This is a genomic window from Variovorax sp. DXTD-1, assembly GCF_003984625.1.
In the GTDB taxonomy this organism is placed as follows: Bacteria; Pseudomonadota; Gammaproteobacteria; order Burkholderiales; family Burkholderiaceae_C; genus Variovorax.
Genome location: NZ_RWKH01000031.1, coordinates 1 through 56,290 on the forward strand (window position 1 = coordinate 1; position 56,290 = coordinate 56,290).

54 protein-coding genes, 1 tRNA gene and 1 pseudogene are annotated in these 56,290 nt (G+C 65.2%); 34 read left to right on the forward strand and 22 right to left on the reverse strand.

The features are described 5' to 3' along the window. The first annotated feature begins 71 nt into the window (after window positions 1-71). Window positions 72-632 (forward strand): polyhydroxyalkanoate synthesis repressor PhaR, encoded by a 561-nt coding sequence (gene phaR, locus EJI00_RS23020; RefSeq protein WP_041946121.1) that lies wholly within the window; start codon window positions 72-74, stop codon window positions 630-632. Between the two features lie 41 nt (window positions 633-673). Next, window positions 674-2,080 (forward strand): 30S ribosomal protein S12 methylthiotransferase RimO, encoded by a 1,407-nt coding sequence (rimO, locus tag EJI00_RS23025; protein WP_126749801.1) that lies wholly within the window; start codon window positions 674-676, stop codon window positions 2,078-2,080. A gap of 319 nt (window positions 2,081-2,399) precedes the next feature. Here rimO and EJI00_RS23030 read toward each other — a convergent pair whose 3' ends face one another. Both EJI00_RS23030 and EJI00_RS23035 read right to left on the reverse strand, forming a co-directional pair. Then, window positions 2,400-2,795, reverse strand: a complete 396-nt coding sequence (locus EJI00_RS23030) for a YkvA family protein (RefSeq protein ID WP_126749802.1) — start codon at window positions 2,793-2,795, stop codon at window positions 2,400-2,402. A gap of 560 nt (window positions 2,796-3,355) precedes the next feature. Next, window positions 3,356-3,440, reverse strand: a tRNA-Leu gene (locus EJI00_RS23035). 80 nt (window positions 3,441-3,520) lie between these two features. Here EJI00_RS23035 and rnr point away from each other — a divergent pair. Beyond that, entirely contained in the window at window positions 3,521-5,788 is a 2,268-nt protein-coding gene (gene rnr / locus EJI00_RS23040) for a ribonuclease R (protein ID WP_260590823.1), read from the forward strand. Window positions 5,789-5,849: 61 nt separating this feature from the next. After that, window positions 5,850-6,614, forward strand: coding sequence for an SDR family oxidoreductase (locus EJI00_RS23045; protein WP_126749804.1), 765 nt, complete (start codon window positions 5,850-5,852; stop codon window positions 6,612-6,614). Between the two features lie 7 nt (window positions 6,615-6,621). Here the strand turns inward: EJI00_RS23045 and EJI00_RS23050 are convergent, their stop codons facing one another. From EJI00_RS23050 to EJI00_RS23060, 3 genes are read right to left on the reverse strand one after another with little or no spacing between them, the layout of a single operon-like run. Then, window positions 6,622-8,085, reverse strand: coding sequence for an NAD(P)H-hydrate dehydratase (locus EJI00_RS23050; RefSeq protein ID WP_126749805.1), 1,464 nt, complete (start codon window positions 8,083-8,085; stop codon window positions 6,622-6,624). A gap of 50 nt (window positions 8,086-8,135) precedes the next feature. Then, entirely contained in the window at window positions 8,136-9,392 is a 1,257-nt protein-coding gene (locus EJI00_RS23055) for a D-amino acid dehydrogenase (protein WP_126749806.1), read from the reverse strand. A gap of 50 nt (window positions 9,393-9,442) precedes the next feature. Then, window positions 9,443-10,768 carry an amidase gene (locus EJI00_RS23060; protein WP_126749807.1) on the reverse strand — a complete coding sequence of 442 codons (1,326 nt, stop codon included), beginning with the start codon at window positions 10,766-10,768 and terminating at the stop codon, window positions 9,443-9,445. 221 nt (window positions 10,769-10,989) lie between these two features. On the opposite strand from EJI00_RS23060, the gene rpsB reads away from it, so the two are divergent. The 22 genes from rpsB (at window position 10,990) to EJI00_RS23170 (ending at window position 33,352) form a co-directional block, all read left to right on the forward strand. Beyond that, window positions 10,990-11,742 (forward strand): 30S ribosomal protein S2, encoded by a 753-nt coding sequence (gene rpsB / locus EJI00_RS23065; protein ID WP_126749808.1) that lies wholly within the window; start codon window positions 10,990-10,992, stop codon window positions 11,740-11,742. Window positions 11,743-11,823: 81 nt separating this feature from the next. Continuing rightward, complete coding sequence (gene tsf / locus EJI00_RS23070) at window positions 11,824-12,747, forward strand: translation elongation factor Ts (RefSeq protein ID WP_126749809.1); 924 nt, start codon at window positions 11,824-11,826, stop codon at window positions 12,745-12,747. A gap of 102 nt (window positions 12,748-12,849) precedes the next feature. Then, the gene (gene pyrH / locus EJI00_RS23075; RefSeq protein WP_012747709.1) at window positions 12,850-13,572 is read left to right on the forward strand and encodes a UMP kinase; all 723 of its coding nucleotides are present in this window, start codon (window positions 12,850-12,852) and stop codon (window positions 13,570-13,572) included. 11 nt (window positions 13,573-13,583) lie between these two features. Then, window positions 13,584-14,153, forward strand: a complete 570-nt coding sequence (frr, locus tag EJI00_RS23080) for a ribosome recycling factor (protein WP_126749810.1) — start codon at window positions 13,584-13,586, stop codon at window positions 14,151-14,153. 8 nt (window positions 14,154-14,161) lie between these two features. Then, window positions 14,162-14,905, forward strand: coding sequence for a polyprenyl diphosphate synthase (gene uppS, locus EJI00_RS23085; RefSeq protein ID WP_126749811.1), 744 nt, complete (start codon window positions 14,162-14,164; stop codon window positions 14,903-14,905). Between the two features lie 29 nt (window positions 14,906-14,934). Beyond that, entirely contained in the window at window positions 14,935-15,780 is an 846-nt protein-coding gene (locus EJI00_RS23090; RefSeq protein ID WP_126749812.1) for a phosphatidate cytidylyltransferase, read from the forward strand. After that, window positions 15,777-16,964 carry a 1-deoxy-D-xylulose-5-phosphate reductoisomerase gene (gene ispC, locus EJI00_RS23095; RefSeq protein ID WP_126749813.1) on the forward strand — a complete coding sequence of 396 codons (1,188 nt, stop codon included), beginning with the start codon at window positions 15,777-15,779 and terminating at the stop codon, window positions 16,962-16,964. The genes EJI00_RS23090 and ispC overlap by 4 nt, the downstream gene beginning before the upstream one ends. 24 nt (window positions 16,965-16,988) lie before the next feature. Then, a complete protein-coding gene (gene rseP, locus EJI00_RS23100; RefSeq protein ID WP_126749814.1) occupies window positions 16,989-18,359 on the forward strand; it encodes an RIP metalloprotease RseP in 1,371 nt (456 codons plus the stop codon). Between the two features lie 38 nt (window positions 18,360-18,397). After that, the gene (gene bamA / locus EJI00_RS23105) at window positions 18,398-20,824 is read left to right on the forward strand and encodes an outer membrane protein assembly factor BamA (protein ID WP_126749815.1); all 2,427 of its coding nucleotides are present in this window, start codon (window positions 18,398-18,400) and stop codon (window positions 20,822-20,824) included. Beyond that, entirely contained in the window at window positions 20,825-21,373 is a 549-nt protein-coding gene (locus EJI00_RS23110) for an OmpH family outer membrane protein (protein WP_126749816.1), read from the forward strand. Between the two features lie 15 nt (window positions 21,374-21,388). Beyond that, a complete protein-coding gene (gene lpxD / locus EJI00_RS23115; RefSeq protein ID WP_126749817.1) occupies window positions 21,389-22,366 on the forward strand; it encodes a UDP-3-O-(3-hydroxymyristoyl)glucosamine N-acyltransferase in 978 nt (325 codons plus the stop codon). Between the two features lie 23 nt (window positions 22,367-22,389). Further along, window positions 22,390-22,839 carry a 3-hydroxyacyl-ACP dehydratase FabZ gene (gene fabZ / locus EJI00_RS23120; protein WP_126749818.1) on the forward strand — a complete coding sequence of 150 codons (450 nt, stop codon included), beginning with the start codon at window positions 22,390-22,392 and terminating at the stop codon, window positions 22,837-22,839. A 23-nt stretch (window positions 22,840-22,862) separates the two neighbouring features. Then, window positions 22,863-23,651 (forward strand): acyl-ACP--UDP-N-acetylglucosamine O-acyltransferase, encoded by a 789-nt coding sequence (gene lpxA / locus EJI00_RS23125; RefSeq protein WP_126749819.1) that lies wholly within the window; start codon window positions 22,863-22,865, stop codon window positions 23,649-23,651. A 12-nt stretch (window positions 23,652-23,663) separates the two neighbouring features. Further along, complete coding sequence (gene lpxB / locus EJI00_RS23130) at window positions 23,664-24,812, forward strand: lipid-A-disaccharide synthase (protein ID WP_126749820.1); 1,149 nt, start codon at window positions 23,664-23,666, stop codon at window positions 24,810-24,812. Continuing rightward, a complete protein-coding gene (gene rnhB, locus EJI00_RS23135) occupies window positions 24,784-25,512 on the forward strand; it encodes a ribonuclease HII (protein WP_126749821.1) in 729 nt (242 codons plus the stop codon). The genes lpxB and rnhB overlap by 29 nt, the downstream gene beginning before the upstream one ends. 15 nt (window positions 25,513-25,527) lie before the next feature. Beyond that, complete coding sequence (locus EJI00_RS23140) at window positions 25,528-26,322, forward strand: TrmH family RNA methyltransferase (RefSeq protein ID WP_126749822.1); 795 nt, start codon at window positions 25,528-25,530, stop codon at window positions 26,320-26,322. Between the two features lie 197 nt (window positions 26,323-26,519). Then, window positions 26,520-27,689 (forward strand): glutamine-hydrolyzing carbamoyl-phosphate synthase small subunit, encoded by a 1,170-nt coding sequence (gene carA / locus EJI00_RS23145; protein ID WP_126749823.1) that lies wholly within the window; start codon window positions 26,520-26,522, stop codon window positions 27,687-27,689. Window positions 27,690-27,699: 10 nt separating this feature from the next. Continuing rightward, entirely contained in the window at window positions 27,700-28,239 is a 540-nt protein-coding gene (locus EJI00_RS23150; RefSeq protein ID WP_260590821.1) for an ORF6N domain-containing protein, read from the forward strand. A gap of 1 nt (window position 28,240) precedes the next feature. After that, complete coding sequence (gene carB, locus EJI00_RS23155; protein ID WP_126749825.1) at window positions 28,241-31,489, forward strand: carbamoyl-phosphate synthase large subunit; 3,249 nt, start codon at window positions 28,241-28,243, stop codon at window positions 31,487-31,489. Between the two features lie 8 nt (window positions 31,490-31,497). Beyond that, window positions 31,498-32,367, forward strand: coding sequence for a Kdo hydroxylase family protein (locus EJI00_RS23160; protein ID WP_126749826.1), 870 nt, complete (start codon window positions 31,498-31,500; stop codon window positions 32,365-32,367). A gap of 64 nt (window positions 32,368-32,431) precedes the next feature. Then, the gene (gene greA / locus EJI00_RS23165) at window positions 32,432-32,908 is read left to right on the forward strand and encodes a transcription elongation factor GreA (protein ID WP_126749827.1); all 477 of its coding nucleotides are present in this window, start codon (window positions 32,432-32,434) and stop codon (window positions 32,906-32,908) included. Window positions 32,909-32,926: 18 nt separating this feature from the next. Next, window positions 32,927-33,352, forward strand: coding sequence for a DUF4149 domain-containing protein (locus EJI00_RS23170; RefSeq protein ID WP_126749828.1), 426 nt, complete (start codon window positions 32,927-32,929; stop codon window positions 33,350-33,352). Between the two features lie 45 nt (window positions 33,353-33,397). Here EJI00_RS23170 and EJI00_RS23175 read toward each other — a convergent pair whose 3' ends face one another. After that, window positions 33,398-34,117, reverse strand: coding sequence for a glycosyltransferase (locus EJI00_RS23175; protein ID WP_260590822.1), 720 nt, complete (start codon window positions 34,115-34,117; stop codon window positions 33,398-33,400). A gap of 41 nt (window positions 34,118-34,158) precedes the next feature. After that, entirely contained in the window at window positions 34,159-34,638 is a 480-nt protein-coding gene (locus EJI00_RS23180; protein ID WP_126749830.1) for a YhbY family RNA-binding protein, read from the reverse strand. A gap of 90 nt (window positions 34,639-34,728) precedes the next feature. On the opposite strand from EJI00_RS23180, the gene EJI00_RS23185 reads away from it, so the two are divergent. The 5 genes from EJI00_RS23185 (at window position 34,729) to EJI00_RS23205 (ending at window position 40,287) form a co-directional block, all read left to right on the forward strand. Continuing rightward, the gene (locus EJI00_RS23185; RefSeq protein ID WP_126749831.1) at window positions 34,729-35,397 is read left to right on the forward strand and encodes an RlmE family RNA methyltransferase; all 669 of its coding nucleotides are present in this window, start codon (window positions 34,729-34,731) and stop codon (window positions 35,395-35,397) included. Between the two features lie 191 nt (window positions 35,398-35,588). Next, window positions 35,589-37,505 carry an ATP-dependent zinc metalloprotease FtsH gene (ftsH, locus tag EJI00_RS23190; protein WP_126749832.1) on the forward strand — a complete coding sequence of 639 codons (1,917 nt, stop codon included), beginning with the start codon at window positions 35,589-35,591 and terminating at the stop codon, window positions 37,503-37,505. A 129-nt stretch (window positions 37,506-37,634) separates the two neighbouring features. Then, a complete protein-coding gene (folP, locus tag EJI00_RS23195; protein WP_126749850.1) occupies window positions 37,635-38,468 on the forward strand; it encodes a dihydropteroate synthase in 834 nt (277 codons plus the stop codon). Next, the gene (gene glmM / locus EJI00_RS23200) at window positions 38,465-39,802 is read left to right on the forward strand and encodes a phosphoglucosamine mutase (RefSeq protein WP_126749833.1); all 1,338 of its coding nucleotides are present in this window, start codon (window positions 38,465-38,467) and stop codon (window positions 39,800-39,802) included. The genes folP and glmM overlap by 4 nt, the downstream gene beginning before the upstream one ends. A 5-nt stretch (window positions 39,803-39,807) precedes the next feature. Then, window positions 39,808-40,287, forward strand: a complete 480-nt coding sequence (locus EJI00_RS23205; RefSeq protein ID WP_126749851.1) for a GNAT family N-acetyltransferase — start codon at window positions 39,808-39,810, stop codon at window positions 40,285-40,287. 80 nt (window positions 40,288-40,367) lie between these two features. Here the strand turns inward: EJI00_RS23205 and EJI00_RS23210 are convergent, their stop codons facing one another. The 9 genes from EJI00_RS23210 to lexA form a co-directional block, all read right to left on the reverse strand. Continuing rightward, entirely contained in the window at window positions 40,368-41,639 is a 1,272-nt protein-coding gene (locus EJI00_RS23210; RefSeq protein WP_126749834.1) for an acyl-CoA dehydrogenase family protein, read from the reverse strand. A 29-nt stretch (window positions 41,640-41,668) separates the two neighbouring features. Further along, window positions 41,669-42,775, reverse strand: a complete 1,107-nt coding sequence (locus EJI00_RS23215) for a phosphotransferase (RefSeq protein ID WP_126749835.1) — start codon at window positions 42,773-42,775, stop codon at window positions 41,669-41,671. Between the two features lie 23 nt (window positions 42,776-42,798). Further along, complete coding sequence (locus tag EJI00_RS23220; protein ID WP_126749836.1) at window positions 42,799-43,518, reverse strand: Crp/Fnr family transcriptional regulator; 720 nt, start codon at window positions 43,516-43,518, stop codon at window positions 42,799-42,801. Between the two features lie 59 nt (window positions 43,519-43,577). Beyond that, a complete protein-coding gene (locus EJI00_RS23225) occupies window positions 43,578-44,357 on the reverse strand; it encodes an oxepin-CoA hydrolase, alternative type (RefSeq protein WP_126749837.1) in 780 nt (259 codons plus the stop codon). A gap of 31 nt (window positions 44,358-44,388) precedes the next feature. Then, window positions 44,389-45,909 carry a 3-hydroxyacyl-CoA dehydrogenase gene (locus tag EJI00_RS23230; RefSeq protein ID WP_126749838.1) on the reverse strand — a complete coding sequence of 507 codons (1,521 nt, stop codon included), beginning with the start codon at window positions 45,907-45,909 and terminating at the stop codon, window positions 44,389-44,391. 131 nt (window positions 45,910-46,040) lie between these two features. After that, window positions 46,041-47,198, reverse strand: a complete 1,158-nt coding sequence (locus tag EJI00_RS23235; RefSeq protein ID WP_126749839.1) for an MFS transporter — start codon at window positions 47,196-47,198, stop codon at window positions 46,041-46,043. Between the two features lie 60 nt (window positions 47,199-47,258). After that, on the reverse strand, window positions 47,259-48,266 hold the full coding sequence (locus EJI00_RS23240; protein ID WP_126749840.1) for a D-2-hydroxyacid dehydrogenase family protein: 1,008 nt from the start codon (window positions 48,264-48,266) through the stop codon (window positions 47,259-47,261). Between the two features lie 92 nt (window positions 48,267-48,358). Next, window positions 48,359-48,733, reverse strand: coding sequence for a hypothetical protein (locus EJI00_RS23245; protein WP_126749841.1), 375 nt, complete (start codon window positions 48,731-48,733; stop codon window positions 48,359-48,361). Between the two features lie 138 nt (window positions 48,734-48,871). Continuing rightward, a complete protein-coding gene (lexA, locus tag EJI00_RS23250; protein WP_126749842.1) occupies window positions 48,872-49,555 on the reverse strand; it encodes a transcriptional repressor LexA in 684 nt (227 codons plus the stop codon). A 73-nt stretch (window positions 49,556-49,628) separates the two neighbouring features. Here lexA and EJI00_RS23255 point away from each other — a divergent pair, with 73 nt between their 5' ends. Continuing rightward, window positions 49,629-50,612, forward strand: a complete 984-nt coding sequence (locus EJI00_RS23255) for an asparaginase (protein WP_126749843.1) — start codon at window positions 49,629-49,631, stop codon at window positions 50,610-50,612. Window positions 50,613-50,674: 62 nt separating this feature from the next. On the opposite strand, the gene adk is transcribed toward EJI00_RS23255, so the two are convergent. The 6 genes from adk to EJI00_RS23285 all read right to left on the reverse strand — a co-directional run bounded on the left by adk (window position 50,675) and on the right by EJI00_RS23285 (window position 54,541). Then, window positions 50,675-51,331 carry an adenylate kinase gene (gene adk, locus EJI00_RS23260; protein WP_126749844.1) on the reverse strand — a complete coding sequence of 219 codons (657 nt, stop codon included), beginning with the start codon at window positions 51,329-51,331 and terminating at the stop codon, window positions 50,675-50,677. A 134-nt stretch (window positions 51,332-51,465) separates the two neighbouring features. Continuing rightward, window positions 51,466-52,236 (reverse strand): 3-deoxy-manno-octulosonate cytidylyltransferase, encoded by a 771-nt coding sequence (kdsB, locus tag EJI00_RS23265; RefSeq protein WP_126749845.1) that lies wholly within the window; start codon window positions 52,234-52,236, stop codon window positions 51,466-51,468. After that, window positions 52,233-52,415, reverse strand: coding sequence for a Trm112 family protein (locus EJI00_RS23270; protein WP_126749846.1), 183 nt, complete (start codon window positions 52,413-52,415; stop codon window positions 52,233-52,235). The genes kdsB and EJI00_RS23270 overlap by 4 nt, the downstream gene beginning before the upstream one ends. Further along, window positions 52,396-53,421: a tetraacyldisaccharide 4'-kinase gene (gene lpxK, locus EJI00_RS23275; RefSeq protein ID WP_126749847.1), complete on the reverse strand. Its 1,026-nt coding sequence runs from the start codon at window positions 53,419-53,421 to the stop codon at window positions 52,396-52,398. Before lpxK ends, EJI00_RS23270 begins: the two co-directional genes overlap by 20 nt. After that, a complete protein-coding gene (locus tag EJI00_RS23280) occupies window positions 53,422-53,847 on the reverse strand; it encodes an ExbD/TolR family protein (protein ID WP_126749852.1) in 426 nt (141 codons plus the stop codon). It lies immediately after the preceding gene. 61 nt (window positions 53,848-53,908) lie between these two features. Then, a complete protein-coding gene (locus tag EJI00_RS23285) occupies window positions 53,909-54,541 on the reverse strand; it encodes a MotA/TolQ/ExbB proton channel family protein (protein ID WP_126749848.1) in 633 nt (210 codons plus the stop codon). A gap of 313 nt (window positions 54,542-54,854) precedes the next feature. Here EJI00_RS23285 and xseA point away from each other — a divergent pair, with 313 nt between their 5' ends. Beyond that, window positions 54,855-56,165, forward strand: a complete 1,311-nt coding sequence (gene xseA / locus EJI00_RS23290; protein ID WP_126749849.1) for an exodeoxyribonuclease VII large subunit — start codon at window positions 54,855-54,857, stop codon at window positions 56,163-56,165. 50 nt (window positions 56,166-56,215) lie between these two features. Further along, window positions 56,216-56,290: pseudogene (locus EJI00_RS23295) on the forward strand (superoxide dismutase [Fe]); the annotation flags it as partial.

The following is a 56,290-nucleotide window of genomic DNA, read 5'->3' on the forward strand; positions in this document are numbered from 1 at the left end:
CAGCGGACGCGCGGTCAGGGTAAACCTTGTCGCGATGCAGCAAAACCGCTACCTAGAATTGATCGGATGACATGGGCATCCATGTGAAGGAGTCCGCAGTGCAGAGCAAGAAGTCCGGGGTCAAGCCGGTGCAACGTGTAATCAAGAAGTACCCCAACCGAAGGCTCTACGACACCGAGACATCCACCTACATCACGCTCACCGAGGTGAAGCAGCTGGTGATACAGAACGCCCAGTTCGTGGTGCGCGATGCCAAGACGGGGGACGACCTCACGCGCAGCATCCTGCTGCAGATCATTCTCGAAGAAGAGGCGGGCGGCGCCCCCATGTTCACCGAGCAGGTGCTGGCCAACATCATCCGTTTCTACGGACAGGCCATGCAGGGCTACATGGGGCCGTACCTCGAGAAGAACATCCAGGCCATGACCGAAGTGCAGGCCCAGCTCGCCGAAAAGGCCGAAGGCCTGACGCCCGAAATGTGGTCGCGCTTCATGACCATGCAGTCGCCCATGCTCCAGGGGCTGATGGGCAATTACGTCGAGCAGTCCAAGAACGTGTTCCTGCAGATGCAGGAACAGATGCAGAAGAATACCGAGCAGGTTCTGGGCGCATTCGGCATCAAACGCCCCTGAAATCCCGGTCCCGGCCGATAGCTGGGACAATAGAGGCATATATGAGCGAAGTTGCCTCCCCCGAACGTACCGCCACGCCGGCTGCCCCTAAGGTCGGTTTTGTGAGCCTGGGCTGCCCCAAGGCCCTTACCGATTCCGAATTGATCCTGACCCAGCTCAGCGCGGAGGGCTACCAGACGGCCAAGACCTTCGAAGGTGCCGACCTGGTGATCGTCAACACTTGCGGCTTCATCGACGATGCGGTGAAGGAGAGCCTGGACACCATCGGCGAGGCACTGGCGGAAAACGGCCGCGTCATCGTCACGGGTTGCCTGGGCGCCAAGACGGGCGACCAGGGCGGCAACCTGGTTCGGCAAATGCACCCGAGCGTGCTGGCCGTGACCGGCCCGCACGCCACGCAAGAAGTGATGGACGCGGTGCATGCCAACCTGCCGAAGCCGCATGACCCGTTCGTCGATCTCGTTCCCAACACCTTCGGCATTGCCGGCCTCAAGCTCACGCCGCGCCACTATGCATACCTGAAGATCAGCGAAGGCTGCAACCACCGCTGCACCTTCTGCATCATTCCCTCGATGCGGGGCGACCTGGTGTCCCGGCCGGTCGGCGACGTCCTCGGCGAGGCCAAGGCCTTGTTCGAGGGCGGCGTGAAGGAGCTGCTGGTGATCAGCCAGGACACCTCGGCTTACGGCGTGGACGTGAAGTACCGCACCGGGTTCTGGGACGGCAAGCCGGTCAAGACCCGCATGCTCGAACTGGTGCGCACGCTGGGCGAAATTGCCGAGCCGTACGGCGCGTGGGTCCGGCTGCACTACGTGTACCCGTATCCGAGCGTGGACGAGATCATTCCGTTGATGGCGAGCGGGCAGGTGCTGCCTTACCTCGACGTGCCCTTGCAGCACAGCCACCCCGATGTGCTCAAGCGCATGAAGCGGCCGGCAAGCGGCGAGAAGAACCTGGAGCGCCTTGCGCGCTGGCGTGAGGTTTGTCCCGAACTCGTGATCCGCAGCACCTTCATCGCGGGCTTTCCCGGCGAGACCGAGCAGGAGTTCGAGCACCTGCTCGATTTCATGCGCGAAGCCCAGATCGACCGGGCAGGCTGCTTTGCCTACAGTCCGGTGGAAGGCGCGACGGCCAACGACATTCCCGGCATGCTGCCGGCGGCCGAGCGCGAAGCACGCCGTGCCCGCTTCATGGAAGTGGCTGAAGCCGTGTCGATTGCCAAGCTGCAACAGCGCATCGGCGCAACGATGCAGGTGCTGGTGGATTCAGCGCCCGGCATGGGCCGCAAGGGTGGCGTTGGCCGCACCTACGCCGACGCCCCTGAGATCGACGGCACCGTGCGCCTGCTGCCACCCGAAAAAATCAGCAAGACGCTCAAGGTGGGTGAGTTCACCAAGGCCCGCATCGTCGGCGCCGAGGGGCACGACCTGATCGCCTTGCCGATCTGAGTCGCAGCGGCTGCTCCAAAAGAAAAGCCCGCGGAAGCGGGCTTTTCTTTTGGCTTGGGTGAGGCTGCCACTGCCCGGCAGTGCTCAGTCATCCGAACGCGAAATGACCAGGAGGCTCATGAACAGCGCGCCGAGGAACATGCCGATCAATAGGGTAAATGCAGTAATCACGATGGTTTCCGTTGGGTTGATAGCCGTATTTTCGAACTAAACGTAACCATGTGTGCATTCTTAAGTTACTTTTAGAATCATATTGAGCTAAAAGTGTGACTTTCGCCACACTTCTGGTTCGGTCTGTGGGCTCGCGGACGCGGCGAAATTAGGAGCGGTTGTTCAACCAAGCCCAAAAAGCAATGGCAACACCAATCCAGACGGCGACGACAAGCGCGGCGCCGGCCATGCTTCGGGGCTTCTTCGCGCCCTGTTCTTTCATCCACCCGTCCGCGCGGGCACGGCATTCCTCGAGAACGTCCCGGGGAATGAGCCGGATGTTCAGCCAGATCAGGCCGGGCAACAGCAAGGCGTCATCCAGATAGCCAAGTACCGGAATGAAATCGGGAATGAGATCGATCGGGCTCAGCGCATACGCGACCACAAAAGCGGCGAGAGCCTTTGCGAACCACGGCGCGCCCGGATGGCGGTAGGCAAACCACAGCGTCACGGCGTCGCGCTTGATCCGCGATGCCCACTGTCGGATGCTCTTGAAAATGGACATGGACGAGAAGGAGCGGTTACCGCGCAAGTATGGCGCGATGATGGCGGGAAAGATTTGCTTCGCGGATCGCCGGATCGGCAGCAACCTTGGCGTGGTAAGGTGCACAACAGGCTGCAAGGCCTGTCGCAACTCCGCAGGTCCATTCCATGGCCGGGCAGCGAGTTGAACGCCGCGCTCATCAGGTTGGGTTTGCGGTTCACCTTTACTGGCAACGCGGTGTATTGACTCGGTTGCCGCGCTTCATGAGACTGTGCGCGATCATTCGTCGATGTACTGCGTCAGAATGGCGAAAAGCCGATCTTCGGTGAGCAGGTTGCTGCATCACTTCATGAGACGAAGCCCGTTCCACTTGTCCGAATCCGTGTCGTCGAAAACCGTTTCGCAAAAACTCCCGCTTCGGGACTGCGATGGCGTGCGCGAATGCGGCGGATTTCTGTCGGTCTGGCCTGCCTTGGCCGTGACCGGCTTTCGTGAGGGAGAACATCCTTCGATCATGTTCCCAGGGAAAAGAAAAAACCCCTGTAAATCACAGATTCACAGGGGTTTCAGCTTGGTAGTGGTGGTGCCCAGAAGAGGACTCGAACCTCCACGATGTTACTCGCTAGTACCTGAAACTAGTGCGTCTACCAATTCCGCCATCTGGGCCCACATAGCTGCCGAAGCAGTTATGTTTTGAATTTCAGGAAAGAGAGAATCATATCAAAAATAATGGCCACTCCAGCGGTCTGCTGGATGAATTTGAAGGAACTGTTCAGGGACATCGCGATGGACACGGTTTCGTGCAGCGCGACGACGGCGAAGCCGACATCTATCTGCCCCCGAACGAGATGCGTGCAGTGCTGCACAAAGACCGCGTCAAGGCGCGCGTGGTGCGGCAAGACCGGCGCGGTCGTCCCGAGGGGCGGGTGGTCGAAATCGTCGAGCGCCCCGAGCAGCCGATCATCGGCCGCCTGTTGCATGAAGGCGGCATCTGGCTCGTGGCGCCCGAAGACAAGCGCTACGGACAGGACGTGCTGATTCCCAAGGGCGCAACCGGTCCCGCGAAGGTGGGGCAGGTTGTGGTGGTGCAGCTCACCGAGCCGCCGGCCCTGTTCGGCCAGCCCGTGGGCCGCGTGAAGGAAGTGCTCGGCGAAATCGACGACCCGGGCATGGAGATCGAAATTGCCGTGCGCAAGTACGGCGTGCCGCACGAGTTTTCCGCCGAATGCCTGGCCGAAGCCAAGGCCTTGCCGGAGAAGGTTCGGCCAGCGGACAAGAAGGGGCGCATCGACCTGACCGACGTGCCGCTGGTCACCATCGACGGCGAAGACGCGCGCGACTTCGACGACGCGGTGTACTGCGAACCCGCGAAGGTTGGCCGAGGCAAGGGATGGCGACTGCTGGTGGCCATTGCCGATGTCAGCGCCTATGTGCAGACCGGCTCGGCGATCGACATCGACGCCTACGACCGCGCGACCAGTGTCTACTTTCCGCGCCGCGTTATCCCGATGCTGCCGGAAAAGCTTTCGAACGGCTTGTGCTCGCTGAACCCCGAGGTCGAGCGCCTGTGCATGGTGTGCGACATGCTGGTGGCCGCCGACGGCGAGATCTACGCCTATCAGTTCTACCCGGCGGTGATGTTCAGCCATGCGCGTTTCACCTATACCGAAGTGGCCGCCATTCTTGGCAACACGCGCGGCCCCGAAGCAGCCAAGCGCAAGGACCGCGTGAAGGACCTGCTGAACCTGGCCGACGTCTACAAGGCCCTGCTCAAGCAGCGCGGCAAGCGCGGCGCGGTCGACTTCGAGACCACAGAGACCCAGATCATCTGCGACGACGCGGGCCGTATCGAGAAGATCGTGCCGCGCACGCGCAACGAGGCGCACCGCCTCATCGAAGAAGCCATGCTCGCGGCCAACGTGTGCAGCGCCGACTTCATCGCAGAAGGCAAGCACCCGGGCCTGTTCCGCGTGCACGAAGGCCCGACGCCCGAGAAGAAGGAAATTTTGCGCGGCTATCTGAAAGCCATGGGCGTGGGGCTGAGCATCACCGACGACCCGAGGCCCGGCGAGTTCCAGGCGATTGCCGAAGCCACCAAGGAACGGCCCGACGCGCAGCAGATCCACACCATGCTGCTTCGCTCGATGCAGCAGGCGATCTACACGCCCATCAACAGCGGCCACTTCGGCTTGGCTTACGAGGCCTACACGCACTTCACGAGCCCGATCCGGCGCTATCCGGACCTGCTGGTGCACCGTGTGATCAAGGCGATTCTCGGCAAGACACGTTATCAGTTGCCGATGCTGCCGACGCCAGGTGAGGCGCATGCCAAGCTTGCCAAGCGGCTGGCCTCTCGCGTCAAGGCGCCCACGACCAAGCCGCAGAAGGCCACGGTCGCACCCACCAAGGAGGTGCTGGCCTGGGAAGCCGCCGGCCTGCATTGCAGCGCCAACGAGCGCCGTGCCGACGAAGCCAGCCGCGACGTCGAGGCATGGCTCAAGTGCAAGTACATGCGCGAGCACCTGGGCGAGGAATATGGCGGCGTGGTCACCGCGGCCACGACCTTCGGCATCTTCGTGACGCTGGACGCCATGTATGTCGAGGGACTGGTGCACATCACCGAGCTTGGCGGCGAATACTTCAAGTTCGATGAAATGCGCCAGGAACTGCGCGGTGAACGCACGGGCATTCGCTATGCCATCGGCACCCGCGTGCGGGTGCAGGTGAGCAGGGTCGACCTGGACGGGCGCAAGATCGACTTCCGCCTGGTGCGCGAGGGCGAAGAGCTCACGTCGCGTGCCATGAAGGACAAGGGCGTGGGCTCGGCCGGCGTGCCGGTGAAGGCGTCAGCCAAGCGGAGCTCGCGCCACAAGGCCGAGGCCGCCCCCGAACAGCGCACCGATCGCGCCGTTACTGCAGTTGCGGGCCCTCAATCGGCGATGCAGGCCTTCAAGTCGGCGGTGAAGAAGGCCGCCAACAAGATGAAGGGGCGCAAACCGCCGCGCCGTGCATGACGCACAACGCTTTGCCCCTATACGTAAGCAAGACAGACAAGCTGAGAAGGAGACACTGAGCATGAGCGTGGAAAACAACAAGGGCCGCATCGCCATCGTCACGGGTGCCGGCTCGGGCATCGGGCGCGCCGCGGCGCTCGCATTGCTGGCCGATGGCTGGAACGTGGCGCTGGCGGGGCGCCGCCCCGAGCCGCTGGAGCAGGTGGCGGAAGAGTCGGGCGCCGGCGCACGTGCGTTTGCAGTGCCTACCGACGTGGCCAATGCTGAATCGGTGCAGGCGCTGTTCGCCGCCGTGGTCGAACGCTTCGGCCGCGTCGATCTGCTGTTCAACAATGCCGGCGTGGGCAATCCGCCGGGTCCATTCGAAGACTGGACGCCGGATCAATGGCGGGGCGTGGTCGACATCAACCTGAACGGCATGTTCTTCTGCATCCAGCAGGCGTTCCGCACGATGAAGGCGCAGACCCCGCGAGGCGGCCGCATCATCAACAACGGCTCCATCTCGGCCACCGCACCGCGGCCGAATTCGCCGGCCTACACGGCGACCAAGCATGCGGTCGAAGGCCTCACCAAGACCGCATCGCTGGACGGGCGCAAGTACGACATCGCCGTCGGCCAGATCGACGTGGGCAACGCCATGACCGAACTGGCTGCGCGCATGGCCAAGGGTGTGCCGCAAGCCAACGGCGAGCTTGCGATCGAGCCGTTGATGGACGTGAAGATCGTCGGGCAGTCGGTGCTCTACATGGCGAACCTGCCACTGGAAGCCAACGTGCTGTTCCACACCGTGATGGCGACGAAGATGCCCTTCGTCGGGCGCGGCTAGAAGCTCGTCAGCCGGGTGCCTGGCGCGCCAGTGCCCCGGCCGTGAGCGGGGGCGCATCGGCCGGCCAGGTGTCGGCGATGTGGCCGTGGTGCCAGACGGCGCTTTGCGCAGCCTCGAATGACAATTGTTTCGAGGCCATCGCGGCGCCAATCATCCCGGCCAGCACGTCGCCCGTGCCGGCGGTTGCGAGCGCGGCATTGCCGGTGGGATTGAGCACGGGCGGCGTACCGCTGTTGTCGGCGATGACTGTTCCCGAGCCTTTGAGCACGGCAACTGCGCCATAGCGCGACGCCAGTTCGCGTGCTGCTGCAAGCCGGTCGGCTTGAATGTCGGCGACCGTGCAATCCAGCAGGCGAGCGGCCTCCAGCGGATGCGGAGTGATGACGGTCGGTTTTCCGCGTCGGCCGCGTGATGCCAGTTGCGCCTGCAACGCGCTGTCGCTCGCAATGGCGTTCAATGCATCGGCATCGAGCACCAGTGCTGCCGCCGTCGCCAGCACGCGCGGCAGCACCGCGCGTACGTCTGTGCCTCCGCCGCATCCGCAGACCGCTGTCATGCCTGAAAGATCGAGCGCATCGGCGTCTCGCAGCATCAGCTCGGGCTGTGCAAAGTCGAGAGGGGCGGCACTCGGGTCGAGCAAGCCCACGAATACACGTCCGGCGCCCGCATGCAGTGCAGCCGATCCGGCCAGCAGCGCGGCGCCCGCCATGCCGGGTGCGCCGCCGATCACCGCGACATCGCCATAACTCCCCTTATGCGATGCGTGGCTGCGTCGCGGGCCCGCCGGCCGGCCCGCAAGGCGCGCGGCGGGCTGTTCAGCGATGCCGCCGCCGCAACCCAGGTCGTCGAACCACACTGTGCCCGCGGCATCGCGGCCTTGCGCCGTGAAAAGGCCTGGTTTCAGGGTCAGGAAGGTGACGCAGAAGCGGGGCGACGCGGCACCCGAATGAGGGGCGATGCTCGACACGCCGGTGTCCGCGTTCAACCCGGACGGCACGTCGACACTCAGTACCGGTTGCGTCGTCGCATGCATCTGCCGCAGCCATTCGGCCATGGCGTTCTCGATGGGGCGGGCGGCGCCAATGCCGAGCAGCGCATCGATGGCCAATCCATAGGCGGCGGGCGGGTTGGGCGCGAAGATCACGCCGGCATCCCTGGCCCGCTGTAGCGATAACTTCGCGTCCGGCGGCAGGCGACTTTCATCGCCGGCGAACGTGACGATCGGCAGAAAGCCACGTTGCTGCAACTGCGCGGCCGCTTCAAAACCATCGCCGCCGTTGTTTCCCGGCCCGCAGGCGACCCATACCGTGCGCGCATGCGGCGCGACCGCCATGGCCAGGCGCGCAACCGCAAGGCCGGCGCGCTGCATCAGCGTGTGGGCGGGCAGGGCGGCTGCGGCGGCCTGCTCGATGCGCCGCGTTGCCGCAATATCGAAAAGGTCGGCGACGGTGTCGGACGTGATGCGTTGCATCAGGCCATTTTGCCGCTGCATGTGTCCTGGCCGGAGCTGCGGCGGAATCCCTAGGAAAGGTGGAGCCGCTCGACGCCCAGGCCTTCCAAGTCGACGCCGGGATCTCGGCCTCCGATCAGGTCGGCCACCACCCGCGCGCTGCCGCACGACAGCGCCCAGCCGCTCGAGCCGTGGCCCAGGTTGAGCCAGACGCCCGGCACGCCGCTGGCTCCAAGAACCGGGGGGCCGTCGGGCAGCATCGGCCGCGCGCCCTTCCATTGCTGCACGCCCGACTGCAGCGTGACCGCGCCGGGGAACCAGTCGTGCAGCACCTTGTAAAGCGTTTGCACCGCGGACGGATTCATCGTGCTCAGCGAACCGCCGATTTCGGCGCTCCCGGCCACGCGCACGCGCTGGCCCAACCGCGAGATCGCGACCTTGTAGCGTTCGTCCATCACCGCGCTGCGCGGCGCGTTGAGCGATTCGCGAATTGGCGCGCTGATGGAGTGGCCGTAGATGGGAGCAAGCGGAATCCGAAGCCCGAGCGGCCGCACGAGCGCAGCCGAGGCCAGCCCGGCGCAGACCACCACGGCATCGAACCGCAACGGTGGGGAACCGCTTGCGAGCGAAACGGAAGTGGGGTCGGCGCGGCTCAGCGGCGCGATGTCGCAGTTGAAATGGAACTGGGCGCCGAGTGCCTCGGCCTCCCACTTGAGCAGCAGCGCGAACTGGCGGCAGTTGGCCACTTCGTCCTCGGGCAAGTAGATGGCGCCTGCAAGCGCGGTATCGGTGCTGAGCGCGGGTTCGATGCGCCGGGCCTCGTCGGCGTCGACTTCGCGAAAGACGCTGCCTGCAGCTCGCAGTACGTCGAGGCCGGGCCGCACCAGCTTTTTCTCGCGCTTGGAGCGCAGCAGCACAAGGTAGCCGTCGCTGCGCTCGTAGCTGAGTTCGCGCGCTTCGGTCACCTCGTGCAGGCGGGTGCGGCTGTAGAACGCCAGCCGCTGCATGCGGGCGCGGTTGGCCAGGTAGGTTTCGAGCTTGCAGGCTTTCTGCCAACGCGACATCCAGCCGATATCGCGTGAGTTCAGCGGCCAGCGCAGCTTGATGGCGCCGTGGGAGGAGAGCAGTGAACGCAGCACCTTGGCGCGCATGCCCGGTGCGGCCCACGGTGTTACATAGCCCGGTGCGACCACGCCCGCATTGGCAAAACTGGCTTCCTCGGCCGCTGCGCCGCGGCGCTCGAACACAGACACTTCATGGCCGTCCGAAGCCAGTTCCCAGGCGGTGGTGACGCCGATGATGCCGGCGCCCACGATCGCGATTTTCATTGAATGCTTGAGTAAGAAGAGATGGCTGACGCCCGTCGGTAGGCGTGCAGCTATTGTCTTCGCAGTGCGTGTTCCGTTTGTAAGGCAATCGCGAGAATGGCGTCGTCGTGCAGTGCGGCGTGCCACAGCATCAGGCCGACGGGCAGCACGCCGGCGGCATGGCAGGGCAGCGAAATGGCACAGCCGTCGAGCATGTTGACGATCGACGGGTTGCGCAGCAGTAGCGCGTTGATGCGAAAGAACTCGTCGTCGCGCTCGGCACCCGGCGCCACGCTCTCGATGGGAGGCGCGGTGATCGGAACGGTCGGCGACAGCACGGCGTCGTAGGGGGCGAGCGCCGTTTCGACGCGCTCGATCCACGCGTGACGGGCATTCACGAGGTCGATGTATTCGTGCGCCTTCATGGCGGCGCCTCTGAGAATGCGCTGCGCCACGCGCGGGTCGTAACCGGCGCCGCTGCGTTCCAGCAACAGCCGGTGCCAGGCGTAAGACTCGGCTGCCGAAAATCCGCCGGTGGCGTTGATGGCCTGCAGCTCTGCCAGTTCCGGCAGCGCGATTTCCTCGATCTGGGCACCAGCGGCGCGCAATGCTCGCAGCGCGCGTTCGAGAGCCTGAGCCACCGCAGGCTCGATGCCGTCGAAAAACACGTTCTTCACCACGGCGAGCCGGTATGCGCCCAGAGCGGCTGCACCGGCAGTCACGCGGCGCGCCGCGAGGATTTCATGCGCGGTGACGGCGTCCCGCACCGATCGCGTCATGGCGCAAACGGTGTCCAGGGTGGTCGACAGCGGCAGGGCGCCGTCGGCCGGAACGAGTCGGGCGGTGCTCTTGAAGCCCACGATGCCGTTCAGCGCCGCGGGAATGCGGATCGAGCCGCCGGTGTCGGAACCCAGCCCGATGAACGCCGCCCCGGTGGCTACGGAAACGGCGGCGCCGGAAGAAGAGCCGCCCGGAATTCGCGGTGTGGCCGAGTCGCTCACATTGGCCGGGGTGCCATGGTGCGGGTTGACCCCCACGCCCGAGAAAGCGAACTCGGTCATGTTGGTGCGGCCGGTCAGCACGCCGCCCGCGGCGCGCAGCCGCGCCACGGCCACGGCATCCGCCTTGGCGGCCGGGGCATGCGAAAGCACCACGGAGCCCGCGGGAGTGGGCTGTCCCTCGATGTCGAACAGGTCCTTGGCGGTGAATGCCAGCCCGGAGAGCCTGCTTTGCAACACCGGCCGATCGGCTTGCCGGCGCGCTTCGTCGAACAGCGTGCGGGTGAAAACGTGGTTGCAGGCCGGGGATTCGGAGATCTCGATGGCGCGCTCCATTTCGGTGCGTGCATCGCTGCCGCCTGCCAGAAGGTTCAAACGGGCGGCGTGAAGGTCGTTCATGGGTGGGCTGCGAGGGCGTGGACGGCTCGGTTCCGGGAGGTGGAAGGGGGAAAGGACGGGACGGGCCGTGCTATACTCGTTGGGTTTCGCTGATCATGCGGCGGCTCTCGCCGCACCCAGCCAGACACATTCGCAAACCGGCCCAATCAAGGTGTTGTGACTCCATTCGAAGGAGGCGCAAAACGGGCTGGATTTTAGACCCAACCTTTGGAGTAATTTCAATGTCGACCACCATGCGCGAAATGCTGGAAGCCGGTGTCCACTTCGGACACCAAACCCGCTTCTGGAACCCCAAGATGGCTCCGTTCATCTTCGGCCATCGCAACAAGATCCACATCATCAACCTGGAAAAGTCGCTCCCGATGTTCCAGGACGCGATGAAGTACGCCAAGCAGCTCACCGCCAACCGCGGCACCATCCTCATGGTCGGCACCAAGCGCCAGGCCCGTGAAATCGTGGCTGCCGAAGCCCGCCGCGCCGGCGTGCCTTTCGTCGATACCCGCTGGCTCGGCGGCATGCTGACCAACTTCAAGACGGTCAAGACCTCGATCAAGCGCCTGAAGGACATGAAGGCCCAGCAAGAAGCTGGTCTCGAGAGCCTGAGCAAGAAAGAGCAACTCACGTTCACCCGTGAAATCGAGAAGCTCGAAAAGGACATCGGCGGCATCCAGGACATGACCGCGCTGCCCGACGCCATCTTCGTGATCGACGTGGGCTTCCACAAGATCGCCGTGGCAGAAGCCAAGAAGCTCGGCATTCCGCTGATCGGCGTGGTGGACTCCAACCACTCGCCCGAAGGCATCGACTACGTCATTCCGGGCAACGACGACTCGTCGAAGGCCGTCACGCTGTACGCCCGCGGCATCGCCGACGCGATCATCGAAGGCCGCAACAGCGCCACCGGTGACGTGGTCAAGGCCATCGCCGAAGGCAGCGACGAATTCGTTGAAGTCGAAGAGGGCGCCTCGGCCTGATCGAGTGCTCTCACGCGCCTGAAGAAGGGGCTTTGGTGCCCCTTTTTTTTAATCTGATTTTTTGGACACGGAGATAGAACAATGGCTGCAATCACCGCAAGCATGGTCGGCGAACTGCGCGCAAAGACCGACGCGCCCATGATGGAATGCAAGAAGGCCCTGACCGAGGCCGACGGCAACATGGAAAAGGCCGAAGAGCTGCTGCGCATCAAGCTCGGCAACAAGGCTGGCAAGGCTTCGGGCCGCATCACCGCCGAAGGCGTGGTCACGGCGTTTGTCGAAGGCTCGGCCGGCGGCATGATCGAAATCAACTGCGAAACCGACTTCGTCACCAAGAACGACAGCTTCCTGGCCATGGCCAACGCTGCCGCGATGCTGGTCGCCAAGAACAACCCCGCCGACATCGCTGCGCTCGGCGCGCTGTCCTATGAGCAGGACGGCTTCGGCCCCACGCTCGAAGACGTGCGCAAGGGCCTGATCGGCAAGATCGGCGAGAACATGAGCTTCCGCCGCTTCAAGCACTTTGCCGGCAACGGCAAGCTGGCTTCGTACCTGCACGGCACGCGCATCGGCGTGATGGTCGAGTTCGAGGGCGACGAAACGTCGGCCAAGGACGTGGCAATGCACATTGCCGCCATGAAGCCGGTCGCTATTTCGGCTGCCGACGTGCCCGCCGACCTGATCGAAAAAGAGCGCGCTGTTGCCGCCGGCAAGGCCGAGGAAGACCGCAAGACGGCCGAAGCCGAAGGCAAGAAGGCGCAGCCTGCCGACATCGTTGCCAAGCGCATCGAAGGCGGGGTGCAGAAGTACCTGAAGGAAGTCTCGCTGCACAACCAGCCGTTCGTGAAGAACGACAAGCAGACCGTCGAGCAGATGCTCAAGGCCGCCAACACTACCATCAAGGGCTTCACCCTTTACGTGGTCGGCGAAGGCATCGAAAAGAAGGTCGACGACTTCGCAGCCGAAGTGGCGGCGCAAGTTGCTGCCGCCAAGGCCGCGGCGTAAAAACTGTTACGCCCCAAAGCGACGGCGCACGTGTGTGTGCCGCCGCTTTTTCACCGCCTCGTTCTACACTCGCCCCCGCCAACCCAAGTAAGGAAATTGCCCATGTCTGATCCCCGTCCAGCCCACAAGCGAATCTTGTTGAAGCTGTCGGGTGAGGCGTTGATGGGAGACGATGCCTTTGGTATTAACCGTGCCACCATCGTCCGCATGGTCGAAGAGGTGGCCGAAGTGGTGAATATGGGTGTGGAAGTCGCCGTCGTCATCGGCGGCGGCAACATCTTCCGCGGTGTCGCGGGAGGCTCGGTCGGAATGGACCGCGCCACGGCCGATTACATGGGCATGCTGGCCACGGTGATGAACTCGCTGGCGCTGGCCGATGCCATGAACAAGCAAGGGCTGGTGGCGCGCGTCATGTCCGCCATTGCCATCGAGCAGGTGGTCGAGCCCTACGTGCGGCCCAAGGCGCTGCAGTACCTCGAAGAGGGCAAGGTCGTTGTGTTTGCCGCCGGTACCGGCAACCCGTTCTTCACCACCGACACGGCCGCCGCGCTGCGCGGGGCCGAAATCGGCGCCGAGCTGGTGCTCAAGGCGACCAAGGTCGACGGTGTCTATTCCGCCGACCCCAAGACCCATCCGGATGCAACGCGCTATTCCACGCTCACCTTCGACGAGGCAATCGCGCAAAATCTCGGCATCATGGACGCCACGGCCTTTGCGCTGTGCCGCGACCAGAAGCTGCCGATCAAGGTGTTCTCGATCTTCAAGAACGGCGCACTCAAGCGCGTCGTCATGGGCGAGGACGAAGGCACGCTGGTGCATGCCTGAGGAGTATTGAGATGACGACCCCTACCATTGCAGAAATTCGCAGCACGACCGATGCGAAGATGAACCAGTCGCTGGCTGCGTTCCAGAACAACCTCACCAAGATCCGTACCGGCCGCGCCAACTCCGCGCTGCTCGACTCGATCCATGTGGAGTACTACGGCTCGCAGGTTCCCCTGAGCCAGGTGGCCAACGTGTCGGTGCTCGACTCGCGCACCATCAGCGTCCAGCCCTGGGAAAAGGGCATGGGCGCCAAGATCGAGAAGGCCATCCGCGAAAGCGACCTGGGCCTGAACCCGGCGTCGATGGGCGACCTGATCCGCGTGCCGCTTCCCGCAATGAGCGAAGAGCGCCGCAAGGAAATGACCAAGCTGGTCCGCAACGAAGGCGAAAGCGCCAAGATCGCCACGCGCAACCTGCGCCGCGACGCGAACGAAGCGGTCAAGAAGCTGGTCAAGGAAAAGCTTGCCTCCGAAGACGACCAGAAGCGCGCCGAGGCCGAGATCCAGAAGGTCACCGACCGCCACATCGCGGAAATCGACCGGCTGGTCGCGGCCAAGGAAGCGGAGATCATGGCCGTTTGAGGCTGCGCATGGCCTCGTCTTCGCTGCAGATTCCCCACCATATTGCCATCGTCATGGATGGCAACGGACGCTGGGCCACGCGGCGATTCCTGCCTCGCGTGGCGGGCCACAAGCAGGGCGTCGAATCGCTGCGCCGCTGCGTCAGGGCATGCGTCGATCGCGGCGTGGGCATTCTGACGGTGTTCGCGTTTTCGTCTGAAAATTGGAACCGGCCGCCCGAAGAGGTTTCGGGGCTGATGGAAATCATGGTCGGTGCGCTCGCACGCGAAGTGCCCAAGCTGAGCCGCGACGGCGTGCGGCTGCACTTCGTCGGCGAGCGGGCCGGGCTCTCCAAAAAGATGGTGCAAGGCCTGGTCGATGCCGAAGAGGCCACGGCGCAGAACACCAAGCTCATACTCAACGTCTGCTTCAACTATGGCGGCCGATGGGACATTGCACGGGCAGCCGCCAAGCTGGCCGAGCAGGGCGAGCCGCTTACCGAAGCCAACCTCGATCGCGCGATGGCCCTGGCCCATGTGCCAGACCCCGACCTGCTCATTCGCACTGGCGGTGAGCAGCGCCTGTCGAACTTCCTGCTGTGGCAAAGCGCCTATGCGGAGCTGTTCTTCAGCAACAAGCTGTGGCCGGAGTTCGACGAAGCCGAGCTGGACGCGGGAATTGCCGCGTTCCAGCTTCGCGAGCGCCGTTTCGGTAAGACTTCCGCACAGGTCACGGCCGGCAGCGATTCCACCTCGGATCGCCAGTTGGCCTGACGGCCTTCAACGGCCCGAAATACCGCCGCATGCTCAAACAACGCATCCTCACGGCCATCGTCCTGCTAGCGATCCTGCTGCCGGCGCTCTTCTATCCCTCGCACGTTCCATTTGCCTGCGTCATGCTGGTGCTGATTGGTGCCGCAGCCTGGGAATGGGGCCGCCTCAACGGGTATGGACAGCAGCTGTCGGTGTTCCTCGGCTTGGAAACGGTGGCGCTTTGCGCGTTGTCGTGGTGGCTCGGGTTGCTCGAACGGCCGCTGATGCTCATGTGGCTGCTGGCCAGTGCAGCCTGGGTGCTTGGTGGCGCCGCGCTGCTGCGCGTGGCGGTGCCGGGCTGGCCCCGCATTCCGCGCGGCCTGCGGCTGGTCGGCGGGTTGCTGGCGCTCTGGGTGGCGTGGCTCGCGGCCGTGCAGGCGCGCATGGTCGGCATCAACTTTCTGCTTTCCATTCTTGTGCTGGTCTGGGTGGCCGACGTCTTCGCCTATTTCGCGGGACGCGCCTTCGGCCTCAAGTTCACCCGCGGCAAGCTCGCGCCCGCCATCAGCCCCGGCAAGAGCTGGGAAGGCGTATGGGGCGGCATGGCGGGCGTGGTGGTGCTGGCCTTCGCGTGGGTCTGGGCCGACAAGGCGGCCGGTGCAACCGTGGCAAGCCTCTATACCCGGCTGCATGAACGCGGCTGGTGGCTGCTGCTCGTGGGCGTGGTGTTTCTTGCCGCGATGAGCGTGGTCGGCGACCTGGTCGAATCGCTGATCAAGCGCAGCGCCGGCGCCAAGGACAGCAGCCGCCTGCTGCCGGGCCACGGCGGCGTGCTCGACCGCGTGGATGCCCTCTTGCCTGCGCTTCCCATCGCAATGATGCTGGCTTCCTTGTGAACACACCCAAACAACGCATCACGGTGCTGGGCTCGACCGGCTCGGTCGGGGTCAGCACGCTCGACGTCATTTCCCGGCACCCCGAGCGCTTCGAGGTTTTTGCACTCTCCGCAGCGACCAAGGTCGACGAACTGCTGGCGCAATGCGCGCGGTTCTCGCCCCGTTTCGCGGTCATGGCCAGTGCCCCGCACGCGGCGCTGCTGGCGGAAAAGCTCGAACAGAACAATCTCCCGACGAACGTCCTGAGCGGTCCTGGTGCTATAGAAAAAATAGCATCTCACGAAGAGGTCGATGCCGTCATGGCCGCCATCGTGGGTGCTGCGGGCCTTGGCCCCTGCCTGGCTGCCGCGCGCGCCGGCAAGCGGCTTCTGCTGGCCAACAAGGAGGCGCTGGTGGTCGGCGGCGAGCTTTTCATGCGCACCGTGCACGAAGGCGGCGCCACGCTGCTGCCGATCGACAGCGAGCACTCGGCCATCTTCCAGTCGCTGCCTGAAGATCCGTCCACCTGGTCGCGGCGGATCGACAAGATCATCCTGACCGCTTCGGGTGGCCCGTTCCGCACTCGCGCGCCCGGCACCCTGGGCGCGGTGACGCCTGAGCAGGCCTGTGCGCATCCGAACTGGGTCATGGGGCGCAAGATTTCGGTCGATTCCGCCACCATGATGAACAAGGCGCTCGAGGTGATCGAGGCTCGCCACCTGTTCGGCGTGCAGCCCGAGCAGATCGAGGTGGTCATCCATCCGCAGAGCGTGGTGCATTCGATGGTCCAGTTCACCGATGCGTCAGTCATCGCGCAACTCGGCACGCCCGACATGCGCGTGCCCATTGCCGTCGGTCTGGCCTGGCCAGAGCGCATCGAAAGCGGGGCGGGGCGCCTGGACTTCCGCCAGATGGCGGCACTGAGCTTCGATGCCCCCGATGCAGCGCTCTTCCCGGGCTTGGGCCTGGCCTGGCACGCGCTCCGCGCGGCTCCCGGGACCACGGCGGTGCTCAATGCTGCCAACGAAGTCGCGGTCGAGGCCTTTCTTGACCGGCGGCTTCGCTTCGATCGCATTCATGCGGTCAACATGGAAACTTTGGAAGCCATTTCTCCCTCCAAGCCCGCATCGCTGGCGGACCTGCTGGCGCTCGATGCCAGTGCCCGCGCGGCCGCCAATGCCGCGGCGCTGCGTTTTGCGGCCTGATACGCCAGACAACCGAGGACTCGGATGCTCACTGTCATAGCCTTTGTGGTTGCCATCGGCGTGCTGATTGCCGTGCACGAATACGGCCACTACCGCGTCGCCGTCGCTTGCGGCGTCAAAGTGTTGCGGTTCTCGGTGGGCTTCGGCAAGACGCTCTACCGCTGGCAGCCCAAGCGCCAGCATCCCGGCCAGTCGACAGAATTCGTTATCGGCGCATTCCCCCTTGGCGGCTACGTCAAGATGCTCGATGAGCGCGAAGGGCCGGTAGCACCCGAAGAACGGCACCGCGCCTTCAACACCCAACCGCTGCGTGCGCGCGCGGCCATCGTCGCCGCCGGGCCCATCGCCAACCTGCTGCTCGCGGTGGTGCTCTATACGGCCGTCAACTGGATCGGCGTGGATGAGCCCGTCGCCAAGCTGGCCCGCCCCGTGGCGGCCTCGCTCGCGGAAGCCGCAGGCTTGCGCGGCGGTGAACACATCACGCACGCCGGCTTCGACGGCGACCTGGAGCCGGTGCAGTCGTTCGAAGACCTTCGCTGGCGCATGACGCGCGGCGCCCTCGACGGCCAGGACCTGACGCTCGAAATCGCAGGCGAGGGCGGCCGGCCCGAACGCCAGCTCGTGCTGCCGCTGAGCCGCATGCAGGCCAAGGACGCCGACCCGCAGATGTTCCGCAAGATCGGCGTGCTCGCTCCGCTCACGCGGCCCGAGATCGGCGAGGTCATGGCGGGCAGCGCCGCAGAACGCGCCGGCCTGCGCAACGGCGATCTGGTCCGGGCCATCGGCAACACGCCCATCGTCGATGGGCAGCAACTGCGCGAGTTGATCCGCACTTCGATCGACGGCGATCAGCCGCGCGTTCAAACCTGGCAGGTGCAGCGCGGCGGCCAACTGGTCGAGCTCGAAGTCAGGCCGGAGCTGCGTGAAGAGGCGAGCGTGAAGGTCGGCCGGATCGGCGCCTACGTGGGCGCGCCGCCCGAAATGGTCACGGTTCGGCAGGGCCCCGTCGATGGTATCTGGCGCGGCATCGTGCGCACCTGGGAGGTCTCGGCGCTCACCGTTCGCATGATGGGCAAGATGGTCATCGGCGAAGCTTCGCTCAAGAACTTGAGCGGGCCGCTCACGATCGCCGACTATGCGGGCAAGTCCGCAAGCCTCGGGCTGACCCAGTACCTGGTGTTCCTTGCGCTGATCAGCGTGAGCCTGGGTGTGCTCAATCTCATGCCGCTGCCAGTCCTCGATGGGGGACACCTGATGTATTATCTTTGGGAGGGCCTGACCGGCAAGAGCGTTTCTGACGCTTGGATGGAACGGCTTCAGCGCGGCGGTGTCGCTTTGCTGCTGGTCATGATGTCGGTCGCACTTTTCAACGACGTCACGCGGCTCTTTGGTTAACTTTCTGCCGGCCCTTTCCGCGCCGGCCCAATTCACAGATGAACACAAACTTCAGTCGCTTTCGCCTGCGTAGCGTTGCCGCGGTAGTGGCCAGCGCCCTGGCGGCCACCGCAGCCTGGGCCGTCGAGCCTTTCACGGTGCGCGACATTCGCGTCGAAGGCTTGCAACGCGTGGAGCCCGGCACGATCTTCGCGTCGCTGCCGCTGCGTGTGGGCGATACCTACAGCGACGAACGCGGATCGGCGGCCATCCGCGCGCTGTTCGAACTGGGTTTGTTCAAGGACGTGCGCATCGACGTCAACGGCAACGTGCTGGTGGTGATCGTCGAAGAGCGGCCCACCATCGCTGACGTCGATTTCGTCGGCACCAAGGAATTCGACAAGGCCGCGCTCCAGAAGGCGCTGCGCGAAGTCGGCCTGACCGACGGCCGGCCCTACGACAAGGCCCTGGCCGACCGTGCGGAGCAGGAGCTCAAGCGCCAGTACGTGAGCCGCAGCCTCTACAACGCGCAGGTCGTGACCACGGTCACGCCCATCGAGCGCAACCGCGTCAATCTCACGTTCACCGTGACCGAGGGCGATTCGGCCCGCATCCGCGAAGTGCGCGTGGTCGGCAACAAGGCCTTCAGCGAATCGACGCTGCTGAGCCTGTTCGACCAGGACAGCGGCGGCTTCATGAGCTGGTACACCAAGTCGAACCAGTACTCGCGCACCAAGCTGAACGCCGACCTGGAAACGCTTCGCTCGTACTACATCACGCGCGGCTACCTCGAGTTCCGCATCGATTCGACCCAGGTGGCCATTTCGCCCGACAGGCAGGACCTGACGGTGACGGTGAACATCACCGAAGGCGAGAAGTTCGTGGTGGCCGGCGTCAAGCTCGACGGCAACTACCTCGGCCGCGACGAAGAGTTCAAGTCGCTCGTGACCATCAAGCCCGGCGAGCCGTACAACGGCGAGCAGGTCACCGAAACCACCAAGGCCTTCACCGATTATTTCGGTACCTTCGGCTACGCGTTCGCGCGCGTGCAGGCCCGTCCTGAAATCGACCGCGTCAACAACCGCGTGACGCTGACGCTGCAAGCCGAACCGTCGCGCCGCGTCTATGTGCGCCGCGTGGCCGTGGGCGGCAACGCCAAGACGCGCGACGAAGTGATCCGGCGCGAATTCCGCCAGTTCGAAGCTTCGTGGTACGACGGCGACAAGATCAAGATCTCGCGCGACCGGGTGGACCGTCTCGGCTTCTTCACCGAAGTGAACGTCGAAACTCAGGAAATCCCGGGTTCGCCCGACCAGGTCGACCTGGTCGTGAACGTGGCGGAAAAGCCTACCGGCAGCCTGCAGCTCGGCGCCGGCTACTCCAGCGCCGAGAAGGTGGCTCTCACCTTCGGTATCTCGCAGGAGAACGTGTTCGGTTCGGGCAACTTCCTCGGCTTGCAGGTCAACACCAGCAAGTACAACCGCACGCTTTCGCTGACCACCACCGACCCGTACTTCACGCAGGACGGGATCTCGCGCACGGTGAGCGTCTATCACACCACCACGCGGCCGTACAACTACTCGGTCGACGGCGACTACAAGCTGGTCAACCAGGGCGCTTCCATCCGCTTTGGCGTGCCGTTCAGCGAAGTCGATACGGTCTTCTTCGGCGTCGGCCTGGAGCGTTACGCCTTCGACGCGCAGAGCTCGTTCGCCTTCCTTACGCCGAAGTCGTACCGCGACTACTTCCAGTGCAAGACCGACGCCAGCGGGTTGTTCGTCTCGCGATGCGACCAGGACAGCGTGTGGGGCGTGCCGCTGACCATCGGCTGGGGCCGCGACAGCCGCGACAGCGCGCTGATTCCGACGAGCGGCCGCCTGCAGCGCGCCAATGTCGAGCTGGGTGTCGGCGGGGACATGAAGTACCTCAAGACGAGCTACCAGTACCAGCAGTTCTTCCCGATCAGCAAGCAGTACACCTTCGCGATCAACGGCGAAGTCGGCTACGGCAAGGCGTTCGGCGGCAAGACCTTCCCGATCTTCAAGAACTTCTATGCCGGTGGCCTGGGTTCGATCCGCGGTTTCGAGCAGAACTCGCTGGGTCCGCGCGACGCGCCGCTACTTGGCCAGACCGAAGGCGCCGCCCTGGGCGGCACCAAGAAGGCGATCTTCAATGCCGAGCTCAGCACGCCGTTCCCCGGCGCCGGCAACGACCGCACTCTTCGCCTCTACGGCTTCTTCGACGTCGGCAATGTGTTCGGCTCGCGGGCCGAAGGCCTGACCGACGCCCAGTACAAGGCCCAGAAGAAGCTGCGCGCCTCCGTCGGCCTTGGCGTCAGCTGGATTTCGCCGCTCGGCCCGCTGCGCCTGGCCTACGCTTTCCCCATCAGGTCCCAGAAGGAAGTGGTGGATCCGGCGACCGGCTTCATTACGATCCCGAAGGATAGAATTCAGCGCTTGCAATTCCAGATCGGAACTTCTTTCTAAATGACGCATTTGATCCGCGCCGCAGCTGGCGCGTTGTTGATCCCCGTTTTTGCGCTGGTTGCCGCGCCTGCTGCCCAGGCGCAGGAGACTTTTCGCATCGGATTCGTGAATCCGGACCGCGTGCTGCGCGAAGCCCAGCCGGCCAAGGCTGCGCAAGCCAAGCTCGAGTCCGAGTTCCTCAAGCGCGAGAAAGACCTCACGACGCAGGGCGAGGCGTTGAAGTCGGCTTCCGAAAGGTTCGAGCGCGAGGCGCCTACGTTGTCGGAAAGCCAGCGCACGGCACGCCAGCGCGCGCTGGTCGACCAGGACCGTGATTTCCAGCGCCGCCGCCGCGAGTTCCAGGAAGATCTCAATGCGCGCAAGAACGAAGAGCTCCAGCAGGTCTACGAGCGTGCCAACCGCGTGGTGAAGCAGGTGGCCGAGGCTGAAAAGTACGACGCCATCCTGCAGGAAGCGATCTACATCAATCCGAAGCACGACATCACGGACAAGGTGATCAAGGCGCTGAACGCCTCGACCACTTCCTCCGCGCCTGCGGGCGGCAAATAACGCCGCAAAAACGGCGTGGCATTGCAGCTCGGAGCCATTGTTGACGCCCTCGGGGGCGAGCTCCACGGGGACGCTGCGCTCTCCATCGAGCGGCTCGCGCCGCTGCAGAACGCTCAGCCCGATGCGCTCAGTTTCCTGAGCCATCCCAAATACCAGCAGGATCTGGCGGCCTCCAAGGCCGCCTGCGTGATCGTTTCGCCGGCCATGCGCGAGGCGGCAGCGGCGCGCGGAGCGTTCATCGTCGCGGCCGATCCGTACCTCTACTTTGCGCGGCTCACCCAGCTCTGGAAGGCGCACCATGCGCGCCCGGAGGCCGATCGAATCCATCCCTCGGCGGTCATCCATCCCGAAGCCCATGTGGACCCGACAGCGCGCATCGGCGCCCTGTGCGTGGTGGAGCGGGGTGCACGCGTCGGGGGCGGCACGGTGCTGAAGTCGCGCGTGACCATCAGCGAAGACTGCGTAGTCGGTGAGCGCTGCCTGCTGCATCCCGGCGTGGTAATCGGCGCCGACGGTTTCGGCCTGGCGCCGCACAAGGGTGAGTGGGTCAAGATCGAGCAGTTGGGCGCAGTGCGCATCGGCAACGACGTCGAGATCGGGGCCAACACCTGCATCGACCGCGGCGCGCTGGACGACACCGTCATCGAAGACGGAGTCAAGCTCGACAACCTCATCCAGATCGGCCACAACGTGCGCGTGGGCAAGCACACCGCCATGGCGGGCTGCGTCGGTGTGGCGGGCAGCGCCACCATCGGCGCGCACTGCACCTTCGGCGGCGGTGCCATCGTGCTGGGTCACCTGACCGTTGCGGATGGCGTGCACGTTTCGGCGGCCACGGTGGTCACACGCTCGATCCACAAGGCCGGCCAGTACACCGGCATGTTCCCCATCGACGACAATGCGAGCTGGGAAAAAAATGCTGCAACGCTCAAGCAGTTGCACAGCCTGCGCGAACGACTGAAGGCGCTGGAGAAGGCACCCCAGAAAAAATGAAGACGATGCAGGAACAGAAAATCATGACGACGACGCTCGATATCCATCAAATCCTCAAGCTGCTGCCCCACCGTTACCCGTTCCTGCTGGTGGATCGCGTGCTGGACATGGAAAAGGGCAAGCGCATCACGGCGCTCAAGAACGTGACGATGAACGAGCCGTTCTTCAACGGCCACTTTCCTCACCGTCCGGTCATGCCGGGCGTGCTGATGCTCGAGGCCATGGCGCAGGCTGCGGCGCTGCTGTCGTTCCATTCGCTGGACATCGTGCCCGACGACAGCACGGTCTACTACTTTGCAGCCATCGACGGTGCGCGATTCAAGCGTCCCGTGGAGCCGGGCGACCAGCTCACGCTCGAAGTCGAGATCGAGCGCATGAAGGCCGGCATCTCCAAGTTCAAGGGCCGTGCCCTTGTGGGTGCAGAGCTCGCCTGCGAGGCCACGCTGATGTGCGCCATGCGCCAGATCAATTGATCTTGCGGCGGTTACAACAAGGCATGACGCAGGTTCATCCGACAGCGCTCATCGATCCGAAGGCAGAACTCGACGCCTCGGTTTCGGTCGGGCCCTACACCATCATCGGCCCGCATGTGCGGGTTGGCGCAGGTACGACCATCGGCGCGCATTGCGTGATCGAGGGCCGCACCACCATCGGCCGCGACAACCGGATCTTCCAGTTTTCGTCGCTGGGCGCCGTGCCGCAGGACAAGAAATACGCCGGCGAGCCCACCGAACTGGTCATTGGCGACCGCAACGTCATTCGCGAGTTCTGCACCTTCAACCTCGGCGTGCCGGGGGCGGGCGGCATCACGCGCGTGGGCAGCGACAACTGGATCATGGCGTACACGCACATTGCGCACGACTGCCGTGTCGACAACCACACCACCCTCGCCAACAACACCACGCTGGCTGGCCATGTGCATCTGGCCGATTGGGTCACGATCGGCGGGCTGACGGGCATTCACCAGTTCGTTTCGATCGGTGCGCACGCCATGGTCGGCTTTGCCAGTGCCGTGTCGCAGGACGTGCCTCCCTTCATGCTGGTCGACGGCAATCCGCTTGCGGTGCGGGGCTTCAATGTAGTGGGCCTCCGCCGCCGCGATTTTTCGGCAGCCCGGCTGGCCGCGGTGAAGCAGATGCATCGCCTGCTCTATCGGCAGGGCAAGACGCTCGAAGAAGCGCGCGCCGGCATCAACGCCTTGGTGGCCGGAGCCCCTGAAGCGGCCGAGGACGTGGCGCTGATGGAGCGTTTTCTCTCCAACTCGACGCGCGGCATCGCGCGCTGAAGTAGCAGTCGCATGGGCAAGGACGAACAGCGGCGGTTCGCGCTGGTCGCGGGAGAGGCGTCCGGCGACCTGCTGGCCGGCCTGCTCCTGGACGGCCTGCAGGCGCGCTGGCCATCGCTCCAGACCGCCGGCATCGGCGGCCCCCGAATGCTCGCGCATGGTTTCCAGAGCTGGTGGCCGCAAGAAAAACTCGCGGTGCGCGGCTATATCGAGGTGCTGCGCCACTACGCCGAAATCGCCGGCATCCGCCGTCAGCTCAAGGCACGGCTGCTGCGCGAATGGCCCGAACTCTTCATCGGCGTCGATGCGCCCGACTTCAACCTCGATCTCGAGGCCGGGTTGCGCAGCCGCGGCATGAAGACCGTGCACTTCGTCTGTCCGTCCATCTGGGCCTGGCGTGCAGAGCGCATCGAAAAGATCCGCGCCGCGGCCGACCATGTGCTGTGCATCTTTCCGTTCGAGCCCGCGCTACTGGCGGAAAACGGAGTGCAGGGCAGCTACGTCGGCCATCCGCTGGCCAACGTGATTCCGATGACGCCCGATCGTGTCGCCGCCCGTGCAGCGCTGGGTTTGGCGCCGGATGCGGAGGTCGTCGCCTTGCTGCCCGGCAGCCGTCGTTCGGAGGTGCGCTATCTGGCCGCGCGATTCTTCGCCGCCGCGGCGCAAATGCTCAAGGCAAGGCCGGCACTTCAGTTTGTGGCCCCCATCCTTCCGGGGCTGCGTGTGGAGGTGGAGGCCTTGTTGCAGGCCAGTGGCGCAGCGGGCCGGGTGAAGCTGCTCGATGGCCAGTCGCATGCCGCGCTGGCTGCGTGCGACGTGACGCTGATTGCCAGCGGGACCGCCACGCTCGAAGCGGCGCTTTTCAAACGGCCGATGGTCATTGCGTACAACATGAACGCGCTCTCGTGGCGCCTCATGCAGCGCAAGCAGCTCCAGCCCTGGGTCGGTTTGCCCAACATCCTGGCGCGCGAGTTCGTGGTGCCCGAGCTGCTGCAGGAGGCCGCCACGCCCGAGGCGCTGGCCCACGCCACGCTGGAGTGGCTCGATGCGCCTGAAAAAACCCGGGCGCTGCAACAAAAATTTTCAGAGCTGCACGTGCAACTGCAGCGCGATACGCCGACACTTTGCGCCGATGCGATCCAGAAAGTTCTTGAAGGCTGAGCAGGCGGCGCTGGTGTGGGATGCGCCGGGCCTGATTGCGGGCGTCGACGAGGCGGGCCGCGGTCCGCTGGCCGGCCCGGTGGTCGCTGCGGCAGTCATCCTCGACGACCAGCGCCCGATTCGAGGCCTCGCCGATTCCAAGACGCTCACTGCCTTGCAGCGCGAGCGCCTGCATGACCAGATCCTTGCCAAGGCGCTGTGTTGCTCGGTGGCCCAGGCCACGGTTGAGGAAATCGACACTCACAACATCCTGCAGGCCACGATGCTCGCGATGCGCCGCGCGGTGGAGGGGCTGCGCCTCAAGCCCGCGAAGGTGCTGGTCGACGGCAACCGCCTTCCCACGCTCGATGTGCTGGCCGAGGCCATCGTGAAGGGCGACGCGCGAATCAAGGCAATTTCCGCGGCGTCCATCCTTGCCAAGGTCCACCGCGACCGCCTGTGCGAGCAACTGCACGTCGAATTTCCTCATTACGGCTTTGCCGGCCACAAGGGTTATGGCACGCCGGAGCATCTCGAGGCGCTGCTGCGCCACGGCGCCTGCGTCCATCACCGCCGTTCGTTCAGCCCGGTGGCCGCAGCGCTGGCGCGCACCGCCGCCGGTGCTGCCGTACCGGCCGAGGCCATGATGCTTGCGTCGGTGACGCCGGCGCCACCCTTGACGGTCGAATCAGTTCGTCTCGATCTGCGCGCTGCCCCCTGAGCCGCTCCCCGCCACATGACCACCCCGACCGGCGCGAGCCATATCAGCTCGCGCGACAACCCGCTGCTCAAGGATTTGCGCAAGCTGGCGCAGTACCCGGGCGCCTACCGCAGACTTGGCCGCGTCTGGCTGGAGGGCGACCACCTTTGCCGCGCGGCACTTGCCAAGGGCATCAAGCCCGCCATCGCCGTTTTTTCCGAATCTTTCTGGCCGCAATCTCCCGCCGAATGGGTGAATGCTGCTATTAAAACGGTAGTGGTCGACGACGATCTGCTGCGTGCCGTCAGCGGCCTGGAGTCGCCGGCGCCCATGGGTTTCGTGCTCGACCTGCCCGAACGGCCGGCGCTGCTGCCCCACGCACCGAGCGTCGTGCTCGACCGCCTGCAAGACGCCGGCAACGCCGGTTCCATCCTGCGCAGTGCGGCGGCCTTCGGTTTCAAGCAGGTGATCGCGCTCAAGGGCACGGCAGCGCTGTGGGCACCCAAGGTGCTGCGGGCCGGCATGGGCGCACATTTCGGCCTTCGGTTGATCGAAGGCGTGGAGGCCGACGCGCTCGACGAGTTGAAAGTGCCGCTGGTGGCCACCAGTTCGCACCGGGGCGAATGGCTGCACCAGGCACGCCTGCCGCACCCCTGCGCCTGGCTGATGGGCCACGAGGGACAGGGCGTTTCTCCGGCGCTGGAGGCTCGGGCAACGCACCACATCCGCATTGCGCAGCCGGGCGGCGAGGAATCGCTGAACGTGGCGGCCGCGGCGGCCATCTGCCTGCACGCGAGCGGCGCGGCCGCGCTTGCACAGGCCGGTTCCTGATTCTGGACGCCGTAAAGGCGTCGGCAACGTATGTTTTCCGCCTGTCCGAGGCAAGAGGGTGACGGCGCCGGGCTACAATCGGGGGCTTACTCGCAATAGCGTCGCCCGGCCGCCTACAACGCCATCTTCCCCTTAAGCAGCAGTCCGCAGGCAACGCGCCTGGGGCTCCGGGCGACCGTAACCATCCGGAGAACCCAGTGCTTTTGTCTCTCAAGGGAAGTTTCCCGCCCGCCATCCTGGCGCTCGCAGACGGCACGGTCTTTCAAGGCAATTCGATCGGAGCCGCCGGCTCCACGACCGGTGAGGTGGTGTTCAACACCTCCATGACCGGTTACCAGGAAATCCTCACCGACCCGAGTTATTGCCAGCAGATCGTGACGCTCACGTATCCGCACATCGGCAACTACGGCGTCAACGGGGAAGACATCGAAGCCGACAAGATCCATGCCGCTGGCCTGATCATCAAAGACCTGCCGCTCGTCGCATCCAATTTCCGCAAGACCGCGACGCTGAGCGAATACCTCGTCGCGGGCAAGACGGTGGCCATTGCGAACATCGACACCCGCAAGCTCACCCGCCACCTGCGCACCCATGGCGCGCAGAACGGCTGCATCCTCGGCCTGGCCGCGGGCGAAGCCGTGACGCAGGCGCTGATCGACAAGGCCATTGCCGCCGCCAAGGGCGCGCCCAACATGGCCGGGCTCGATCTGGCCAAGGTCGTGTCGGTGAAGCAGACCTACGAGTGGACCGAAACCGAGTGGAAGCTGGGCGCGGGTTATGGCGTGCAGATCACGCCCAAGTTCCACGTGGTGGCTTTCGACTACGGCGTCAAGAAGAACATCCTGCGCATGATCGCGCAGCGCGGCGCCCGCATCACCGTGGTGCCGGCGCAAACGCCTGCCGCCGATGTGCTCAAGCTCAAACCCGATGGCATCTTCCTGGCCAACGGCCCGGGCGACCCGGAGCCCTGCGACTACGCCATCAGCGCGGTCAAGGAGCTCATCGAAACCGGCATTCCCACCTTCGGCATCTGCCTGGGCCACCAGATCATGGCGCTGGCCTCGGGTGCGAAGACCTTCAAGATGAAATTCGGCCACCACGGCGCGAACCATCCGGTGAAGGACCTGGACAACGGCCGCGTGAGCATCACGAGCCAGAACCACGGTTTCGCGGTCGACGAGAAATCGCTGCCGGCCAATTTGCGCGCCACCCACATCAGCCTGTTCGACAACACGCTGCAGGGCCTTGCGCGTACCGACAAGCCGGCGTTCTGCTTCCAGGGACACCCGGAAGCCTCGCCCGGCCCGCACGACATCGGCTACCTGTTCGACCGCTTCACCGCGCTCATGGAGCAGGCACGTGGCTGATGCACCCGCGGTGCTCGACGTCTCGGTCATCGCTGCCTTGCGCGATGCCGAGGGCAAGATCTATGTGCTGCGCGGCCTCAAGGTCATGCTGGCGCAGGACCTTGCCGCGCTCTATGGCGTCGAGACCCGGGTGTTGTTGCAGGCCATGCGCCGCAACCTCGATCGTTTTCCCGCGGACTTTGCCTTCACCCTGGAGAACCAGGACCTCGAGAACTTGAGATCACAACTTGTGATCTCAAAACCCGAGAAGCCTGGTTCCGGCGGCGCGCGCTACCGAAGCGTGGCCTTCACCGAACAGGGCGTGGCCATGTTGTCGAGCGTGCTGCGCAGCGAACGCGCCGTGGCCGTCAACATCGAGATCATGCGGACCTTCGTCAAGCTGCGCAGCATGCTGTCGGAGCACACCGATCTCAAGCGCAAGCTGAACGCGCTGGAACAGCGATACGACCAGAACTTTCGCGATGTATTCAACGCGATCCATCAACTGATGGATGAACCGAAGCCGGGCGCCTACAGCGGCCGCGGCATCGGTTTCACCAAGGACAAATAAGATGCCCAAGCGCTCAGACCTCAAATCCATTCTCATCATCGGCGCCGGCCCGATCATCATCGGCCAGGCCTGCGAGTTCGACTACTCCGGCGTGCAGGCTTGCAAGGCTCTGCGCGAGGAGGGCTACAAGGTCATCCTGATCAACAGCAACCCCGCGACGATCATGACCGACCCGGCCACGGCCGACGTGACCTACATCGAGCCGATCACCTGGCAGACGGTCGAGAAGATCATCGCCAAGGAGCGCCCCGACGCGATCCTGCCGACCATGGGCGGCCAGACCGCGCTCAACTGCGCGCTCGACCTCTGGCGCAACGGCGTGCTCGACAAGTACACCGGCGCTGCCACCAACAAGCCGGTCGAACTCATCGGCGCCACGCCCGAAGCCATCGACAAGGCCGAAGACCGCCTGAAGTTCAAGGACGCGATGACCAAGATCGGCCTCGGCTCGGCGCGCTCCGGCATCGCCCACTCGATGGACGAAGCCTGGGCCGTGCAGAAGTCGGTCGGCTTCCCGACCGTGATCCGCCCCAGCTTCACGCTCGGCGGCACCGGCGGCGGCATTGCCTACAACCCGGAAGAGTTCGAGACCATCTGCAAGCGCGGCATCGAAGCCTCGCCGACCAACGAACTGCTGATTGAAGAATCGCTGCTCGGCTGGAAAGAGTACGAGATGGAGGTCGTGCGCGACAAGGCCGACAACTGCATCATCGTCTGCTCGATCGAAAACCTCGACCCGATGGGCGTGCACACCGGCGACTCGATCACCGTGGCCCCCGCGCAGACGCTGTCCGACAAGGAATACCAGATCCTGCGCAACGCCTCGCTGGCCGTGCTGCGCGAGATCGGCGTCGATACCGGCGGCTCGAACGTGCAGTTCTCCATCAACCCGAAGGACGGCCGCATGGTCGTCATCGAGATGAACCCGCGCGTGTCGCGTTCGTCGGCGCTGGCGTCGAAGGCCACCGGCTTTCCGATTGCCAAGGTCGCGGCCAAGCTGGCCGTGGGCTACACGCTTGACGAGCTGCGCAACGAGATCACCGGCGGCGCCACGCCGGCATCGTTCGAGCCGTCGATCGACTATGTGGTCACCAAGATCCCGCGTTTCGCCTTCGAGAAATTCCCGCAGGCCGATTCGCGCCTGACGACGCAGATGAAGTCGGTGGGCGAGGTGATGGCCATGGGCCGCACCTTCCAGGAGTCGTTCCAGAAGGCGCTGCGCGGCCTTGAAGTGGGCGTCGACGGCTTGAACGAAAAGACGCAGGACCGCGAAGTGCTCGAGAAGGAACTGGGCGAGCCCGGCCCCGAGCGCATCTGGTACGTGGGCGATGCCTTCGCCATGGGCCTCTCCGTGGACGAAGTGTTCGCGCTGACCAAGATCGACCCGTGGTTCCTGGTGCAGATCGAGGAGATCGTGAAGATCGAGCTCGAGCTGGAAACCAAGTCGCTGGACGAGATCGACAAGGACACGCTGCTCGCGTTGAAGAAGAAGGGCTTCTCCGACCGCCGCCTGGCACGCCAGCTCAAGACCACCGACACCGCCATCCGCGAGAAGCGCCGCGCCCTGGGCGTGCGCCCGGTCTACAAGCGCGTGGACACCTGCGCGGCCGAGTTTGCGACCAACACGGCCTACATGTATTCGACCTACGAGGACGAGTGCGAAGCCGACCCGACCGACAAGAAGAAGATCATGGTGCTCGGCGGCGGTCCCAACCGCATCGGCCAGGGCATCGAGTTCGACTATTGCTGCGTGCATGCCGCGCTCGCCATGCGCGAGGACGGCTACGAGACCATCATGGTCAACTGCAACCCGGAGACCGTGTCGACCGACTACGACACGAGCGACCGCCTGTACTTCGAGCCGCTCACGCTCGAAGACGTGCTCGAGATCGTCGACAAGGAAAAGCCGCTCGGCGTGATCGTGCAGTACGGCGGCCAGACGCCGCTCAAGCTTGCACTCGACCTCGAAGCCAACGGCGTGCCGATCATCGGTACCTCGCCCGACATGATCGACGCGGCCGAAGACCGCGAGCGCTTCCAGAAGCTGCTGCATGAGCTCAAGCTGCTGCAACCGCCGAACGCCACCGCGCGCACCGAACCCGAGGCGCTCGAAAAGGCCGCCGCGCTGGGCTACCCGCTGGTGGTGCGCCCGAGCTATGTTCTCGGCGGCCGCGCGATGGAAATCGTGCACGAGCAGCGCGACCTCGAGCGCTACATGCGCGAAGCGGTCAAGGTGAGCAACGACTCGCCGGTGCTGCTCGACCGCTTCCTGAACGATGCCGTCGAGTGCGACGTCGACTGCCTGCGCGATGCCGAGGGCCAGACCCTGATCGGCGGCGTGATGGAGCACATCGAGCAAGCCGGCGTGCACTCGGGCGACTCCGCCTGCTCGCTGCCGCCCTACAGCCTGAGCGCCGAAACCATTGCAGAGCTCAAGCGCCAGAGCGCCGCCATGGCCGCCGCGCTCAACGTGGTGGGCCTGATGAACGTGCAGTTCGCCATCCAGCAGAAGGACGGCAAGGACGTCATCTACGTCCTCGAAGTGAACCCGCGCGCTTCGCGCACCGTGCCTTACGTGAGCAAGGCCACGGGCATCCAGCTCGCCAAGGTGGCGGCACGCTGCATGGCCGGCCAGTCGCTCAAGTCGCAGGGGGTGACAAAGGAAGTCACGCCGCCGTACTTCAGCGTGAAGGAGGCCGTGTTCCCGTTCGTCAAGTTCCCGGGCGTGGACACCATCCTCGGCCCCGAGATGAAGTCGACCGGCGAAGTGATGGGCGTGGGCAAGACCTTCGGCGAAGCGTTCGTGAAGTCGCAGCTGGGCGCGGGTACGCACCTGCCGAAGTCGGGCAAGGTCTTCATCTCGGTGAAGAACAACGACAAGGCGCGCGCCGTGGAAGTGGCGCGCGGCCTGGTCAAGCTGGGCTTCGAGATCATCGCCACCAAGGGCACGGCCGCCGCCATCGGCGCAGCAGGCATCGAATGCGCGACGGTGAACAAGGTGACCGAAGGCCGCCCGCACATCGTGGACATGATCAAGAACAACGAGATCGCCCTGGTCATCAACACGGTGGAAGAGCGCCGCAACGCCATCAACGACTCTCGCCAGATCCGCACCTCGGCGCTGCTCGCGCGCGTGACCACCTTCACCACCATCTTTGGTGCCGAAGCGGCGGTCGAAGGCATGGGCTTCATGGACGAGCTCGGCGTGATCTCGGTGCAGGAGATGCACGCGCAGCTGGCAGCTGCCTGAGCGTGGCCATGGAAACGCAGCTCGTCGAACTCGACCTCGCGGACTGGAGCGCGGCCACGCCCAACGAGGCGTGGATCGCCGAGCTGGAAGCGGGCAAGGTGCTGTACTTTCCGCGCCTGGGCTTCGAGCTGCTGCCCGAAGAGCGCAGCCTGCTCACGCCGAGCCTGCTGTCGCCGGATGTGCGCAACATCAGCCTCGACGCCAACGGCAAGCTCAAGGGCGCCGTCGGCGACGAGGACGTGCAGCGCAAGGCAACGGCAATGGTGGGACGGTTTCGGGCGCAGGCGCAGCAACTCATCCATGGCCTGCTGCCGCATTACACGCCGGCGCTGCGGCTGGCGCCGACCAGCTACCGGCCGGCACAGGTCGAGACGCGCGTGCAGTCATGGCGCGCCGACGACCGCCGGTTGCACGTCGATGCGTTTCCTTCGCGGCCCAACTACGGCGAGCGCATCCTCCGCGTGTTCACCAACGTGAACCCCGAAGGTGCACCGCGCGTGTGGCGCGTGGGCGAGCCGTTCGAAGACATTGCCAAGCGCTTCTTGCCGCGTGCCAAGCCTTATGTGCGCTGGCAGGCGAAGCTGCTGCAGGCGCTGCATGTGACCAAGTCGTTCCGCAGCGAGTACGACCACCTGATGCTGCAGCTGCACGATGGCATGAAGTCGGACATGGCCTACCAGGAAAATTCGCCGCAGGAGAAGGCCGAATTTCCGCCGGGCTCGGTGTGGGTGTGCTTTTCCGACCAGACCTCGCACGCCGTCATGGCGGGCCAGTACATGCTCGAGCAGACCCTTCATCTGGCTGCGTCGAAGCAATACAATCCAAATTCGAGCCCGCTCGCCATCCTGAGCCGGCTGACCGGACGCACACTCGTCTGATCCTTTCCCCCAATCGACCGCCGAACGGCAGCGTTCGGCGGTTTCGCTTTATGGAGAACCAAACATGGCCACCATCCCAATTACCAAGCGCGGTGCCGAGAAGCTGCGCGCCGAGCTGCACCAGCTCAAGACCGTGGACCGCCCCTGGGTCATCAACGCGATTTCCGAAGCCCGCGCGCAGGGTGACCTGAGCGAAAACGCCGAGTACGAAGTCGCCAAGGACCGCCAGGGCTTCATCGAAGGCCGTATCCAGGAAGTCGAAGGCAAGCTGTCGGCTGCGCAGATCATCGATCCGGCCGAGCTCGATGCCGGTGGCAAGGTGGTGTTCGGCTCCACGGTGGAGCTTGAGGAAGAAGAAACCGGCGAAGCGGTCAAGTACCAGATCGTCGGCGAGGATGAAGCCGACCTGAAGCTTGGACTCATCAATATCTCCAGCCCGATTGCGCGTGCGCTCATCGGCAAGGAAGAGGGCGACGTCGCCGAGGTGCAGGCCCCGGGCGGCCTGAAGCGCTACGAGATCGTGGCGGTTCGCTACATCTGACCACCTGATTCACGCCCGATGAAGGACCGCCTCGCGCTGTTGCTCGCCGCCTTCTGGTGGGGCAGCCTCACGACGATCGGCTTTCTGGTCGTGCCGATGCTTTTCGCACGGCTCGGCAATCCCGCCGTGGCGGGCAATTTCGCAGGGCAGCTGTTCGAAGCGCAGAGCTGGATCGCCATCGGCTGCGGCCTGCTGCTGCTGGTTCATTTCAGGACCAAGATGGACGACCGCATCGACAACGCGTCGATGACGGCCATCTTCCTGATACTGGGTGCCTTGCTGCTGGCGCTGCTCCAGCAATATGCCGTGGCGCCCCGGATTCTTGCGCGCGACAACCTGAAGCTCTGGCACGCCGTGGGAAGCGGCATGTACCTGGTTCAGTGGCTGTGCGCCGGTGCGCTGCTGTGGCGCATGGGCGCTGCCAAGGCGCCCGCGGAAGGCTGAGGACCTGCGGCGGCGCTGCCGCTCGGCCGCCCCTGTCCGTTCAGCTCATTCCTTCCAGAACTTCGCGATCCAGTTCGCCCGCCGGATGTAGCGGAAGGCCCGGTTGCGCCGGCCCGCCAGCGCATCCGGCGGATTGCATTCGCCGTGGAACACCATGATGCGCGCGCCTTCGGGCACAAAGGGCTCTTCCCAGTAGTTGGCCGGCCACGTGGGAATGCCGTGGTACTTGAAGCTCGGGCACCAGGCCGCGGGCCAATAGCCCAGCTTGCCCTGCTTGTGCATCATGGCGGACAGGTAGGTCTGCTCGTTGCGGTACTCGGCCTGCACCTTGTCCATGTTGTCGCGAAAGTACGCCAGCACGTCGGCATGGGCACCCAGTTCAAAGCGGTAGACCGATGAGTTTCCGGTGATCCGCTGGCGCCGCCAGGGACGCGCGTAGTCGTGAATGATCAGGAACTCGCCAGGATGCTCGAAGAATGCATCGAGGCTGCCCACGATCACCACGTCCACGTCCAGGAAGAGGGCAGTGCCGCGCAGGCCGTGCAGGTCTTTTTCGAAAGTGGTGAGCTTCTTCCACGCGCCGTCGCGCTGGCCCGGCGCCAGATGGAGGTTGAGCGGCGGAATCGGCAGGCACGTCACTTCGGGGCGAATGCCGGTGCCGTCGTCCGTCAGGCACACGAACTTGAAGTCGCCGCTGAGATTGCGGCGCACCATTGCGTAGAGGCGGTTGACGTATTCGGGGCCGTATTTCGTGCCCCACTTCATGCAGAGGATATGGCGCTGGGCGCCTTGCGCTGGCGCCAAGTTCAGTCTGCCTGGTTACGCTTCTTGGCCGAGAGCGGCCGTTTCGCCTTGGCGCGCTTGATGGTGCCGCCGGGGGTGAGCCGCTGGTTGCCGAGCACGCGCAGGGTCTTGATTTCGGGGCGCTGGCCGCCGCGCTTGCTGTACTTCAGCACCTTGATGTCGCGCGGACCGGGCATGCGGTCTTCGTCGACCACACGTTCTTTCTCGGGCTTGGGGCGCCACAGCACCAGCAGCTTGCCGATGTGCTGGATGGGCGCCGCATTGAGCTCGTCGGCCAGCTCCTGCAGCATGGCGTCGCGCGCCAGGCGGTCGTCGGAGAAGACGCGGATCTTGATCAGGCCGTGAGCCTTGAGCGCCGCGTCGGCTTCTTTTTTAACGGCAGGGGTCAGCCCGTCTCCACCGACCATGACGATCGGATCCAGGTGGTGAGCTTCGGCGCGGTGCACCTTGCGCTCGGCAGGGGTAAGTTGAATGGCGGGCATCCCCGTATTATCGAGGGTAGAAAGCAACCTCTCGAACCGCCGGGCCGCTTCCAAGGTGAATACCGCAGCGCGAAGCACGAGAGGCCACCCATGAGCACCAAGGCAAAGAGCAAAAAAGTCAACAAGGCGTGGCTGCACGACCACATCAACGATCCGTACGTGAAACTGGCCACGCGCGAGGGGTACCGCGCACGCGCCGCCTACAAGCTCAAGGAAATCGACGAGTCGCTGGGCTTGGTCAAACCGGGCCAGCTGGTGGTCGACCTCGGCTCCACGCCGGGCGCTTGGAGCCAGTACCTGCGGCGGCGCATGTCGCCCGAGGGCGCCGCGGCCGGCGCGCTGAACGGGACCATCATCGCGCTCGACATGCTGCCGATGGAGCCGATCGAGGGCGTGACCTTCCTGCAGGGCGATTTCCGCGAGGCGGAGCTGCTGGAGCAGGTGCTGGGCGTGCTGGCCGGCCGGAAGGCCGACCTGGTGGTGTCGGACATGGCGCCCAACCTGTCGGGCATTCATTCGGCTGATGCCGCCCGTGTCGCGCACCTGATCGAGCTTGCAATCGACTTCGCCCAGCACCACCTGAAGCCCGAAGGGGCTTTGGTCGCCAAGCTCTTCCACGGCAGCGGCTACGACGAGCTGGTGAAGCTGTTCAAGGCCAATTTCCGCACCGTAAAACCCTTCAAACCCAAGGCCTCGCGCGACAAATCGTCCGAAACCTTTCTGGTCGGCATGGGTCTGAAGGCACAGGAAACGCTTTGATACCTTGACGCGGCAGCCCTCCACAGGGCGCCGCAAGGGTGTCAATGGGGCGCAAACCCTTGTCAGGCTATGGCTGCATTAGGGAAATGCCCGCTTTTCGTAGCTTGAAAAGCCTAAAATGGGGCGCAATTGCGTATCCACAGCGCGTTCTTTTTCACAATCTTGTCACGCGCTTTCGACTGGAGCTTCGTTTGAACAATCAGTGGTTTTCCAAAGTTGCCGTATGGCTCGTCATTGCCATGGTGTTGTTCACTGTGTTCAAGCAGTTCGACACCCGCGGCGGCGTTGGCTCGGGGACGGTGAGTTATTCGGAGTTCCTGGATCAGGTCCGAAACAACCAGATCAAAAGTGCCGTCATTCCTGAAGGCGCAGGCGGCGGAGAAATCATCGCCGTCACCAACGACGATCGCAAGATCCGCACGACCGCCACGGTGCTCGACCGCGGCCTGGTGGGCGACCTGATCGACCACAACGTCAAGTTCGACGTCAAGCCGCGCGAAGAGGGCTCGCTCCTCATGACGCTCTTGGTGAGCTGGGGGCCGATGCTGCTCCTGATCGGTGTCTGGATCTACTTCATGCGACAGATGCAGGGCGGCGGCAAAGGCGGAGCATTCAGCTTCGGCAAGAGCAAAGCCCGCATGATGGACGAGAACAACAACACGGTCACTTTCGCCGACGTCGCAGGCTGCGACGAGGCCAAGGAAGAAGTCCGTGAAGTGGTCGACTTCCTGAAAGACCCGCAGCGCTTCCAGAAGCTCGGCGGCCGCATTCCGCGCGGCCTGCTGCTGGTCGGCCCCCCGGGTACCGGCAAGACCTTGCTCGCCAAGTCGATCGCCGGTGAAGCCAAGGTGCCGTTCTTCTCGATTTCGGGATCCGACTTCGTCGAAATGTTCGTCGGCGTGGGCGCGGCCCGTGTCCGCGACATGTTCGAGAACGCCAAGAAGAACGCCCCTTGCATCATCTTCATCGACGAAATCGATGCGGTGGGCCGCCAGCGTGGTGCCGGCCTGGGTGGCGGCAACGACGAGCGCGAACAAACCTTGAACCAGATGCTGGTCGAGATGGACGGCTTCGAAACCAACCTCGGTGTGATCGTCGTGGCTGCAACCAACCGTCCGGACATTCTGGACGCCGCACTGCTGCGCCCGGGCCGTTTCGACCGCCAGGTGTATGTCACGCTGCCCGACATCCGCGGCCGCGAGCAGATCCTCGGCGTGCACATGCGCAAGGTGCCGCTCGGCCAGGACGTGAACCCTAGCGTGATTGCGCGTGGCACGCCCGGCATGTCCGGCGCCGACCTGGCCAACCTGTGCAACGAAGCCGCCCTGATGGCTGCACGCCGCAATGCGCGCGTGGTCGAGATGCAGGACTTCGAGAAGGCCAAGGACAAGATCTTCATGGGCCCCGAGCGCAAGAGCATGGTCATGCCCGAGGAAGAGCGCCGCAACACGGCGTACCACGAGTCCGGCCACGCCCTCATCGGCAAGCTGCTGCCCAAGTGCGACCCGGTCCACAAGGTCACCATCATTCCGCGTGGCCGCGCCCTTGGCGTGACCATGAGCCTGCCGGCGCAAGACCGCTACAGCTATGACCGCGAATACATGCTGAACCAGATCAGCATGCTTTTCGGCGGCCGGATCGCCGAAGAAGTGTTCATGCACCAGATGACCACGGGCGCCAGCAACGACTTCGAGCGCGCGACCTCCATCGCCCGCGACATGGTCACGCGCTACGGCATGACCGACGCGCTCGGCCCGATGGTCTATGCCGAGAACGAAGGCGAAGTGTTCCTGGGCCGCTCGGTCACCAAGACCACGAACATGAGCGAGCAGACCATGGAAAAGGTCGATGCCGAAGTCCGCCGCATCATCGACGAGCAGTACGCCCTGGCGCGCCGCCTCATCGAGGAAAACAGCGACAAGATGCACGCCATGGCCAAGGCACTGCTCGAGTGGGAAACCATCGACAGCGAACAGCTCGACGACATCATGGCCGGCCGCGCGCCGCGTCCGCCCAAGGACTGGACCCCGCGCATTCCGCCCTCGGGCAGCGGCGGCAGCGGCGGTACGCCGGCTGTCAATCCGGATCCGGCACCGACAGCTGCCTGAAGTGCATCCGGCTTCACACCACAACGGGGCCCTTGGCCCCGTTTTTCATAGCGCAGGTGCCCTGTGACGGCAGCTTCGCCGACGTGGCAGACCGCACGATTCACCATCGATCTCGCGCAGCCGCGCGTGATGGGCATCGTCAACGTCACCCCCGATTCGTTTTCCGACGGCGGGGCGCATGCCTCCACATCGGCCGCGCTGCAGCATTGCGAGCAGTTGCTGAAAGAGGGCGCCGACATCCTCGACATTGGCGGCGAGTCGACCCGGCCCGGCAGCCCGGCCGTGCCGCTCGATGCCGAACTGGCGCGCGTGCTGCCGGTGGTCCGCGAGGCGGTCAGGCTGGGTGTGCCGGTGTCCGTCGACACCTACAAGCCTGAAGTCATGCGCGCGGTGCTCGATCTCGGTGCCGACATCGTCAACGACGTCTGGGCGTTGCGGCAGCCCGGCGCGCGAGAAGCCGTGGCCGCGCATCCTTCGTGCGGCGTTTGCCTGATGCACATGCACCGCGATCCACAAACCATGCAGACCGCGCCCATGCAGGGCGACGTGCTCCCCCAGGTGCTGGCGTTCTGGGCCGAGCAAGTGGCGCAACTTCGTTTGCTCAGCGTCGATCCTTCGCGAATCACCTTGGATCCCGGTATTGGTTTCGGCAAGACGGTGGCGCAAAATTTTGCCCTGCTGGCACGCCAGCGTGAATTGCTCGAAGCCGGCTATCCGCTGCTGCTGGGCTGGTCCCGCAAATCTTCCATCGGCACGGTGAGCGGCATTCCGGCTGCAGCCGAGCGTCTGGTGCCCAGCGTGACGGCGGCAATGCTCGCGGTGGACCGCGGTGCGGCCATCGTGCGGGTGCATGACGTGCGCGACACCGTGGCGGCGCTCGCGGTCTGGCAAGCCATGAAGGCCCAAGAGCCGCAGTCGGTGGCACCAGCTTCAACCAATCAACAAAAACGACAAACCTCATGACCCGTAAATACTTTGGCACCGACGGCATCCGCGGCACTGTCGGCCAGTTGCCCATCACACCCGATTTCGTGTTGCGCCTTGCACATGCGGTGGGTCGCGTGCTCAAGAAGAGCGAGTCGCGCCCCACGGTGCTGATCGGCAAGGACACACGCATCTCAGGCTACATGCTCGAATCCGCGCTGGAATCGGGCTTCAACTCCGCCGGGGTCGACGTGGTGCTGCTGGGTCCGTTGCCCACGCCGGGCGTGGCCTACCTCACGCGCGCGCAGCGCGCGAGCCTGGGCGTGGTGATCAGCGCGAGCCACAACGCCTACCCCGACAACGGCATCAAGTTTTTCAACGCCCACGGCAGCAAGCTCGACGACGAATGGGAGCTCGCGGTGGAGGCCGCGCTCGAAGAGGCGCCCGTGTGGGCGACCTCGGCCGAACTTGGCAAGGCGCGCCGCCTGAACGACGCGCCCGGACGCTACATCGAGTTCTGCAAGAGCACCTTCGCCAACGACCTGACGCTGCGCGACATGAAGCTCGTGATCGATGCAGCGCACGGCGCGGCCTACCAGGTGGCGCCGAATGTGTTCCATGAGCTGGGGGCCGAGGTCACCAGCATCGGCTGCGCACCAGACGGTCTCAACATCAACAAGGGCTTCGGCGCAACCCATCCCGCCGCGCTGGTGGAGGCCGTGACGTCACAAAAAGCCGACTACGGCATCGCGCTCGACGGCGACGCCGACCGACTTCAGTTGGTCGATGCGAGCGGACGCCTTTTCAACGGCGACGAACTGCTCTACCTCATGGTGGCCGAGCGCATTGCGCGCGGAGAAAAGCCGGTCGGCGTGGTCGGCACCCTCATGACCAACAAGGCTGTCGAAGTGGCGCTGCGCAACCAGGGCATCGAATTCGTGCGCGCCAAGGTGGGCGACCGGTACGTGCTCGAAGAGCTCGACAAGCGCGGCTGGCTGCTCGGCGGCGAGGGCTCCGGCCATCTGCTCGCACTCGACCGCCACACCACCGGTGACGGCATTGTGAGCGCGCTTCAGGTGCTGCAAGCCTGCGTGCGAAGCGGCAAGACGGTGGCACAACTGCTGGCGGACATCACGCTGTTTCCCCAGACCCTCATCAACGTTCGCCTCACACCGGGGCAGGACTGGAAGAGCAACGAGGCGCTGGCCAGCGAAACGCAGCGTATGGAGGCCGAGCTCGGCGACGGCGGCCGCGTGCTGATTCGTGCGAGCGGCACCGAGCCGCTGGTGCGCGTGATGGTCGAGGCACGCGACGCAAAGCAGGCCGAATCCTGCGCCAAGCGCCTTGCCGCGACCCTTGAGTCCGCACAGTGACGGCGATGATCGAAGTCGTGCTGGCGGACTACGGCAACGCAGCGCATTCAGCCGCGCTGGTCGACTTGCTCGACAGCTATGCGCAAGACCCTGCCGGCGGCGGCACGCCTCTCGAAGCCGAGGTGCGCGCCGGCCTGCCTGCTGCGCTGGCGGCGCGGGCGCAGGCCTTCAGCGTGCTGGCTTACGACGGTTCGCAGCCCATCGGGCTCATCAACTGCATCGAAGGTTTTTCGACCTTTGCCTGCAAGCCGCTGGTCAATGTGCACGACGTGGTTGTGCTGGCCAGCCATCGCGGCCGGCGGGTGGCGCAGCGCATGTTCGAACGCGTGGAGCAAGAGGCCCGTGCGCGCGGTGCCTGCAAGCTCACGCTGGAAGTGCTCTCGGGTAATGCGCCGGCGCTGCGCAGCTACGAGCGCGAGGGGTTTGCCGGCTACCAACTCGATCCGGCATTCGGGCACGCGGTGTTCTTGCAGAAAAAGCTCTGAAAAAGAAAAAGGGCCGTGGCGCGCTTGGCGCCGTCGGCCCTTACCCCAACCCTCTCTCGGAGCGAGAGGGGTAATGCAGATCAGAAGCGCGTGACGGGTGCTTCGGCTTCGGTCTTGCTGGGCGCGTACTTGCCCAGCTCCCATTTCGCGATCGCATTGCGGTGCACTTCGTCCGGACCGTCCGCAAAGCGCAGCGTGCGGGCGCCGGCGTAGGCGTAGGCCAGCGGAAAGTCGTCGCACATGCCGCCGCCGCCATGCACTTGCATCGCCCAGTCGATCACCTGGCATGCCATGCTTGGCGCCACCACCTTGATCATTGCGATTTCGTTCTTCGCAACCTTGTTGCCGGCCACGTCCATCAGCCAGGCGGCCTTGAGCGTGAGCAGGCGCGCCATGTCGATCTTGCAGCGTGCCTCGGCAATGCGCTCTTGTGTCACGGTCTGCGAAGCGACCGTCTTGCCGAACGCCACGCGCGAAGAAGCGCGCTTGCACATCAGCTCGAGCGCACGCTCTGCCAGGCCGATCAGGCGCATGCAGTGATGAATGCGTCCGGGGCCAAGGCGGCCCTGCGCAATTTCAAAGCCGCGACCTTCGCCCAGCAGGATGTTGTCGACAGGCACGCGCACGTTCTCGAAGTACATCTCGACGTGCCCGTGCGGCGCATCGTCGTAGCCCATGACGTTGAGCGGCCGCACGATGCGGATGCCCTTGGCGTCGGCCGGCACGATCACCATGCTCTGCTGCGAATGCCTCGGCGCATCGGGGTCGCTCTTGCCCATGGTGATGAAGACGGCGCAGCGTGGATCGGCGGCACCTGAAATCCACCACTTGTGGCCGTTGATCACGTACTCGTCGCCCTGGCGCTCGATGCGGGTCGAGATGTTGGTGGCATCGCTGGAGGCAACGTCGGGTTCGGTCATCGCGAAGGCCGAGCGAATCTCGCCTTCGAGCAGCGGCTTGAGCCAGCGTGCCTTGATGGCCTCCGAGCCGTAGCGCGCGATGGTTTCCATGTTGCCGGTGTCCGGCGCCGAGCAGTTGAAGGCCTCGGAAGCCCATTGCACCCGGCCCATGATCTCGGCCAGCGGTGCGTATTCCTGGTTGGTGAGGCCCGCGCCTTCATACCCTGAGGCGGAGGCGCTGTCGACCGGCAGGAACAGGTTCCAAAGTCCCTGGGCCTTGGCCTTGGCCTTGATCTTCTCTACGGTCTTGAGCGCGGTCCAGCGCTTGCCCGCAGCCGTGTTCGCGGCCAGTTCGGCGGCGTACTCGGCTTCGGCCGGGTAGATGTGCTCGTCCATGAACGCGGTGACGCGTTTCTGCAATTCCTTGGTCTTGGCCGAATATTCGAAATCCATGCTGTCTCCTGGTGGGGTTTTGGGGCTGGTTACGCCTTTTGGGCAAACTGCCAGGCCATCTCGGCCATCGGTCGCGCGCCGCGGGCGGAGGCCACGGCTTGCTCGCTCGACGCGGTACCGGCCTCGACCCGCTTGGCAATGCCTTGCAGGATCGCGGCCATGCGGAACAGGTTGTAGGCCTGGTAGAAGTTCCAGTCCGGGGCCAGCGCCTCGGGCGTGCTGATGCGCGTGCGCTCGCAGTAGCGCCGGATGTATTCGCTTTCGGTGGGAATGCCCAGCGCCGCGACATCCACGCCGCCGATGCCGCGGCCGGTGGTGGGAGGCATGTGCCAGGACATGCAGTGGTAGCTGAAGTCCGCCAGCGGGTGGCCCAGCGTGGAAAGCTCCCAGTCGAGCACCGCGATGATCCGCGGCTCCGTGGCGTGGAACATCACGTTGTCCAGGCGGTAGTCGCCATGCACGATCGAGACTTTGCTCTCGTCGCGCGCGCTCGCCGGCATGTGGGCGGGTAGCCAGTCGATCAGGCGCTCCATGGCGTCGATCGGCTGCGACAGTTCGCCGGCGCCATCGGTCGAGGCCTTGTATTGCTTGCTCCAGCGGCCGATCTGGCGCTCGAAGTAGTTGCCGGGCTTGCCGTAGTCGGCAAGCCCGCGCTCCGCGAACTTCACGGTGTGCAGCGCCGCAATGACCCGGTTCATCTCGTCGTAGTAGGCCCCGCGCTCGGTGTTGGTGAAGCCGGGCAGCGACTGGTCCCAGAGCACGCGGCCCTGCATGAACTCCATCACGTAGAAGGCGCGGCCGATGACGGATTCGTCTTCGCACAGGCAGTGCATGTGCGGCACGGGCACATCGGTGCCGGCAAGGCCGCTCATGACCTTGAACTCGCGCTCCACCGCATGGGCCGAGGGCAGCAGCTTGGCAACGGGGCCGGGCTTGGCGCGCATCACGTAGCTCTGCGTGGGCGTCACCAGCTTGTAGGTGGGGTTCGATTGCCCGCCCTTGAACATTTCGACCGTGAGCGGGCCCTTGAAGCCGTCGAGGTTCTTCGTGAGCCAGGCCGCAAGCGTTTCGATGTCGAATGCATGCTGCTGCGAGACGGCGCGGGTGCCGATGAAGTTCGAGAAGTCCTGGCTCATGTCTCAGTCTCTTTTTGGTTTTCTCAGGTCTCAGCTTCGGAGACACGCATCAGGGCCGCGCGATCCAGCACGACCAGCCCGCCCGGCTCGATCCGGATGGTGCCCTCGCGCTCCATGGTCTTGAGCTCCTGGTTGACCCGCTGGCGCGAGGCGCCGAGCAACTGTGCGAGTTCTTCCTGCGCCAGCTGCAGGCCGATGCGCGTCTGGCTGCCGTCTTCCAGGTTGGGCACGCCGTAGCTGCGCACCAGGTGAATGAGCTGCTTGGCCAGGCGCGCGCGCAAGGGCAGGGTGTTGAGGTCTTCCACCAGCCCGAACAGCGTGCGGATGCGGCGCGCCTGCAGCCGCATCAATGCTTCGTACAGTTCCACGTGCGTGGCCAGGATCTTCTGGAAGTCGGCCCGCGCCACGCAGAGCACCGTGGTGTCGCCATGCGCATAGGCGTCGTGCGTGCGCCGGTCCCCGTCGAACATCGCCACGTCGCCGAACCAGATGCCCGGCTCCACGTAGGTCAGCGTCACCTGCTTGCCCGAGACGGCCGTCGAGCTCACTCGCACCGCGCCCTTGGCACAGGCAATCCAGTGATCGGGCGGATCGCCGCGGGCGGCAATCAGGTCGCCGTCCTTGTAGCGTTTGACAAAAGCACATCGAAGAATGTCGTGCCGTAGCGATGGAGAGAGAGAAGAAAACCAGCGACCACTGTTGATCGCTTCACGTTCTTCGATGGTAAGAATGGGGTCGTCCATTGGTCTGTCCTGTCGGCGACTGAAAGGCTGATGGGTGTCACGGGAGTGACGTCGTGCCGCTATTCGTACTGCGGCGGCTTCTTCTCGAGAAAAGCGGCAATGCCGATGCCGGCATTGGGGTGGTGAAGGTTGCGAACGAAGTGGTCGCGCTCCTGCGAGAGCTGCGACGCAAAGGTGGCGCCTCGCGCCTCGCTGAGCAGTTCCTTGATGCTGGCCAGCGAGTTGGGTGCGCGGGCATTGAGCTTGGCTGCAAGCGCCAGCGCGCTGGCGAGCGCCTGGCCGTTTTCGCTCAGTTCGTTGACCAGCCCGAGCGCATGCAGCCGCGGCGCGCCGATGCGCTCGCCGGCCATCAGCCATTCGCTGGCCAGCTGGCGCGGCAACGCCTGGCCCAGGTGCCAGCTCAGGCCGCCGTCGGGCGAGAGCGCCACATTGCTGTACGACGCAGCAAAAATCGCGTCGCGCGCGGCCACCACGAAGTCGCAGGCCAGTGCCAGCGAAAAGCCCGCGCCTGCCGCCGCGCCTTCGACCGCTGCAATGATCGGCTTGGGAAAGGTGCGGATGGAGTCGATCCAGTTGTGCAGGCCCTCGATGCTTTCGGCCTGCACCGAGGGGTCGCGCTGGCGGTTGTCGGACAGCCGCTGCAGCGAGCCGCCAGCGCAGAACCACGCGCCTTCGCCCACGATGACGACGCTGCGGATCTCGTCGCTGCTCTCGGCGCCGTTGAGCGCCTCGATGCCTGCGGCGTAGATCTCGGGGCCCAGCGCGTTGCGCTGGGTCGGGTTGGCGATGGTCAGCACCATGGTGCGTCCTTCGCTGGTGCTCTTGAGTTCGGCGGTCATCGGTGTCGTGCTTTCCTGGCTTGGCGTTCGTTCATTCTTCTTCGTGCAGCAGGCTCAGGCCGAGCGCACCGCGACGGCGCAGCCACGGGCTCGGGCGATAGCGCGGATCGCCGTAGACGGTCTGCAGGTTGAACAGCACCTCCAGCATGTTGGTCGGGCCGTACAGGTTGCCCATGGCCAGCGGGCCGCGTGGATAACCCAGGCCCAGCTGTACGGCCGTTTCAAGATCGGCCGGCGAGCACACGCGCTGCTGGCACATGTCGGAGGCGATGTTCACGATGGTGCCGATCACGCGCTGCGTGACGAAGCCGCCGCTGTCGCGGATCACGCTCACGGCCTTGCCGTCGCGCGCGAAGAGGGCGTGGGCTGCATCGCGGATGTCGCGCCGTGTGGCCGGGTTGGTGGCGAGCACGCGTCGCTTGGTGGCGGCATCGTCGATCAGCATGTCGATGCCGACGGTGCGCGTCGCGTCCAGGCGCTCGACCGCGGCCACGGTGGTCACGTCGAAGCCCAGCGGCGCCACCAGGATGAGCGAAGTGGGCGCGGCGGTGGCACCGCTGTCGATCTGGGCGCCCAGCGTATTCACCAGCCGCAGCAGCTCGGCGCGGCGCGCGGCACGCGGCGAAACCCACACCGAAGGCAGCGCCGCCACGGTCGGCGCCGCGGCTTCGGCGGGCTGCTGCATCACACCGTCGTTGTAGCTGTAGAAACCTTCATTGGTCTTGCGGCCGAGCACGCCCGCAGCGAGCCGCTGCGCGGTGATCACGCTGGGGCGGAAACGCGGCTCTTCGTAGTACTGGCGATAGATCGACTCCATCACCGGATGCGACACGTCGAGCGCCGTCAGGTCCATCAGCTCGAACGGACCAAGGCGAAAACCGGCCTGGTCCTTCAGGATGCGATCGATGGTGGCGAAGTCGGCCACGCCTTCGCCCACGATGCGCAGCGCCTCGGTGCCATAGCCGCGGCCGGCGTGGTTGACGATGAAACCGGGGGTGTCTTGCGCCTGCACGGCGCTGTGGCCCATCTGCACCGCATAGCCCGCCAGCTGCTTGCAGACCTCGGCGGACGTCTTGAAGCCCGCCACCACCTCGACCACCTTCATCAGCGGCACCGGGTTGAAGAAGTGAAAGCCCGCGACGCGGTCGGGGTGCTTGAGGCCCGCAGCAATGGCCGTGACCGAAAGCGACGAGGTGTTGGTCACGAGCGTGGCCGTAGGTGCGACAACCGATTCGAGCTCACGGAACAGCGAGCGCTTGACCTCGATGTCTTCGACCACCGCTTCGATCACGAGGTCGCAGGCGGCCAGGGCTGCCACCGAATCGACCGCCTTGACGCGGGCGATCTGCGCATCGCGCGCCGCGGCGTCGATCTTGCCCTTCACGTGCAGCTTGTTCCATTGCGCCGCGAGGGCTTCGCGCCCGCGCTCCGCGGCGCCTTCAAAACTGTCGAGCAGCAGCACTTCGCTACCCGCTTGCGCGGCGATCTGGGCGATGCCTCGCCCCATGGCGCCGGCGCCGACGACGCCGATCCGTGTGTAGTTCACTGTCATTGGAAGAAGATTTTCGCTGGTTGAGGTGTATCCGGGCCTGATTGCTGGCGGGGCCGCGGAGCTTGCACAGCCTTCGATTTTGCAGCCACCGGGCGCAGCGGCTTCCCGGGTTTTACGCGGGGCCGCGCTTTTCAGGCCGCGCGGCGGTTGCGATCGATGGCCACGCTCAGGCCGATGGCCAGCAGCAGCAGCGCGAGGCCGACCCAGTTCATCCATGCCACCGCATCGTTGGCGAGCAGCCATCCGCCCAGCCCGGCGCCCACTGCCTGGCCGATGTAGATGCCCGAGCTGTTGAGCGCCACCGAGCCCGGCGCAAGAGTGGGCGCCAGGCCTACCAGCCGCGCCTGCTGCGCCGAGTTGGTGGCAAAGCACCCCAGGCCCCACGGCACGAGAACGGCCGCCAGCCAGGGGAGCGTGCCGGCCCACGGCCAGAGAAAGAGACTGAGTGCGATGAGTGAACTCGTCAGCAGCACCATGCGGCCCGCGCCCACCCGGTCGATGAAGCGGCTTACCAGCATGTTGCCCAGCAGCCCGAAAACGCCGAACAGGGCCCACATCAGGCTCAGCGTGGTGGGGTCGGCGCCGAAGTCCTGCTTGAGGATGGGGCCGAAATAGCTGAACAGGACGAACTGCCCGGCCCCCTGCAGCGCCGTGACCGAGACGATGCCCATCAGCACCGGGCTGCGGAGCACGCGCGACCACGCGGCTGCCGTGAGCGCCGCAGGGCGGATACCGCGCGGAAGCGTCAGCCAGATCGACACCGCGCTCACGATGCTGAGCACTGCGATGGCCGTGAAAGCCATGCGCCAGCCCAGGTGGCCGCCAATCAGCGCACCGACCGGCAGGCCCAGCACCGAGGCCATCGACCAGCCGAGAAAGACGAAGGTCACGGCCCGCCCGCGCTGCTCCGGCGGCACCAGCATGCCCGCGCAGGCCGCGGCCTGCGGCGTGAAGATGGCCGGAGCCACCACGGTGAGCATGCGCACCGGCAGCAGGGCGCCAAAGCTCGGCATCAATGCCGCAACGACGTGCCCGGCGGCATACCAGACGAGGGTGAGGGCCAGCAGCTGGCGTCGGTCCCAGCCCGCGACCACCGCCGCCAGCAACGGTGCGCCAAGGCACATCACAACCGCGGCAACCGTGATCAACTGGCCCGCGGTGGCCACGGTAACCGCCAGCGACGTGCTGATTTCATTGAGCGTGCCGGGCACTACCATCACGCCCGTGCCGATCACGAAATTGCCGGCCAGCAGCGCCCAAAGCGCGCCCCGGGGCGCAGCCCGGTTCATTGAAGGACCTTCGCCTTCGGCTGCGGTACTCGCCTTGAGGCGGCCCGGCGGCTCATGAAATCACCGGCGAACCTGCAGCGCGCCCGGATTCACGATGTTGGTGGGGTTGCCCTTGATGAAGCTCACCACGTTGTCGAAAGCCTGCCCGAAATAGCTCTCGTAGCTGTCTTGCTCCACGTAGCCGATATGCGGCGTGCAGATGCAGTTTTCGAGGCGCAAGAGCGCGTGGCCCTGCAGCGGCGGTTCGCTCTCGAACACGTCGACCGCCGCCAGTCCCGGTCGGCCGCGATTGAGCGCCGCCAGCAGGGCGTCGGGCTCGACCAGCTCCGCGCGCGAGGTGTTGACGAAGAGCGCCGTCGGCTTCATGCGCGAAAGGTCTTCGAGCGTGACCAGGCCCATGGTTTCCTCGTTGAGCCGCAGATGTACCGACAGCACATCGGCCGCGGCAAAGAACTCGTGCCGGTTCTGCGCCACCTGGAAGCCGTCGGATCTGGCCTTGGCGCAGCTTGCCTCGCGGCCCCAGATGACGACCTGCATGCCGAAGGCTTGACCGTAGCGCGCCACCAGTTGGCCGATGCGGCCGTAGCCCCAGATGCAGAGCGTCTTGCCCTTGAGCACCGAGCCCAACCCGAAGTTGGGTGGCATCGACGCCGACTTGAGCCCCGATTGCTGCCACGCGCCGTGCTTGAGGTTGCTGATGTACTGCGGCAAGCGCCGCATGGCCGCCATGATCAGCGCCCAGGTGAGTTCGGCGGGCGCCTGGGGAGAGCCGGTGCCCTCGGCCACGGCCACACCCCGTTCGGTACAGGCCGTGACGTCGATATGGTTGCCCACGCGGCCGGTCTGCGAAATGAGCTTGAGCTTGGGCAGCTTTTCGATCAGCTGGCGCGAGATGTGGGTGCGCTCGCGGATCAGCACGATCACATCGGCGTCCTTCAGGCGGATTGACAGTTGACCAATGCCCTTGACCGTGTTGGTGTAGACCTTGGCCGCGTACGCGTCCAGCTTGGTGGCGCAGCGCAGCTTGCGCACGGCGTCCTGGTAATCGTCGAGGATCACAATGTTCATGGCGTGCCATTGTGCCTCGCAGCATTGGCACGACGCGCGTGTGAACGTTTGGATACCCGCCCCGGGCAATGGTCACCGGGGGTTGCATGGGCTTAATGTAGGCGCGTGGAGCCAGGCGCGGTGCTGACGGCTTCCATGGCCTCGAGTGCCGCCAGCCGGTCGAGTTCGGCGCAAACGTCGGCCATGCGGCCGGAAATCACCATGCGGTTGGTGCTGCGTTTTTCGCCCTGCAGGCCGTCCACCACGCGAATGACGCGCAGGGGCCGTACGGGCGCGGGTGCTGCATCAGCAGGGGCGGCCGGACCATGGGCCCGAGCCGTGCATGAGGGCCGGACCGCGACGTAGCGCAAGCCTGCGGAAGCACTGCCGCTGTCGCGGCGGCGCGGGCGGCGTGCCGGCAGCAGCCGGCTTGCGAGCGATTGCAGCGGCATCCAGAAATCAACGATGGCGAGGAGGGCGATTCCCATGTGAACTCCAAAAAAGTCTGAGGTTGAACACAGGCAGGATTTCTTTGATCGGGCGCAACAGGGTGATGGCGACTTCGCGCCATACGCCCGCCACCTGTTGCGACCGGATGGGGTGCTGCTTTCGGCAGGCCGCAGGGCCTACATCAGCATGGTGTTGCGAATGAGGCCGACCGCCAGGCCTTCGATTTCGAACGGCTCGCCGGGCTGGACCACGATGGTCGGGTAGTCGGGGTTTTCGGCGTGCAGCTCGATGACCTGCTTGTTGCGCTTGAGGCGCTTGACCGTGACTTCGTCGCCGAGGCGCGCCACCACGATCTGGCCGTTGCGGGCTTCCTTGGTGGCTTGCACCGCCAGCAGGTCGCCGTCCATGATGCCGGCGTCGCGCATGGACATGCCGCGCACCTTCAGCAGGTAGTCGGGCTGGCGCTGGAACAGCGTGTTCTCGACGTAGTAGGTCTGGTCGACGTGTTCTTGCGCGAGGATGGGCGAACCCGCCGCAACACGGCCGATGAGAGGCAGTGCCAGTTGCGCCATGCCGGGCAGCGAGAGAGAGAACTGGTTGCCTTCGCGGTGGCGCGACTCGTTGAGCGAGCGCAGCGCGTCGCCCTTGAGCCGGATGCCGCGCGAGGTGCCGCTGACGAGTTCGATCACACCCTTGCGGGCCAGCGCCTGCAGGTGCTCTTCGGCCGCGTTGGCCGACTTGAAGCCCAGCTCATTGGCGATTTCTGCCCGCGTGGGCGGAGCGCCGGTGCGTGCGATGGCGCTCTGGATCAAGTCCAGGATTTGCTGCTGGCGGGCGGTAAGCTTCACGGCGAACTGCATATGTTGTTCCTTGCGGCACTGGCTAGATATCCAGTACCTGTATTTTTAACCAGTTTTTAAAAGTTGGCAAGCCATGGTTAATTCGCTCTCGCCGAGCCTGCGGCGCATTGTGGTTCTGGGAACGGGCGGCACCATTGCGGGCCGCGCCGCGAGCGGCGGCGACAACATCGGCTACACAGCCGGCCAGGTGAGCGTGGCAGACCTGCTTGGCGGCATCGAGGCGCCCGAAGGCCTGGAGCTTGCGGCCGAGCAGGTGGCGCAGCTCGACAGCAAGGACATGGAACCCGACGTCTGGCTGCAGCTCGCCCGGCGTTGCGCCTTCTGGCTCGCCGAGGCCGACGTGGCCGGCGTGGTGATCACGCACGGCACCGACACGCTCGAGGAAACCGCCTTCTTTCTTCAGGCCGTGCTTGCGCCCGGCAAACCCGTGGTGCTGACCTGCGCCATGCGCCCGGCCAGTTCGCTCTCGCCCGACGGCCCGCAGAATGTGCGCGACGCCATCGCGGTGGCAGCCACGCCGGCCGCCCGAGGTGTGACGGTGGTCTGCGCAGGCGCAATCCACAGCGCCTTCGATGTGCAGAAGGCGCACACCTATCGGCCGGATGCGTTCGCTTCGGGCGATGCCGGTCCGGTCGGCTATGTGGAAGAGGGGGCGGTACGGCGGATGCGGGACTGGCCCGAATCACCGGCGCGCTCGAAGCTTCTCGAAGCCGGCGAAGGCGCGGCGATGCAATGGCCGAGGGTCGAAATCATCACCAGCCACGCCGGTGCGACCGGTGCCATCGTCGACTTGCTGCTTCAGGAGCGGGCGATGGGCGTCGCCGAGCCGGTGCGCGGGCTGGTGCTGGCAGCCACTGGCAACGGCACGGTGCACCATGTGCTGGAGGCTGCCGCGCTTCGCGCGCAGGATGCGGGCGTCGCCGTGCTGCGCGCCACACGTTGCGCGAGCGGGCGCATTCTTCCGAGGCCTGACGACAAGCTGCGCGATGCCGGTGCTTTGACGCCGGTCAAGGCACGGATCGCGTTGATGCTGGAGCTGATCGGAACAGCCGCCTGAGGCGCTGCGGGCACAAGCGGGCAGGCGCGCAAGCTGCCAAGGCAGCCCGCCTGCCGCCAGCTTCAGTTGCTCAGTGCGGCCAGTGCGCGCTGGGTGATCTCTTCGACCGTGCCGACGCCCTTGATGGCGCGGTACTTCGGTGCCGAGGCCGGATCGGCCTTGGCCCAGGCCGAGTAGTAGTCGACCAGCGGACGCGTCTGCTGGCTGTACACCTCGAGCCGCTTGCGCACGGTTTCTTCCTCGTCGTCCTTGCGCTGGATCAGTTCTTCGCCCGTGATGTCGTCCTTGCCTTCGACCTTCGGCGGATTGAACTTCACGTGATAGATGCGGCCAGACGCCGGGTGCGAGCGGCGGCCGCTCATGCGTTCGATGATGTCGCTGAAGGGCACGTCGATTTCGAGCACGTAGTCGAGCTTGACGCCCGCTGCCTTCATCGCGTCCGCCTGCGGAATGGTGCGCGGAAAGCCGTCGAACAGGAAGCCGTCGGCGCAATCGGGTTGCGCGATGCGTTCCTTCACGAGGTTGATGATGAGGTCGTCGCTCACCAGGCCACCCGATTCCATGACCGCCTTGGCTTGCTGGCCGAGCGGTGTGCCGGCCTTGACAGCTGCGCGCAGCATGTCGCCGGTCGAAATTTGAGGAATGCCGTACTTCTGGCAGATGAAGGCCGCTTGCGTGCCTTTGCCCGCCCCGGGCGCGCCCAGCAAAATTAGTCTCATGGTGTCCTCGGACGGTTCTTAGATCTTGTGTCGCGCCAAGCGCCGGCCCGGGAGCCGTGCAAGGCGGAATTGCGTCGAGGATAGCATGCGTGAGCGTGAAGAATTTCCGTTACAGCCACCCTGTGGCGCACGCTTCAGGGTGCCGGCTTGGCTGCGAACAATGCACGCACGCGGGCCAGGTCTTCAGGGGTGTCGATGCCCGGTCCGGGAGCCGCGTGGGTGACATGCACCGCGATGCGATGCCCGTGCCAGAGCGCCCGCAGTTGCTCCAGCGCCTCGGTCGCCTCGACAGGAGCCGGCGGCAACGAAGGGAATTGGCGCACGAAACCCGCGCGGTACCCGTAGATGCCGATGTGGCGCAGCGGAGCCGGGCTCGGCAGGGCCGTCGGCACGCGGTTGACGGCGCCGTCGCGCCACCACGGAACGGGTGCGCGGCTGAAGTACAGCGCGTTGCCTTGCGCGTCGAGCACCGCCTTCACCACGTTCGGGTTCAGAAAGTCGTCGAGCGAATCGATCTCATGGGCCGCGGTACTCATGGCGGCTTCCGGACGAAGGGCGAGCGCGGACGCGACAGCGTCGATCAGCGCAGGGTCGATCAGCGGCTCGTCGCCTTGCACATTGACGACGATGTCGCCGCCGTCGAGCGCGAGTTGTTCGCAGGCCTCGGCAAGACGGTCGGTGCCGCTCGGATGGTCCTGGCGCGTGAGGATGGCCTCCACGCCGTGTTGCTTGCAGGCTGCGACGATGGACAGGTCGTCCGCGGCAACCACCACCCGCAGCGCGGTCGACTGGCTCGCCCGCTGCGCCACGCGCACCACCATGGGCAAGCCGGCGATGTCCGCCAGCGGCTTGTTGGGTAGCCTGGTCGAAGCCAGGCGCGCCGGCACCAGAACGGTAAAGCTCACAGCCCCAGCTCGTCGTCGGACAGCGTGCGCGCCTCGTTCTCGAGCAACACCGGAATTCCGTCGCGCACCGGATAAGCGAGACGGGCGCTGCGCGAGCAGAGCTCCTGCTTTTCGGCGTTCCAGGTCAGCGGGCCCTTGGTCACGGGGCAGACGAGCAGTTCAAGCAGCTTGGTATCCATCGAGCGATGATAGCTTTGCGTCGAGCGCGGCGAAGAATTCCGGCGCGGGTGCGAAGTGCAGCGGCACGGCAAGCGCGCCGGGAGCTTTTCTCCAAAGCTTGACGGCGTCTTTTTCGGTGCAGAGCAGGGGGTGCCCGGCGTCTGAGGGGGCTTGCCAGCCATCGAAATCGAAGTGGTCGGGCAGCGCAATCGTCTCGGCCAGCGTCAGGCCGCGCGCCCGCAGCATTTCGAAAAACGCCTCGGGCCGCGCAATGGCCGCGAGCGCAATCACCGGCTTGCCGGCGAGGGCGCTCAGCGGCAGGCGTTTGCCGTCGCTTGCCACGGCGTCCTGCGCCAGTGCGCGGGTGGCGGTGTAGCCGCCGGCGAATGCCGGCCGCTCACCGCTGTGAAGCACCAGGTCGCACCGGCGCGGCCAAGCCTCGCGCAAGGGGCCGGCGGGCAAACGCCAGCCATTGCCGATTCCGCGGGCGTCGAACACGCAAATCTCGATATCGCGCGCAAGCGCCAGGTGTTGCAGCCCGTCGTCGCTCACGATGACTTGTGTGGCAGGGTGCCGGGCCAGCAGGGCCTGCGCGGCTTCGGCGCGGCGCCGCGCCACGAAAACGGGCGCGCCGGTAGCGTGGCGGATCAGCGCCGGCTCGTCGCCGACATCTTGCGGATCGCTTTCGTCCAGCACTTCACGGCAGTCGCCGGTGCGGCGGCCGTAGCCGCGCGAGATCACGCCAACGCGCAGCCCGCGCGCCTGCAGATGCCGAATCACGGCCATCACGACCGGAGTCTTGCCGGCACCGCCCGCGATGACGTTGCCGACCACGATCACGGGCACTTCTACGCGTTCGGTATTCAGCCACCCCAATCGGTAGAACAAGCGCCGCGTCGCAAAAAGCGCCGCATAAAGAAGCGACAAAGGCCACAGCAGGCAGGCCAGCACACCGCGCTGCAGCCAGGCGCGCTGCAGCCGGGAGGCCGATGCGCCGGTACTGCTGCTGCGGCCGTGGGACGGCACTCAGCGTCCTGCTTGCGCCGTCGACTGGGCTGCGAAGGTGATCTGCACGAGGCCTGCGCGGCGCGCCGCTTCCATGACCGTGATCACGGACTGGTGCGGGCTGCTGGCATCGGCGCTGATGATGACCACGCTGTCCTTGCCGCCCGTGGCCGCCGCACCGAGGGCTGCGGCCACGGTTGCCACGTTGCGGTCGGCAACGGGCGTCTTGTTGATCGAGTAGCGGCCGTCGGCGGACACCGCCACGATCACTTCCTTGGGGTAGTCGCGCTGCGAATCGACGTCCGCCGTCGGCAGGCGCAGTTGCATCTCCGTGAACTTGCTGTAGGTGGTCGACAGCATCAGAAAGATGAGCACGACCAGCAGCACGTCGATGAACGGGATCAGGTTGATCTCGGGCTCGTCGCGCGCGCCGTGGCGGAAATGCATGCGGCCGCGGCTCATGCCAGGCCTCCGACGAACGATGCGGCAGTGACAGGCATGCAGGCCATCATTTCCGCAGCGCGTTCAGGTGGCGCGCAAAGCGCTCGCCAGAGAGTTCCAGGTTCAACAGGTATTCGTCGACCCGGCTGCGGAAATAGCGCCAGAAGATCAGCGTTGGAATAGCCACGATCAGGCCGAAGGCCGTGTTGTAGAGCGCAATCGAAATACCGTGCGCCAACTGCGCCGGGTTGCCGGAACCCACCGCGCCGCTTCCGGGCGACTGCGAGCCGAAAATCTCGATCATGCCGATCACCGTGCCCAGGAGCCCGAGCAGCGGCGCCGCCGACGCGATGGTCGCCAGGGCGGGCAGGTAGCGCTCCAGCTTGTGCGCCACGGTACGGCCGGAGGCTTCCATGGCCGCGCGCAGGTCGTCTTCGGTGCAGCGCGGGTTGGCGTTGAGCGCCCGCAGCCCGGCGGCCAGCACCTGGCCGAGCATCGAATTGCGTTCGAGCTTGGTCACCACGTCGGGGCCCGGAACCGCGCCGTGGGAGACGGTCATGGCCTCGTCGAGCAGTTTGGGCGGAAGGACCTTCACGGTCTTCAGGCTTGTGAAACGTTCTATAACCAGCGCGAGCGCGATGACCGAACAAGCGAGCAATGGCCAAATCGGCCAGCCCGCGGCAACTATGATGGAAAACAAGAAAATCCTCCGGCCCGTAGACTGCAAATGCGCGGCGATTATCCACCGAGCCCACCATCGCCACGCGGCTTGTTTGCATGTAAGCGATGACGCACAGATTCTGTGGATAACTTTGTGACTAACCCGATGCGCAACAGCTCCGGACCCGCATGGGACGGGCCTCCCATTAGATCGATTGAATTTTGAGCAGCACTTTTTCCAATGAAATCAACAGCTTGCACGACAAACCGTGCGCCTGTTTCGTATCGAGGCCTCATGGCCCGGGGCTGGCCGCTCACTGTGGAAGAGTGGCTGCCGGCCACTTGTGCGATTTGTGAACTTGCGTGAACCGAACGCCACACCGGGTCCGCGGATCTGGGCTGTCGGCGCGTTGTGCCGCGCGGTTGCCGATGCGCTCGACGCGCGGTTCAACCCCGTCGCGGTGCGCGGCGAAATCTCGGGTTTTTCGCGCGCCTCAAGTGGACATTGTTACTTCGCGCTCAAGGACGTGTCCGGCCAGCTGCGCTGCGCGATGTTCCGGCGCGCGGCTGGCCTGCTCGATTTTTCGCCGCGCGACGGTGACCAGGTCGAGGTGCGTGGGCGCCTGGCGGTCTACGAGCCGCGCGGCGATCTGCAGCTGGTGGTCGAGAGCCTGCAGCGCGCAGGGCAAGGGGCACTGTTCGAGCAGTTCCTGCAGCGCAAGGCGCGGCTCGAAGCCGAAGGGCTTTTCGATGCCGCGCGCAAGCGGGCGCTGCCCACCATGCCGCGCTCGGTGGGCTTGGTCACCTCGCTCGGGGCGGCGGCCTTGCACGACGTTGTCACGGCGCTGCGGCGCCGCGTTCCGCATATTCCGGTGGTTCTGGCGCCGGCGGCGGTGCAGGGCGCCGGTGCGCCGGCCGAGCTCGTTCGTGCGCTGCAATCGTTGTATGCCTTGGAGCCAGCCGTCGACGTGATCCTGCTGGTGCGGGGCGGCGGTTCCATCGAAGACCTCTGGGCTTTCAATGACGAAACCCTGGCCCGCACCATCGTCCAGAGCCCGGTGCCGCTGGTCTGCGGCGTGGGGCACGAAACCGACTTCACCATCGCCGACTTTTGCGCCGATCTGCGCGCGCCCACACCCACGGCGGCGGCGGAACTCGTCAGCGCTCCGCAGACGATGTGGCTCGGTGCGCTCGACCTGCTGGAAGAGCGCCTCGGCGATGCGGTGGGTGCGCGTCTCGACGTGCTGGGCCAGCGGCTCGACCAGGCGGCGGCGCGGCTCGGCCGGCCCTCGTCACTCGTGGCCCGCCAGCAGCTTCGGTTGGCGCACCATTCCCAGCGGCTGCACTACGCATTGCGATCGAGAACGGAGCGGCTTGCCCATGTGCCACGCTCCATTTCGGCCGATTTCCCGCTGAAGCTCGAGCGCGCGCTGGCGCAGCGGCGCGAGCGCCTCGAGCGCGTGGCTTTGCGCCTTCGGCTGCTCGACCCGGCCCTGGTGCTGCAGCGCGGCTATGCCTGGCTCACCGGCCCCGACGGGCGCGCGATCGTCAGCGCGAAGAAACTGAAGGCGGGCGACGCCGTGGTTGCGCGGCTCGCCGATGGCTCGGTCGACCTGACCGTCACGCCCGGCGAGACGGGACGACGTCCGACGCCGGGTGCGTAATTCCTTTCTAGAATCCTTTATTCCCCGCAACCAACCCACGAGAAAAAACCATGGAACATGTGCTCCCACCCCTGCCATATGCGCTTGACGCGCTGGCGCCCGAGTACTCGAAGGAAACCCTCGAG

What these genes read in the sequence shown, in the direction of transcription:
- tsf (WP_126749809.1), top strand. Translation starts at nt 11,824, where the DNA reads ATGGCTGCAATCACCGCAAGCATGGTCGGCGAACTGCGCGCAAAGACC.
- EJI00_RS23245 (WP_126749841.1), bottom strand. Translation starts at nt 48,733, where the DNA reads ATGGGAATCGCCCTCCTCGCCATCGTTGATTTCTGGATGCCGCTGCAA.
- EJI00_RS23210 (WP_126749834.1), bottom strand. Translation starts at nt 41,639, where the DNA reads ATGGATTTCGAATATTCGGCCAAGACCAAGGAATTGCAGAAACGCGTC.
- EJI00_RS23055 (WP_126749806.1), bottom strand. Translation starts at nt 9,392, where the DNA reads ATGAAAATCGCGATCGTGGGCGCCGGCATCATCGGCGTCACCACCGCC.
- EJI00_RS23060 (WP_126749807.1), bottom strand. Translation starts at nt 10,768, where the DNA reads ATGAACGACCTTCACGCCGCCCGTTTGAACCTTCTGGCAGGCGGCAGC.
- EJI00_RS23175 (WP_260590822.1), bottom strand. Translation starts at nt 34,117, where the DNA reads ATGAAGTGGGGCACGAAATACGGCCCCGAATACGTCAACCGCCTCTAC.
- adk (WP_126749844.1), bottom strand. Translation starts at nt 51,331, where the DNA reads ATGAGACTAATTTTGCTGGGCGCGCCCGGGGCGGGCAAAGGCACGCAA.
- bamA (WP_126749815.1), top strand. Translation starts at nt 18,398, where the DNA reads ATGAACACAAACTTCAGTCGCTTTCGCCTGCGTAGCGTTGCCGCGGTA.
- lpxA (WP_126749819.1), top strand. Translation starts at nt 22,863, where the DNA reads ATGACGCAGGTTCATCCGACAGCGCTCATCGATCCGAAGGCAGAACTC.
- pyrH (WP_012747709.1), top strand. Translation starts at nt 12,850, where the DNA reads ATGTCTGATCCCCGTCCAGCCCACAAGCGAATCTTGTTGAAGCTGTCG.
- EJI00_RS23220 (WP_126749836.1), bottom strand. Translation starts at nt 43,518, where the DNA reads ATGGACGACCCCATTCTTACCATCGAAGAACGTGAAGCGATCAACAGT.
- EJI00_RS23160 (WP_126749826.1), top strand. Translation starts at nt 31,498, where the DNA reads ATGGAAACGCAGCTCGTCGAACTCGACCTCGCGGACTGGAGCGCGGCC.
- EJI00_RS23045 (WP_126749804.1), top strand. Translation starts at nt 5,850, where the DNA reads ATGAGCGTGGAAAACAACAAGGGCCGCATCGCCATCGTCACGGGTGCC.
- EJI00_RS23030 (WP_126749802.1), bottom strand. Translation starts at nt 2,795, where the DNA reads ATGTCCATTTTCAAGAGCATCCGACAGTGGGCATCGCGGATCAAGCGC.
- lexA (WP_126749842.1), bottom strand. Translation starts at nt 49,555, where the DNA reads ATGCAGTTCGCCGTGAAGCTTACCGCCCGCCAGCAGCAAATCCTGGAC.
- rseP (WP_126749814.1), top strand. Translation starts at nt 16,989, where the DNA reads ATGCTCACTGTCATAGCCTTTGTGGTTGCCATCGGCGTGCTGATTGCC.
- phaR (WP_041946121.1), top strand. Translation starts at nt 72, where the DNA reads ATGGGCATCCATGTGAAGGAGTCCGCAGTGCAGAGCAAGAAGTCCGGG.
- folP (WP_126749850.1), top strand. Translation starts at nt 37,635, where the DNA reads ATGGGCATCGTCAACGTCACCCCCGATTCGTTTTCCGACGGCGGGGCG.
- EJI00_RS23255 (WP_126749843.1), top strand. Translation starts at nt 49,629, where the DNA reads ATGGTTAATTCGCTCTCGCCGAGCCTGCGGCGCATTGTGGTTCTGGGA.
- fabZ (WP_126749818.1), top strand. Translation starts at nt 22,390, where the DNA reads ATGACGACGACGCTCGATATCCATCAAATCCTCAAGCTGCTGCCCCAC.
- greA (WP_126749827.1), top strand. Translation starts at nt 32,432, where the DNA reads ATGGCCACCATCCCAATTACCAAGCGCGGTGCCGAGAAGCTGCGCGCC.
- EJI00_RS23205 (WP_126749851.1), top strand. Translation starts at nt 39,808, where the DNA reads ATGATCGAAGTCGTGCTGGCGGACTACGGCAACGCAGCGCATTCAGCC.
- EJI00_RS23180 (WP_126749830.1), bottom strand. Translation starts at nt 34,638, where the DNA reads ATGCCCGCCATTCAACTTACCCCTGCCGAGCGCAAGGTGCACCGCGCC.
- EJI00_RS23110 (WP_126749816.1), top strand. Translation starts at nt 20,825, where the DNA reads ATGACGCATTTGATCCGCGCCGCAGCTGGCGCGTTGTTGATCCCCGTT.
- EJI00_RS23230 (WP_126749838.1), bottom strand. Translation starts at nt 45,909, where the DNA reads ATGACAGTGAACTACACACGGATCGGCGTCGTCGGCGCCGGCGCCATG.
- EJI00_RS23225 (WP_126749837.1), bottom strand. Translation starts at nt 44,357, where the DNA reads ATGACCGCCGAACTCAAGAGCACCAGCGAAGGACGCACCATGGTGCTG.
- EJI00_RS23235 (WP_126749839.1), bottom strand. Translation starts at nt 47,198, where the DNA reads ATGAACCGGGCTGCGCCCCGGGGCGCGCTTTGGGCGCTGCTGGCCGGC.
- rnhB (WP_126749821.1), top strand. Translation starts at nt 24,784, where the DNA reads ATGCGATCCAGAAAGTTCTTGAAGGCTGAGCAGGCGGCGCTGGTGTGG.
- EJI00_RS23270 (WP_126749846.1), bottom strand. Translation starts at nt 52,415, where the DNA reads ATGGATACCAAGCTGCTTGAACTGCTCGTCTGCCCCGTGACCAAGGGC.
- lpxB (WP_126749820.1), top strand. Translation starts at nt 23,664, where the DNA reads ATGGGCAAGGACGAACAGCGGCGGTTCGCGCTGGTCGCGGGAGAGGCG.
- frr (WP_126749810.1), top strand. Translation starts at nt 13,584, where the DNA reads ATGACGACCCCTACCATTGCAGAAATTCGCAGCACGACCGATGCGAAG.
- glmM (WP_126749833.1), top strand. Translation starts at nt 38,465, where the DNA reads ATGACCCGTAAATACTTTGGCACCGACGGCATCCGCGGCACTGTCGGC.
- rpsB (WP_126749808.1), top strand. Translation starts at nt 10,990, where the DNA reads ATGTCGACCACCATGCGCGAAATGCTGGAAGCCGGTGTCCACTTCGGA.
- EJI00_RS23185 (WP_126749831.1), top strand. Translation starts at nt 34,729, where the DNA reads ATGAGCACCAAGGCAAAGAGCAAAAAAGTCAACAAGGCGTGGCTGCAC.
- EJI00_RS23050 (WP_126749805.1), bottom strand. Translation starts at nt 8,085, where the DNA reads ATGCAACGCATCACGTCCGACACCGTCGCCGACCTTTTCGATATTGCG.
- EJI00_RS23090 (WP_126749812.1), top strand. Translation starts at nt 14,935, where the DNA reads ATGCTCAAACAACGCATCCTCACGGCCATCGTCCTGCTAGCGATCCTG.
- carB (WP_126749825.1), top strand. Translation starts at nt 28,241, where the DNA reads ATGCCCAAGCGCTCAGACCTCAAATCCATTCTCATCATCGGCGCCGGC.
- uppS (WP_126749811.1), top strand. Translation starts at nt 14,162, where the DNA reads ATGGCCTCGTCTTCGCTGCAGATTCCCCACCATATTGCCATCGTCATG.
- EJI00_RS23140 (WP_126749822.1), top strand. Translation starts at nt 25,528, where the DNA reads ATGACCACCCCGACCGGCGCGAGCCATATCAGCTCGCGCGACAACCCG.
- EJI00_RS23170 (WP_126749828.1), top strand. Translation starts at nt 32,927, where the DNA reads ATGAAGGACCGCCTCGCGCTGTTGCTCGCCGCCTTCTGGTGGGGCAGC.
- EJI00_RS23240 (WP_126749840.1), bottom strand. Translation starts at nt 48,266, where the DNA reads ATGAACATTGTGATCCTCGACGATTACCAGGACGCCGTGCGCAAGCTG.
- EJI00_RS23280 (WP_126749852.1), bottom strand. Translation starts at nt 53,847, where the DNA reads ATGCATTTCCGCCACGGCGCGCGCGACGAGCCCGAGATCAACCTGATC.
- rimO (WP_126749801.1), top strand. Translation starts at nt 674, where the DNA reads ATGAGCGAAGTTGCCTCCCCCGAACGTACCGCCACGCCGGCTGCCCCT.
- EJI00_RS23215 (WP_126749835.1), bottom strand. Translation starts at nt 42,775, where the DNA reads ATGAGCCAGGACTTCTCGAACTTCATCGGCACCCGCGCCGTCTCGCAG.